The sequence below is a fragment of the Limnoraphis robusta CS-951 genome (genome assembly GCF_000972705.2).
On the sequence record NZ_LATL02000055.1, the window covers coordinates 1 to 46,960 of the forward strand.

Genomic DNA, 46,960 nt, shown 5'->3' on the forward strand with positions numbered 1-46,960 from the left:
AAAGTTTCGGCAATCGTTAAGGAGATTGATTAGATGTTTGGACTAGGTAAGAAACAGAACAAGTCAATCGGTTCACAGTCCATGAGTGAAGCTGAAAGCATTCTCCAGAGTGCCAACACAGCGCCCCCAATCAGCAACAATCAGTACAACTTTGCTGAACACTACCGAGGAAATTTCACCGGGATTGAACGCCTCACACCAGAGGAAGTAGAAGCCGCCAAACTGCAAGCCAAAGACCTGAAAGAACAAGTCACCTTACAACGGGGAAAGTTCAGCGCTGATACCGACAGTTTGGAGTCCGTTAAACGCATCTACAAGTCAGAGGAAAGTCACAAACGTCAACGACTGGGAAAAATCCTGGATGCACGGGATGGCGAGATTAAAACCGGAGAATATCTCAACGGTAAACTCAAACCCGGACTGCATGAACAGAACCAACGGCTATCACTTTCTGAAGTCAAAGGAGAGGCATTAATCGGACGCATTGATGAACGGTTCCAACTGCGACGGGAAAAGGTCAATCAGCTAAAGGAAACGCTCTATGCTTAGTACCCGGTACGCTGACTTAATAGCCCTCAGTTTGGCATCATTTAATATTGCCTTACTGGTAGCCCGATTGATTCAGCCCAACCTGATTTGGTGGCAGTGGGTGCTAGTAGTTTTACTACTCGCAAAAACCATCATTATTGGCGGTTTACTGGTCTACTATGCCGAGTCAAACAAGAGCAGATTTCATCAGGTTAAAACTGCTTTTGTGGTGATTGCAGCAATCACAGGAGTGAACCTAGCATGGCTCTAATCTCCATCCCTGAAAGGATTGATAGACGGGTTAGTTTCTGGCTTGGTTGTGCCGGACTGTTATCTGTTCTCTCGTTGTCACCAAAGCTTGACATTCTATGGAAGACAGTCGCATCCTCAACCGCTCTTGGATGTAGTATCCTAGCCTACGACACCAACCACAAAAACAAACCCATCGCCATCAGTGAACGGCAACGGGTAGACAGTGAATTAAACGTGTTGACCGATTTTATCACAGCTCAGGAAACAAGTCAGACTGAAGAAATCCAGTATGATTTGTTAACCCAGATTGAGCAATTCTTCAACAGAGGCAATCGACAGTCAGAACCGACAGTTGAACAGTCATCTGTAGTGGAGGCGTCACCAGTTCTCTCAGAAGTGATTGAACCAAAGTTGGTAGACGAACACGACAACAACTAAGCAGTTTATAGGGGTGATTTACACCCCTAATTTGCTTTAAAAACCACACTGATTATTTGGAGGTTGAATGATGTTTGTTCACGTTGATTGTAATGAAAGAGGTATTGAACAATGAGAGATATTAATCAAATTTCAGATGACACAGATTGGCCCTACCATATTGTTGGTCAATGCGTACTTCTCATCAGTGAACTCAACGGAAAATTGAGTAAAGTTTTGATTTCAGAAGAAGCCTGCTTGAAGAATCAGGAAACCAATCAGCAAATACTTGATCTTGTCGCCTACATCATCAACAATTGCGTAATCATCAAAAAAGAGCTGATTGTGAAGCCTGAGCCGTCATGTTTTGATGACTTCTTTGATTATGATGAGGACTATTACCTTAATCAAACTTTTGGAGAAACGAAAAAGGAAATCAAGGAACTGTTTAAGCAGCTTCCCTCGGACTTGCGTGATGACATCTTAAGGGAATTGCAATCTGTATAAAACAGCTATGTTTTCACAACAACAGTTTTGGGACTGGGTAGAAAACAATATTGCAGATGCTTTAGGCTACCCAGTCTTTTCTATTGGTCAAGAAGTTTTGTTTGAACGCTTTGGTCAAATTGTTTTAGGTGAAATTGAGTCCTATGTGATTGGTGTTGAAGAGGACAGTGAAACTTCTCTCCAATATTGGCTCTGTTTTGACGGGGAAACTTGGGGAAACTGTTACTCACACGAAGAACTGCTCAAGCTCAACCCGATCGCAAACAATCTACCCCGCTCTAGGAGATACCATGACCGCCAAAATCCGACTGACTGCAACGGAACAAGAGATTGAGAACTGGAAAGCCTTCTTTGACCTCCTAGCCCGTGCTAACGTCATCCAATTGTTACAGGTCTCTGACAATTACAACAACAGGGGAGAGAGCCAATATCAACGGGCTTACCTTGAGGCTGAGTTAAAGATTGATGTGAACTCAGTTAAGAGCCGATTTGAGGTCAGGTTAACGGGTAGAGAGGATGTTTGAGTCGCCAGTGAGAACACTTCTCAATCCCGACCAGTCCTGATGTAGCGGCTTCAGTTAGGTCAATGATCACAGGAATCAGCCTTTCATTATAACCGTGCATAACGCATTACTCCAGTGACGTAGAGCTTAACTCTATAACAACAGTATATAACTCTGTAGCAGAATTTCTGCTTACACCAAACACGACTAACGCGCTACTATACAAGGCTATCCATTTTTATCGGCAGTAGAAACCAATCAACATGGAAGTACAAGGCAAAAAAATTAGCATTGCAGCCTATGGGCTACTGAGGTTTTTGGAAGAACAACCACAACCCTTTAACTGGAGTTCAGTCAAACCGTGTATGCAGCCCGATAGCTCTTACAAAATCCGTAGCCTGATCGGTGAGTTGAAAGACGCTAAACTGCTAACCTGCAAGCAGCTCATACACGGCAATAGCTTCGGCGAGATGGTGTACTGGACGTATCAATATACCGGGAAGGACATTGAATCATCCCCCGGACGTGTAATTCCAGGCAAAGGTAGTAAAGCTTCTTAGCTTGGTCTGGAGTTATTAAAAACTCTGGGGAAAACTCTGCTTCAGGCTTTTCACTGCCTTTTTTCTTGTTTTGACGATATTTCTTACTCATACATCTTCCCTCTCGGTCTGGTTTGTTGTATGCTGGTCAAAAAGAAATAGTAAAAGACGGTTGACAGAGAGAGCTTGCGATACTCGCGAGAGTAGCTTAACGCACACAGTAATTTTGTAAGTCCATAATAGTGGTTTAAATTACATAGGTTCTCTATTCGTGAGTACATAGTAACTACCACCGGGTAGCTTGTAGCGGTAGAGAAATCCGGCGAGCTAGGAGCGTAACGAACTCCGAGGAATGGGATATCCAAATAGTCCCCATCAGTTGACACCTAACCGTCTTTTTGACCAGCAAAGTCAAACCCATCACTCTGCGCTTCTGATTTGAGAGAGATGGGCTAAAAATTTGCTGAGTTTAATTATACAATGAATTATCCCATAACAAGACTTAAAAAGCAATGTAACGACACAGCCTTTAAGTCGTTCATCGGAAAAACTGTAAACTTTCCAACAACTAAAGGAGGTAATCGCTAATGTTTACCTCCGAGTTTGATATCCGCAAATACTTAGGCAAGCTAGAACCTGCCAAGGAAAAAGGTAAGTATCATTGCCCTGCCTGTGATAGCCACAATCTTAGCATTGATCAGAAGACTAGAAAATATCAGTGCTGGACTTGTGGAGATACCAGGCTGATTGCTAAAATCCTGACGGCAGATGAGAGAGAACGCCGCGACTATTCTAACGGCTACTCCTATCGCCCTAGTTCACCCCCTAAACCAACTATTGAACTGGCAAGACTACCCGAACCGCCTAAAATTCCTCAACCCATCACCAAAGGCAATCAAGTTATCACCGTCTATCCCTACGCACCTGGACAGGAAGTGAGACGCCTTGAGCAGTTTGAGGGAAGTCAGCGACTTGGTAAAAAAGTCCTACCCTATCACCAGCAAGACACCGAGATGGTATTAGGTAAGGGTGACTTACCCTGGAATGCTTACCGGATTGACGAGGCAATCCGTCATGGTAAGGGTAAATGGGTGTTAGGCGTTGAGGGTGAAAAATGCGTTGAGGTAGCCCGTCAGAATCAGATTGTGACGATCACCTGGCAAGGGGGAAGCTGGACGCTTGATGACATCCTAGCTGACCTGCTGACACTCAAACGCTCAGGAGTTAAAGGATTTCTCTACCTTCCAGACCATGATGAAGCCGGAACCAATAAAGCAGAGAAAGTCATCAAAGCAGCCCAACAGATAGACTTTCCCATTGCGGTCATTAACCCGGTTGATCTGTGGTCAGAGATGCCAGAAAAAGGTGATATTGCTGACTGGATTGAGCAAGTTGAACTGACACCCGACCAACGAGTTAAACAGTTAGAAAAGACTGCAAAACTCATCACTCCACAACCACAAAATCAACCCTTAGAGCTACCAGACAAGAACGTTAGAGCCAAAGACAATAAAGCCATTAAAATAGCAATGGAGCGCGACAGAGCAAGACAAGTAATAGGTAATCAATTGAGGTTCAATGAACGTACTAGAGAAATTGAGCTGTTTAGTGAAGAATTAGGCATCAAAGGAGAACGTTTTTATCTAGACTTTCTAGAAGATGATATCTCCGAATACTTTGGGATAACAATTGACGCGAAAGATAAAACCGTTGAGGGGATTATCCGAAAACTGGCTAAAGAGAATGCCTACGACCCTGTAAGGGATTATTTAGACCAATGCGCTCAACAATACAGCGACACAAAAATCTTAGACAACCTGGCAGAAAACTTGCTTGGTACGGATGAACCCATACATCAAATAATTTTCAAAAAGACGCTTGTTGGTGCAGTGGCGAGAGTTTATGACCCCGGATGCAAATGTGAATCCGTGACAATTTTGCAGAGTCCTCGTCAGGGAATTAACAAGTCAAGAACTTGGGAAACGTTGTTTGGACGAGAATACTTCTGCGACAACGTAGGAGACATTTCAAACAAAGATGAAGTAGCAAAACTACACCGCGTCTGGGGCTGTGAATGGAGCGAGTTTGAAAGCATTACCAGCAAGAAAGATGTGGGAAAAATCAAGTCATTTCTCTCAACGTCAGTTGATTTAATCCGTGAACCTTACGGACGTAAATGTGAACCCATACCCAGACGGGCTATCATTGTCGGAACCACAAACACAGACGACTTTCTACGGGATGATACAGGCAGCCGGAGATTCAATATTATTGAGGTCAACAAACCAGAAATTGACATTGACTGGCTCAAAGAACACCGCGATCAGATTTGGGCTGCTGCTGTTCATCTCTATCGTCAAGGGGAAATTTGGTGGTTGACCGCATCTGAGCAGAAGCAATCCAACGAGATCAATGAAGACTTCAGAGATGAATTGCCCCTGGAACAAGAAATCCTAAATCTGCTCTCTGATAAAAATGAAGTCACTATAGACTGGATACTCAAAAATATTCAATCTGTTGATACGACCCGAGTCAATGACCAGGCGACCATATCAAGAATCATCACCAAAGTGCTAAAGCGGGAACGCTGGAGTAGAACGAGGCTGTCTGAGAACGGTAAAAGGCCTAGAGCTTGGCGCCGACCTAATACTGATCCACTCCATACCAGTGATCCACCTCTAGGTGATCCACTAGAAAAAGAAGTGGATCACCTTAAAAACCCCTCTAGCAAAGCAATTCAGGATACTGATCCACCTGATCCACTAAAAATCAACGTTTCACAAAAACCAAACATCTCAAATACACAACCATCACCTGAACCGATCCAGACTCAAATCCAGAAAAGCCTCTATGAAACTTTGCTAGAAGGTGTACGTTTCAGTCAGAAAGAGTTCTTCAGTCGCTTCCCAGATAATCCAGAGGAAGTAGAGACATTCCTCAAAAAAATTGAAGGAATAGGTCGGATTTATCGCAAGGATGGCTACATTCACCCCATGAGCAAGCCCAAGTTAGACCCAAAAGACAGAGTTGCGATTGTGGGTGGGCAGTTCAAAGGTCGCTACGGCTCTGTTGAAAAATACAACGGATTAAACAAAAGTCAAATCCATACCTACATTGTCCTAATGGACTTGGGTTATAAAACTGAACCTTTGATATTGCCAGAAAACGAGCTTAAACGGATTTAACCGTCAGAGATACAACAAACAATTAATGAACAACTCATCCAAACGCCGCAAGGGTAAGGTTGGGGTGTCGCCTTACAACGGAGTTTTACGGCTATCAATCCCCCGTTATCTGTGTGAAGGACAACGGAGATATTTGTACCTGAACCTACAAGACACCCCCGATAACCGCAAGTTTGCAGAAGCCAAAGCTAAACAGATTGAAGCTGATATTCTCTACGAGCGCTTTGACCCAACTCTTGAACGCTATCGCCCACAAAAAACAGTCATTCCTGAACAGAAACCCAGTAAAGAAACCCTAGTAAAACTCTATGAACAATACATAGAAATTAGGCGTTCAAGCGTCCGACCGGGAACATGGAGAGGTAATTATCTGGTTATATTGGGTCACATTCAACGATCGCCTTTTGCAAATACTGACCCCAACTTAGAAAGCACTGGTTATGCTCAAAAGATGCTGGACTGGGGAAGTCAAACCCTTTCGGGTGACACTTGCAGGCGCTTAATGGTTCAGCTCAACGCCTGCTTAAAGTGGGCTGTTGAATCTAAGCGAGTCAAACTGAACCGTTCACCCTTTGAAGGAATGGCAGGGAAAGCCAGGAAGCGGATCAAGAAATCAGAGGATGAGGAAACTGATATTAATCCATTCACCAGTCTTGAGCGAGACGCCATCATAGAAGCTTTTAGAACCCGCTCACAACAGCCTCATTATTACTATTACGTTGCCTTCTGTTTTTATGTTGGCTGTAGACCGAGTGAAGCGATCGCCTTGACCTGGAATGACATCTCAGACGACCTGAGCAAAATCACTTTCAGAAATGCCATAGTAGCGGGTGTTGGAGGAAGGGAAAAATGCAACGGACTCAAAACCCAGAGTAAGCGGGTGTTTCCCTGCAACAATCAAGTCCAAAATCTACTTAGAGAAATCCAATCAACCCGTCAATCCAGTCAAGGCTTGGTATTAACCTCAACCAAAGGAAAAGTATTTAGTACAACCTCATTTCGCCAAGTATGGGTCAAAGTGCTTGACAACTTAAAAATTGAGTACCGGAAACCATACCAGACCAGACACACATTTATTACCCTTTGTCTAGAAGCGGGCGTAGATGCAAAAGATATAGGCAAGTGGGTAGGTAATAGCGCTGAAATAATCTACCAGAACTATGCAGGCCACAGAAGCGAATTATCTGTCCCTGAACTTTGAGTACGTCATCAAATAGTCACTTTTGGAGCGAAACTGGAGCGAATTCTAATCACACCCAGAGAATTTTGACTTCTGAAAGCCTTATACAATAATGGATTGAAGGCAAAAGAAAGCACCGACTTGAAATCGAGTAGGAGTTAATAGCTTCTCGTGGGTTCAAATCCCACCCTCTCCGTTTGACAGGGGTTACAGCCTGTCAAAACGAAAAACAGAATTCTACTCTATAGCTCTATAGAGTCAATTTATAGTGCGTTTATAGTGCAAACAAACTATATAACAAAAATTATGTTTAAAGTAATGGTTAAATGCGAAGATGAGGTGTTGGTATAAATCATAAAAACTGAATATGAAAAAATTGAAAACTGGCTTGATATTATAAGAAAATTAAGGAGAAGGGAGATATTATCAAGGGAAGAATTTCATAGTGATTCTTACTTAACTAAGGTTAGTTAAGACAAAAAAAGGCTTCTGTCTAAGAATAGAAGCCTTTTCTGATTATTCACACAATGTCAATTGTCTTATAGAGTAGGAACTGTTAACATTCTTACGTTGACACCCGCATAATGTTTGTGAATAATATTCACTGAGTTGCCAACTAATTTAGCCAAGTCTTTAACAGGCATTCCTGACTCAAGGCAAAGTGTGATGAATGTATGTCTGGTACAATACGGTTTGCGATAAGCTATATTTAACGCGGCTAAAGTAGGTCTCCAAATCTTAGGACGGAAATAACCAGACGGATTAACAGGACAACCCATGAGTGATGTAAACACTAAATTATCACTATTGGTTGCTTGTTTTTTCTGTTCAATTAAAATCTGCCTGAGCTGTTCATTAATTGGGAAAAGTCGTTTTTCCTCTGTTTTTAACCCTTGAACAGTGACACGTCCACCCTTACCGTCAACTATTTCTTTATTGAAGTTGATGTGTGTGCAATTAGGTGTGATATCATCCCAAGTTAACGCCCTAACCTCGCCAGGTCTCGCACCTGTATAAAAACAGAATGCGGTGTAACCGTAATAAATACAACCTTTACTATCTTGTTTAAGATAGTTTAAAATCCTATCCCTTTCTTTTGCTGTAAATGCCAAGTTAGTCCAGTTTTCATCGGTCTTTCTTTGTTTCGCTTCAAACTGTTTCTCTATTTCAGAAAAGGGTGATTTTTTGAGTTTTAATTTACCTAACTTAATCCCCCAGTCGAAACAGGCGTTAAGTTGAACTATCAACCGCTTACCCGTCCCGATTGTGAGGGTTTGACTCGCCCAATCAGCAATTTTTTGGGCGTAGCTAACGTCAGACACATCCAAGACGTTAATATCAAAGTAAGGTGATTTTTTGATGTGGGAAAGGTTAACCAAGTATCCGTTCTTATAAGTTCCTGGTCTAACCCTTCCCTTTTTTGACTCAGTATAATCGCTATAAAGACTACCCAAGCTGTAAACCTCGATAATGCTAGGTGGGTTTAATACCGCTACAGACTTGAGAACACGATAACGGTCTAATGTTGGGTCAACACGTTCATAGAGTATGTCAGACTCCAGTAGTGCTGCTTTAGCTAAAGCTACTTTTCTGTTCTCAGGATTATCAATTAAACCTAAGCTCAAAAAACTGCCAGGCTTACCTGACACAGACTTAGGAACGGTAAGCCTGAGTTTACCTCTTGAACTTGATACACCTACCTTACCCCGATACTTCCCCTGCTTTTGAGTAACTGAACTTGATGTCATCTCAAAACCTTCTAAAGCTACAGTACAGCATGATTATAGCCTATCTATAGTGCATTTATAGAGCAATTTCTGATTTTAAATTGACATGAATTTTATAATGCCTGCTCTATAAAGGTTACAGATTTTAATATGACTCGAGTTTAACTCGAGTGTGCCGAAAGGTACCGGGAGTTAAAATCTCCCCCTCTCCGTTCTTTTAGACAATACAACTTAAACACTAGAACCTTTATGGAGTCTGTTGACTTTGTTTTTGTTCAACAGACTCGATACTTTGACGAGCGGCTTGTTCTCCTTCGGTGTCTCCGGCTTCTTTCAGCAGCACTAACGCTTCGCGGAAACTATTAAGAGCTTGAGAATAGTCTCCCAAATTTTCGTACACTTCGCCAATATGATTCAGTGTTTTACCAATATCGGCTTTTTTGCCAACTTCCTGACGAATTTTTAAGGCTTGTTGGTAAGAAGCCAAAGCCTGAGAATAGTCACCCAAACCTTCATAAGCTTCTCCAATACTGTTGAGTGTTGCTCCGATTTTCGGTTTATTTTCTAGTTCTTGATACAAGGATAATGCTTGCTGATGGGTTTGTACCGCCTGTTGATATTGGCTTTGTTTGTAGTAGGCATTACCGAGTTGATCGAGAGCATTACCCAGTTTTTCACGATCTTCACCCGCTTTCGTGAGTTCAACAGCTTGCTGATAGGCTTTCAACGCATTCTCAGGTTGTTCAAGTGTTTCATAAATGGTACCCATCAAGCCATAAACCCTCGCCGCATTTTCTCTATCTTCGATGATTTCGAGTAAACCCACCGCTTGCTGAAGATGAACTAACGCCTGAGAATTATCTCCAAGTTGCTGATAGATATAACCCATATTACTCAACAATCGTCCAACCCCGGCTTGATCGCCAATTTTACGACGTAAAGCTAAAGCTTGCTGATAAACTCCAATAGCTTTCTCCGTGTCACCGCGACTAAAATAGAGTGCGCCCAAATTATTCAAGGTACGACTTTGATCGCGCAAATCTCCAACCTGTTCACGATAAGTTCTCGCTTCTTCATAATATTCGAGTGCTTGTTCAAATTCACCCTGACGAGTATAAACTGAAGCAATATTATGCAGAGATTCTCCAATATTTTCCGGATCTTGAATCGACTGAGCAATTTTCAAGGCATCTAGATGTAACTTTAAAGCCTCTGAGAGTTTATCTGTATTACTGTAGACAAACCCCAATAAATTCAAGCTGCGACTCACACCTCGATTGACTTCATTACTATTAGAACTTTGCTGACGATAAAGCGTGAGAGCTTTTTGTATCGCTTTCTCAGCCTCTACATTGTCGCCCATATTCGCATAAACATCACCCAAATAATTGAGCGTCGCTGCAACTTCTAGGGGATTATTTTGGTTTTGGCGAATTTCTAATACTTGTTTAAACGTTTCTAGGGATTCACTAAATAATCCCTGGCGAAATTGTTCGACTCCCTTTTCAAATAATTGTTCAGGATCAGACGAAGAATTATTGCGATCGCCAGGTTTCACGGTCGAGTTTGGACTCTCTGGGGTAGCTTCTCTAGAAGCGGGAGAATTCCTCTGACTTGGAGAGTCTTCCGTCACTCGAGGAGAAGGGGTTTGGGCGAGAACCCTAGAACTTGAACCCTGATAAAAATCTAAGACAAAAATCAGAGTAAAAACCCAACTCAGACTCAAAAATTTAAACGTTAAAACCCGAAAACGTTTGTTAGCCTTCTGAGAATTTGAATGTAAATTCAACATCGGTTTCAAGGGATTGAAAAATGAGTGCATATTTTTAACTCAAAATTGAACACCAAAATCCTAATCATAATTTATACTACAAGCAGGTTTAGAGAAAGGGTTCACACCGGAATTGAAGTATGAGCTTTTTCTCCAAACCCGCCTCAGATGATGCAACTTCCTATAGATGTTGGCTTTTTCATGCTTACTCAAACCATTGATGCTATTTTAAACCGTGCTGTTGCCCGAGAGGATCTTTCAGTAACAGAAGCCGTCGTCTTACTCCAACAAACCGATCCTGCGATCATAACAATCATCCGGGAGATTAGCGACAAGTTACGCCATCAACAAGCAGGAGATACCGTCACCTACGTCATTAACCGCAATATCAACTTTACGAATATTTGTGAACAGCATTGTAATTTTTGTGCCTTTCGGCGAGATGAGGGAGAAGACGGTGCCTTTTGGTTAGATACTGCTCAAATTTTAGAAAAAACAACGGCAGCCGTTGAACGAGGGGCGACCGAAATTTGTATGCAGGGGGGACTCAACCTCAAGGCGAAAGTTAACGGTGCATCTCTGCCCTATTATCTCAAATTAATTGCAACCATTAAACAAACCTTCCCTCAGTTGCACCTTCACGCCTTCTCGCCCCAAGAAGTACAATTCATCGCCCGTGAAGACCATCTCCGCTATGATGTCGTTATTGGCGCCCTGCGAGATGCTGGAGTAGACTCCATGCCAGGAACCGCCGCAGAAGTTCTTGATGATCGCGTGCGTCGGGTGATTTGTCCCGAAAAAATTAACAGCGCGACTTGGCTAGAAATCGTTGAAACCGCCCATCGTTTAGGAGTTCCGACAACCAGTACAATTCTTTGTGGTCATATTGAAACCCCGCAACAGCAGATCGAACATTTGCAACAATTGCGATCGCTGCAACAAACCGCGATTGACCGCAATTATCCCGCCCGCATTACTGAATTTATCGCGTTGCCGTTTGTCGGTCAAGAAGCCCCCGCTTCCCTGCGACGCCGAGTAGGACGTGATCAACCTGTTTTAAAGGATAGTTTATTACTCACCGCAGTCGCCCGGATTTTCCTCGGAAATTGGATTTTGAACCATCAACCCAGTTGGGTCAAACTCGGACTTGCAGGGGCGACAGAAGCCCTGAAATGGGGCTGTAATGATATTGGCGGTACACTCATGGAAGAACATATTACCACGATGGCCGGCGCCGTTGGTGGGACTTGTATGGAACCGGAAACCTTACAACAAGCGATTTCTTCCATCGGGCGCCCCTTTCAACAGCGAGATACCCTTTACAGTCATCTCAGTTATGCACTGTTGTAGGGGCGGGTTCCGAACAGATCCAGGCTTCCCACAAGTAACTGATGTAAACCCGCCCCGAAAGTGATCCTCTGTAAGACGGGCGGGTTTAGAAAGGTTATTGATCAGAAATATACATTTTTGACCTCACCCGCCCCTACAATACTGTTCACTGTTCCCTCTGAGTCGTTAATCTTGTACGATCAATCGGACATTGCGCCGTAAATTACAGACGGATTGAACCTGAATGCAGATATCGCCTGAATCTTCTTCCTCAAAAAAACCTCAAAATTGGCTTCCTCCTTCACCTGTCATCTCGATGATCGTCAGTGCGATCGCCATTTTCTGGATTTGTAGTAGCCTGCGACACCTGCTGTTTCAATCCACTGGCTATGATTTGGGCATTTACGATCAAGTGATTTATTTGATCAGTCAAGGAAAGCCTGCGGTTTCCTCAATTTTGGGTTTTCATCACCTGGGAAATCATGGGGCATGGGCGGTGTATCCTCTAGGATTGTTATACAAAATCTATCCCAGTGTCTACCTGTTGCTGCTAGTTCAAGCGATCGTCCTGGCGTTAGGAATTTGGCCGACTTGGAGTTTAGCACGTCTGGCGGGGTTGAGTGAACGGTTATCGCTGGCGATCGCAGCAATATACATCCTCTATCCGGTTGTTTTTAATATTAACCTGTTTGACTTTCACCCTGAAGTCATGGCACTTCCCGCCCTTTTAGCCGCCGTTTTAGCGGCGAGGTTACAAAAAACTTTTGGGTTTTGTCTGGCGATCCTTTGGGTATTAGGATGTAAAGCGGTGTTGTCCTTAACGATAGTGGCGTTGGGGTTTTGGCTGTTAATCTTTGAAAAACGGCGAATTTGTGGGGCGATCGCACTGGGTTTAGGAATGGCTTGGTTTATCACAGTGACTCAGGTGATTATCCCTAACTTTAGTGGGCGAGAAGTCGAAGGGGTTTGGCGTTACACTTATTTAGGCGACTCGGTTTTAGAAATTCTCGTTAATCTTATATTGAAACCCGATTTAGTATTAGGACGATTGATTTCACTCTCAACCTTAGATTACCTCTATCAACTGTTTTTTCCCGTGATTTGGTGGCTATCTCCCCGTTATTTAACCTCTTTAATTCCCGCCCTTCCGACGATCGCGATTAATAGCTTATCTGATGTTTCCTTTCAACGGAGTCTCGCCTATCAATATTCTATTCCCGTTCTTCCTTTTCTGTTGCTGACCGTTATTTCTAGCTTAGAACATCATGCTTCTAATCTCGGAACCCTGATCGCTAAAATCTGGAAAAAAATCAGAAAACCAGAAGATTTACAAGCCTCTGGAAGTTTCCTTTATTCTAGCAAACTCCCTCAATTGATTATCCTCTGGTCATTCATTGTTTTCCTGATGTTTGGGAAATATGGTCGGTTTTGGATTTATTTTAATCGACTCGATACCTGGACAGCAACTCGAGAAGCCGTTACCCAAATTCAATCCCAAGGAAATCTGTTAACAGATAATCAACTCGCCCCTCATTTTACCCATCGTCCTGTCCTCAAATTGTTAAGTCAAGTTTCACCCGATTATAATTTAACTGAATTTGATTATATCATTTTAAATTTACGTCATCCTTGGCCGGATACAGCAGAAATCGGTGAAAATCTCGCCAACCAACTCACCCGTGATCCTCGGTTTCAGTCTCTTTATCAACGGGATGATGTGGTGGTGTTTCAACGGACAACAAATTCTCTCAATTAAACCTCCCTGAAAATGCAGAATATCAATTTTCCGATGAGATGAAAAAGTTGCCATTTCCCCAAATAAAACGATGGAGATGGAGATCATTCAAACTACATCCTCTGGGTGGAATGATTGCGATCGCATCGATGATTTTCTTTGTTTGTAGTAGCTTACGTCATGCTTTATTTCAGTCTACTGCATTTGAACTTGGTATTTATGATCAAATTGTTTATCTGATCAGTCAGGGAAAACCCCCGATTTCTTCTTTCTTAGAAATTCATCATATGGGAAATCATGCGGCTTGGGTGATGTATATCATTGCTCTATTTTACCGCATTTATCCTTCTGTTCATTGGTTACTGTTTATTCAAGCTATTTCTCTGGCGTTAGGGGCTTGGCCAACTTGGGGACTAGCCCGACAAGCGGGGTTAAACCGATCTTTATCTTTAGCAATAGCGGGAGTCTATTTATTATATCCGGTTGTCTTTAATATTAATCTCTTTGATTTTCATCCCGAAGTGATGGCGTTACCTGTATTTTTAGCCGCTATTTTAGCCGCAAACTTAAATCAAATCGGTTGGTTTTGTATTGCGATCATCTGGATTTTAGGCTGTAAAGATGCTTTGGCTTTAACCGTCGCTGCGATGGGAAGTTGGCTATTTTTCTTTGAAAAGAAACGACTCTGTGGGGCGATCGCACTTGGGGCGGGAGTCGGTTGGTTTATCATTGTTATTCAAGGAATTATTCCCTATTTTAAAGCAGGTTTAGGCCCCGGTGGAGTGGGACGTTACACCTATTTAGGCAACTCCGTATTAGAAATTATTATTAATATTATCATTAAACCTCGACTGGTTTTAGACCGTTTTTTTTCTTTAAAAACCCTTGAATATATCACCTTATTTTTCTCGCCTGTTGTTTGGTGGTTGTCGCCCCGACATTTAACCCCTCTGATTAGTGCTTTACCTGCATTAACGAAGAATATTCTCTCAGAAATTGATGCCCAACGCGACTTAATTCATCAATATTCTATCCCGATTTTACCTTTTTTGATTGTCGCCATGATTTCCAGTTTAGCCCATTCTGAACAATATTTAGGCCAATGGATTTTGAGTCTTTGGCATCGTCAACACTTGACTTTAAAACTTGTACAACAAAAAAATATATTACATAAATTAATTATTGTTTGGTCTTTAATCTCTTTTTTAAGTTTAGCAAAATTTGGTTATTTTTGGTCTATCTATCTCCAAGAAATCGATACTTGGAAAGCTAATCATCTAGCCACAAATCTTATTAAAACGACTCCAGGATCAGTCTTGACCACTGCTAATTTAGCCCCTCATCTTACCCATCGTCCGGTTGTGAAATTTACCAATGTTGATGCACCTCCAACCGATCTAATTCAATTTGATTATGTGCTTTTAAATGTTAGACATCCCGGTTGGAAAAGTAACTCAAAATTTGCCCAAAATCTTGTTGATAAACTACAAGAATTACCCCAATTTAAATTAATATATTCTCAAGATGATGTCTATCTATTTGAAAAAATAAATCCTTAAAATTATTAATGAAAAATTAAAAATAGGTAGGGTGCATCCAAGCCATTACCATTGTTAGACCGGGAAAAGCTATGATGATTTGACACACCCTACTGATACTGAGAAATGATTTCCACGAATAAACAAATCCGATAGTCAATACAGTTTCCTGTTTTTTAAACCGGATTAATAAGCTAAAATTAATTGTTTTTCCTGCTCTAAAGACATTAACTGTTGAGCAATACCGTCAACGTATTGTTCGCTGTTATATTGTTTTTGGACTAATTCATAACCTCGCTGGGCCTGGGCTTGGGCTTTTTCAGGATTATTCAGTAAATCAAGAATAGCTTGACGCATTCCTTGGGGATCTTTGGCTTGAACTCCTGTAATGATTCCAGCTTCAGCCAACTCTTCTGCTAAACCAGGAGTTCGGGTCATAATTACAGGACGCCGACAAGACATCGCTTCAAATAATGTCGTAAACCCAGCTTGATAGTTGTGAGGCTTGAGGCTAATTACAACAATGTCAGAATCTCGGTAGAGTTGACGTAAGTCTGTCCAATCATAAAATGCCCGTGACATATTTTTGGGCATGACTTCGGGGAAAGTATCTCCTAGCGCTTTGGCGTTGGGAGAAACGGCACAGATTTTGACATCTAGATCTAAATCTTGGGTAGCTTCTGCTAAAGAGCAGTAGTCTCGCTGTTCTAAACCGCCACTACCAATAATTGGACGCTTTTTATCGGCGGAAGCAGGGCCAGGGGTGAAAAACTGGCTATCGGTTTGTTCCGTGACCAGATAAACTCGTTCTGAAGGCAGCCCCAAGTAGTTTTGCAGGAAGTCAGCTTTGACCTTTGTATTGGTCATAAACAGGTCAATAGAATTTCCCAAGTTGAACAACTTGAGTGCCACACGGCTACGGGGGCGATCAGCATTGTGAACAAAAACAGCCATTTTAGGTCGGTTGACCTTCGCACCACAAACAGTGGCGATCGCAAAACCGGAATCTTCACCAATCGAAAAGATGATATCATTCTCATCGACTTGCTCAGACAAAGCACGAGCCATCGCCAAATGCTCAGGTTGACTACCGCCGATCACCTTTGATAACAAGCGATCTGCAACTGAGATGGGATATTGTCCGGGTTCGTGAATGGTTGCTCCCAGTTTTTCAGCCAGTGTCCACATGGTATGTCGAGGACATTTTCCCTCTTGAGCATTTTGGGCAAACTGCTCTAAATCGAAAGGTCTACTTAAAACAACATGATATTTCGGGCTTTTTTCAATCACCATTTGACAACTCAACTTTTGTTTTGATTAAGCCAAATAATAAAACTAATTTTGAGAGAAAAACAATCATTTTTTGTAAAGCTTATAAACTTGATTATAAAGCTTGTGTAAAATTGAGAAAATCAGTCTCCGACTCAGTGAAATATCCCGGTTGTCTGTAGGACAAAATTAGCCAATTTGGAAGTGTTCTAGCCTAAAATGGTCGAAATAAACTCGATTACGCAGTTAGATACTATCCAAACGGCTCTGTTTATTAATTAACTGATACTCTAATTGTGAAATTTTTATGACAAAGGATTAACGACTTTGATCGGAGGCTGTTGCGGTATTATTCAGCAGACAACGATGGTGACTGCTGTGAAAAATGGTCGGATAAAAGCTCAAGCTAATGCGAAAAAATCTTGACAAAAGTTCATAGATTTTTTCCCTGAGCAAAACTCATATAGCGCTACGCGCTAGGGAACAGTAAGCTGTGAATAGGTTTCAGAATTTATAAGTGTTCTAACCTTTATGCGTACTGCTATATGAAATATTTAACAGAAGTTGTAGTCGCTTAGTTCTTGCCATAGCTCTAAAAATGTGTAGAATTAGATTATAGAGGGCCGGGTAATCAACCGCTCTAAAAACCCAGCCTAATGGCACTACGCTGAACCTTGGCAATTGAATCTATGGGGTTCTACTTCATTGTTCTAGATCCGAATCTAGAAGTAGGTAAAAGATTATATTGAGCTTGACGAGCAGTATTTTGGGAGTAATCCCAATCCAAGCCAACTTTGAAGGACTCTTCAACTACGGTGGGGCGCACCGAAAGTAACGCTTGGGGAGAGAACCACCTCTGGACTAGACGCTGCAAGGTATCTAATCTAAGTGGACTCGTTGAACCAAGAATTCTCTCGCCTAAAGGCAGAGGAGCGTCAAAAATTAATACCCCCTCTCCGACAAAAGAAAGGGGGCAAGCTGAGATAAAATCCTGTAACTAGCCTTTTATAAGTTTGATATTCTCTCGGTTCCTACAAAAGAGTGGAAGTTCTGATCAACTTGTTGAGACGGCAGAGCCGGGAGTTTTTTGGCTTTACGAAGTGTTTCTGAAAAAATCTCAACAATGCGATCGCATTTGGAGTCCCAGTCGAAATAGTCCTCTCGAACTCGTTGCTTGGCTGCCTCTCCCATTTGATCTCGAAGTTGAGGAGATTCAGCCAGACGGATCATCGCCTGGGCTAAACCCTTTGTAAACTCCTCTGGCGAACTGGGGTCTACGAGAACACCAGAGCGAGAGTCTACAATATAAGAAGGCCCTGCCCAATTCGTCGCGATCGTCGGTAATCCAATCGCCATTGCTTCCATGATCGCATTTCCACCTGCTTCCCGCAGAGAAGGCATCACAAACACATCACATTCACGTAGAAGTTGATTGACTTTGGCAGAGGGCTGCCATCCATGAAAACGGATTTGGTTTTGAAGACCTAACTCTTGAACTCGGTTCTCAAGCTGTTGTTGTAACTGACCATTACCGACTAACTCTAACACCGCGTTGCTGTTCTGATGGGCGACTTGTTGAAAAGCTTCGATCAGAAATTGAACGCCTTTCCAATCAACAAGCCGTCCAACATAGATAAACCGAACGGGTTGATCGGGCTGAGACTGACGGGATTCTCTCGGTGGCCATAGATCCAAATCTACACCGGACTCAATGAGTTGATAGATTTCCCCTTGACAAGCTTTTGGTAAAGCATCAGTAGTCTGTTGGTTAGCAACAATCAAAGCTGATGCTTTAATTTTTCCGGGAATTAACTGATGGAGAATCTCGGAGAAAGAGCGGCTAATATTGATGGAAAGACGGCTAATTTTTGAGTCCATGTACTGAAAAGCCGGAGGAAATTCTAACCCACCGGACAGGGGGCCGATAACCACAGGCACACCCATGTTATAGATGAAACTTAGTCCTTTGGGGGTGATCGGTGCTGGCTCAAAAACCAGATCCATGTTATGGACTTTAATCAGTTTCTTGGCTAACTTGCGGATGTGGTATTGGGTGATCGAATGGATGATTTGACCAAAGATCAAGTCTTGAATGCGGTAGGGAAACAGTTTGCCTATCCGCCAAACCGGAACCTGATACCAAGTATCATCGACAAAATGGATTTTTCGGAACTGTTCGGGATCTTCAGCAAACTCTTGACGAAGCTCTTCACGAACTCGCCCATGACAAACTGCTCGAACCTCAATATTGCGTTCTCGCAAAAGTCGTAAATAATAAAAACTTTTGCCCGCTTCGCCCCCCATTTTCCGGGAGATATTCTCAACGACCATCAGTACACGCATGGATGCTAAATCTTGGCTTTCAGTTCCATTCATAGCTATTTAAAACGTTTCTATTGGAGTGAATTTTTAAGGTTGATGTAGATTGAGTCAGTGAGCGACGAACTCAACCTAGAAATACAAACAAGACTTTTCAGCAAAATACTTTGTGAAACTTTTGGAGTACCTGAGACTCTTCCAAGTTCTGAAGAATACTCACCCAGTATAGAAAATACGGATAACTTTGTTTGAAACAGTAAGGTTCTCACTTAAAATACTGAATAAACACCCCTACTAAACTCATGCTACATCAAACCCAGGAGATTGATGTAACTGACATTTGAGTGATCCTGATTAATTTTCAAGTGTTGCTGTTTCTAAAAATTGGGCCGTTGTGTTTTTCAACGTAGTAGATTCCCATCCTTACTTGATTATAGTCTAAAAAAATCATAACCCAGCTAGATGACAAACGACAAGATCTATGTCATGCTTGCATCGACAGATTGCTCTTGAAGAGGAAATTTGTACCTCCGATCCAACCGGGAATCAATTTGAGTATTAACTTGCAGTGATCAACTCAAACAAGCCGTCATCCAAATCATACCCCAGCATTTGAGACATAGACTTGAGTCGGGAAATACTCGGAATTCCTTGCTGGGGGAGCCAATCTGCTAAAATAAAAATCTTACGCATTAAAAAAATTTCCAACGCTTCTGGGTTATACTGAATTCCCTCCGTGCGATGGAACTGGTGAGGAACAAGCATGGCGACATAACGAGCCAGTTCCCCCCCTTTCCAGTCCAGTAAAAAAGGCAACCAAGGATAACGAGCATCCAAGCGCACAAACCACAGTCGCACTTCTGGAACTTCAGACAGTTCGCGGGGGTCTTGAGGATCGCGAGGATAATCAATCTCAAAACACATCTGTTGCTCAGAAGCCGTGATCGCGCCTTGTTGGAATAACTGATCAATCGTGATTTGAGCAGGTGACAAGTCCAACTCATGTAGACATTCAGCATTAACCTTGATCGTGATTGTCATATTTTGTCAACCTTTGTTGATATTGCACCGGATTTCCCCTTTTGGAATTGTAGGTAGCCGGGGTCAGGGATTTGATCCGTTCAAATTGTAGCCTGACTGGGGAGACTTTCTTTACTCAACCCGCTAAAATGCCTAAGATAAAATTGAAGTAGCGGTAAATTAGTATACATACGTTTTACAGCAGAGATAACAGGTCATTTTATAAAAATAGAGGCGTAAGAAGTGAAACCGATCCGTTCATTAGACGATGCACTCCATCGATGTCAGACCCAGGGAATGCGCCTGAGCCGTCAGCGTCGCTTTATCCTGGAACTCCTCTGGGAAGCCCAGGAACACCTCTCAGCTCGTGAAATTTACGATAGACTCAATCAACAGGGGAAAGCGATCGGTCATACCTCGGTGTACCAAAACTTAGAAGCGCTCTCTCGTGAGAATATTATTGAGTGTATTGAACGATCTGAGGGTCGCCTGTACGGACACATCAGTGATTCTCACTCCCATGTGAATTGTTTGGATACCGAGCGAATTATCGATGTTCATATTGAACTGCCCGCTTCAGTGATTGAGCAAGTCGAACAACAAACCGGAATTAAAATCACCGATTATCGCATAGACTTTTTTGGCTACAGTTCATCAGAATCAGTCCATACTGCGGAAAATACCGACTCAACCCCCAAAGCATCTTGATAGAAGCTAAACTCTCTGTACAACACCCAAGAATTCGACCGTTTGACGAGGGGACGTAGGATGGCTAATATGTGTAAAGCTTAAAAAAACTCGATAACATCTTATTGGAAAATCAGCCAAAGTTGTAAAACCGGGCTTAAAACTGTATAAAATCACAGCAGATTCGGTCAGCAATTCCCCACAAACGGAAAAAGCCGAACTGAACAGAAGCAAACCGCTAGAGTGAACCCAAGGTCTGGTCTGCACTCAAAGTTCAAACAGCTTCGGGTCAAGGTTCAACTCATGGCGAACTCGATTCCCGCCCATAGGGAGAGGCAAAACCCAGAATGAATCTAAGGAAAATGGTGAAGTCATGACGACACCCAAAATTAACCCATCTAGCAGCTTAAGTAGCCCCGAAGACAACGCTGTTCCTCAAACCTCAACACCGAAGTTAGAGGCAGAAACAGCCACAATGACCGTCACGCAAACAAAGCACTCACTGAAGTTGCCCAAAGGCTTTTGGGGGTGGCAACTCCTTTGGCTGACGGTTCTGCTTGGGTTTGGAACAATGGGAGCCGGCGCCTTGCTGTGGCTGTTGATTACTCCACCTCCGCCAAATTGTGAAGAAATCTCACCAATATCTCCAGATGGAGATCGGCTCTATTGTGCAGACCAGGGCGCTAAGTCGGGAGAACTCGAAAAAATTCAAGCCGCCTTTAACTTGATCGAAAGTTGGCCAGAGACTCATCCCCTTCAGCCTCAAGCCCAGAAAATGATGGAGCAATGGGCAAAGCTACTGATCGCCTTAGCTGACCAAAAAATTGACGAAGGCAACTTGCAGGGGGCGATCGACTTAATTAGAATAGTCCCTAAAACAAGCCCCGCCTACTCGACTGTAGAAAGTGCGATCACCGGATGGCAAAATGACTGGGATGAAGGTCAACAACTCTACAAAAAAGCGATCGCCGCTTTAAAACAGCAAAACTGGGCGCAAGCTTTCAGCCACATCCAGTCCCTCACCAAACTCAACAATGCTCACTGGCGAGAAAAACGCTTCAACGAGCTAGTGGATCGAATGTCGATCGAAAGACAAGGCGATAAGCGACTGCAAGAAGCTCGCGAGATTGCCAAACAAGACAGCCCCAGTAGCTTAGAAGAAGCCATTGATCTAGCTCATCGGGTAGACTCCAAACTATACATCTACTCAGTGGCTAAACAAGAGGTGAAAAACTGGAGCCAGAGATTAGTTGATCTGGCCACACAAGAGTTGAAAGCTAAAAATCGCTCGAATGTCATCAGTATTGCCCAACGAGTTCCTGAATATTCTCCGCTCTATCAAGATGCCCAAAACTTGATGCTGTTGGCGACGGTTCAAGATGTTTCCTTAAATCAAGCCAGCAGTAAGCCATTCCTGGAAAAGTTGGTCGTACTGTTAGAAGGAAAAGCGGCTGTGGAGAAGGGGAGCATTAAGCAAGCTCTTTATCAAGAAGCCAACATTCCCCCCGATCAACTCGGTGGACAAATTCAAGATCTGATCGATCTACAACTGGCTAATGCGATCGCCAAAATTGGTCATCCCTTTGCTTTGCAATTGGCGATGGATCAAGCTCAAACCCTCAGTCTGGACCGACCTCGACGGATACACGCTCAAACCTTAGTCGCCCACTGGCGCAAAGAAATCGAACGCATTGAAGACCGACCTCATATCGTTCTGGCGCGTAAATTAGCAGAACAACAAGACGCCAATGGGTTTAGAGCCGCAGTTAAGCAAGCCACTCAAGTGGCACTGGGTCGTCCCTTGCGAGTCGAAGCTCAAACTCTGATCGCGGAGTGGACAAAACGGATTGAAATTATCGAAGATCAACCGATCTTCAATGAAGCTCTGGCTTTAGCCAAAGCAGGAAACTTGAGTGCGGCGATTGATAAAGCTTCTGGAATTGCTTCAGGTCGCGCTCTCCACAGTCAAGCCCGTGACAAAATTAACGAATGGGTGACAGAAGTTCAAATTGCTGAGGATCGCCCCCTGCTTGACAAAGCCTACGGTTTAGCAGATAAAGGCAGCTTGAGTTCAGCCATTTCAGAAGCGTCTCGAATTCGCTATGGTCGCGCCCTCTACTATGAAGCCCAAAATGCGATCGCCCGTTGGGTTGAAGAACGGGATGCTTACTGGGCGGCTCAACAACCTCGACGTTCTGAGCCAACGAGTTCTAGGAGTTCTTCTAGTTCTTCACAAAGCAGCTATTCTAGCTCTGGCAGCAGTTCTTCGAGTTCTTCGTCAAGTGGATACTCCAGTGGTTCGAGTTCTTCGAGTGGATATTCGGGCTACTCGGGTGGTTATTCTTCTGGCTCGAGCAGTGGATACTCGGGGGGTTATTCCGGCTCAACGAGTGGATATTCAGACTACTCTAGTGGCTATTCTTCTGGTTCTAGCGGATACTCAGGGGGTTACTCCAGTGGCGGCTATTCCAGTGGTTATTCCAGCGATTATTCAGGTAGTTCTTCGGGCTATTCAGATAGCTATTCGGGTGGGTATTCCGGTGGTTCGAGTGGATACTCCTCATCCGATAGCGTCGCACCAGCTCCGGCTGCGGCGTCGGGAGGTTACGAAGCCCCTGCTGCGGCTCCTGAAGCTCCGGCTGCTGCGCCCACTGAAACTTATAGTCCTCCAGATGCTAACTTATTTTTGGAGTAGTACAGCTCGTCTAAAAGCATCTAATGGTAAAGTCTGAAGTAGCGGAATTCAGACCTTTCAGACTTCTGTGAATCCATGACTCAATCGACTGTGCGACTTCTGCTTATTGATGATGACCCGATTTTTTGCATGGGATTACGGGCCGCTTGCCAACAGTATCCTGATTTACAGGTCGTTGCAGAAGCCCAAACCGCAGAAGCCGCCTTAGCAATTTTAGAACCTCAACGGGCCGTAAACGAGAATTCCCTCCCCAACATTTCAGCCGATCATGTTATTGATGTCGCTGTTTTGGAGTTGGGGATGGCTAGCCTAAATGCTCCTAACTCGCGGTTGCATTCTACCACTGATCCGGCGATCGCTTTTTGTCAATCTCTGATGACGAACGACCCAAACTTGGGGATTTTGCTTCTCACTTCCATTCGAGACAATACCCGATTACAAGCTGCTCAACAGGTTGGGGTTCAAGGCTATTGTCCCAAAGGGGTAGCGATTGAGACGATGATCACTGCAATTCGTCTGATCGCCAATGGCCAGACGGTTTGGGAAAATTTCAGTTCTGATGGGCTTTCAACTCGGACTCAATCCCCAATCGCTGGTTTATCACGATGGAGTCGCTGGCGTTACAAACTCGGGTGTTCTGGACTGCAACAAATTGATGAAACTCTCGCTGAAGTCACAACTCAACTTCCGAACCCCTATGATGTGGAACGGGGAGATCCGATGGCGGTTCTCAACTGGTTAATGATCACAGGTCATCGCCGAGAACTGCTGGCGGCTCGTTGGATTGTCAGTCAACTGTTACCCGCTTCTGTTCGCACTCAAGCCCCTGCAACGGAGGAAACGAACTCTACCCCTAATCCCCCCCCAAACGAGCCTCTAACACCCAAAGAATGGCTGGTTGTGCGTTCTAATTCTTCCCTAACCTATCAAGCTCCGGTATTAGCAACGGAGGTGAAATCGGTTTTATTTGATGTTACTTTTGCTAAATTGCAGTCGGGGTTAATCAATCTGACAGGTTCTCCCCTGGAAATTGATATTTTACGATTGACTCAAAAACGGGAACTGATTTGTCTGATTTTGCAACAGTTTGAACAAATGTTAGACGAACTCGGATTTTCCCAAGTGGAATTTGAGCAATTATCTGATAAATCTCCGACAATGCTCGTTGATATTTGGAAAGCGTCTGTTACTAATTTTTTGGGGAAATATTACACTTTACAAGTTGGAACTCAAGAGATAGAAGTTGTCCCGGTTCTACTGCGAGATGCAGTGATTGTTCAAACTTCGATTCTTGATAAAATTCCCTTGGTTCCCGATTTAGTTGCTCATTTATTATTTCAAGTTCCTTTAATCGTTGATAATACTTCTTCTCCGGTGGGAAGTCCTGAAGCGATGCAACGCGCCGAAGCGATTTTACAAAATTTAGTGATTCAAATGGCGAATGCTGTGATTCAACCCTTGCTAAATCATTTTGCTGATGTTGAAGAACTTAAACAAAAATATTATGATCGGCGGTTGTTATCGACTCGTGAACTCGAGAAATTTAGAAATAATTTGTCTTGGAAATATCGCGTCGATCAATATTTTGGAGAACCTAAAGAAATTTTTGAAAGTTTATATACTTTACGAGTCTTTGGAGAACGGGGAATTCAAAAACAAGAAATTTATTCTCCCCGTAATGAAGAATTGAAAAAGCTTTCAGGCGTTCAACTGGCGGTGAGTTTGGTGTTAGAAACTCGTGATGCAGTCGCTCCCAGAGTTCGAGCAACAATCTCTTTTCTAGGAAGTGGTGTGGTTTATTTGTTGACTCAAGTTGTGGGTCGAGGAATTGGTCTAATTGGTCGGGGAATTCTACAAGGAATTGGTAACTCGTTACAGGAAAATCGTGTTAATAAAAAAAATGGTCGTCAACCCTGAAAATTCAAAGAGGAGATGGAGAAGTTTGATAACGGGTAGAGGTAATTCATTAATTCCCTTTACGCTCACGGGTGAGTGATTCAAGAATTACTGGCAGAATTATCTTAACTTTATTTTAATTCCCTGTTAACTCTCAAATGATATGGTTAGGTGGGAGGTTATATTTTATGAAACGTCGTCATTTTCTCGGGTATTCTTTATACTTTATCATAGGATGTAGCACAACAACGACCCGGAACAACGAACTCGGAAAGAATAAACCTGATCTTCTCCGTTTTACAGTAACTGACGAACAAGGACTAGAAGCATTAGAGCAGAATTATGGCAAATTTCGCCAAGCTTTAGAAGAAGTCCTAGAGACAAAAATTGAGTTTGTCCCGGTAGAAAGCTACATCGCTGCTGTGGTTGCGTTTCAATCCAATCAAGTGGATTTAATTCTCACTGGGCCTTCTGAATATGTGGTAATTCATGCTCGGACTGATGCTTTACCTTTGATTGCGATCGCTCGTCAAGATTACTATTCTATCATTGTTGTTCCCGAACAGAGCAATATTCAATCTTTAAATCAATTAAGCGGTAAAACCATTTCTCTGAAAAAACCGGGTTCTACCAGTGGTCATCTTGGCCCAACAAAATTATTACTAGATGCCGGACTGAAACCGAATGTCAACTATCAAGTAATGATGTTAGGATCACAAGAAGGGATGGAAGCACTCGCTGAGGGGAAAGTCGATGCTTGGGGGGGATCAAAAACGGATTATGAAGGCTATAAAATTTCTGGAAAAAGCTTTCGAGAGATTGAAAAAGGTTCTCCCCTTCCCAATGATTTGATTGTTGCGAGTGATTTTTTAGATCCAAAAGTTGTTGCTGAGTATAAAAAGCGGATTATCGAAAATCAAGACAAATTACTTCAGGCTTTAGTTGCAGGTGAAGAAACTCAAAAATACAAAGGTTCTCGGTTAGTTCCCGTTGAGGATAGTGATTATGATATTATTCGTGATGTCTATCAAGCGATTGGCGAAGGGGAGTTAATTCGGTAAAATTTCAGGGATGAAACAAGTTGACTCAGAACCGAGTGAATTAACCTAATATTAACCTAAGGATGCTAAATTAGTACAGAAATGCTCTATCCGGTTCTATTATGTTGCTCGGTAAAACAGTTGAGGAAGCTGAAAAAATAAAGAAAACTCTAAAAATTAGCTTTTCTTCAGTTGTTGGAGGATTATCATTCAGTCAATCTAGAAAAATTTTTTCTCGCTTGAGCATTCTAAAAAAGATTAGCTATGGCTATTGTCTGGCGATTGGAATTGGTGTTAGTGGTACAATTGTGGGATTGATGATCGGAGATTCATCTCAACAAAAAGCATTATCACAACTCACTATCGCTTATCAACAACAGAATATCATTACCCAACTCGAAAATGCTCTGAAATCCTTACAATCTCATCCTCAACAGTTGATTATTGTTTTAGGAGACAATATTTCCTACGATTACGAAGTGGTGAAATTTTATGATAACTTAAATCGAATTCAACACCAAATTCATAAACTCGATACCTTTATAGAACTTCACGCTGAGGATATTGTTGTTGAGGAAAAGGATGTTCAGAAGCTATTCCAAGCTTACCATACCACAATTAAATCCTATGTTGAACTTATGGAGTCTCTCTGGAAAGAAATTAAGCCAGCGACTCTCGTTCAAGAAGAAATTCCCACCGCACAACAACAAATTTGGAACACCCTGCGAGATCAAGAAGCCACTCAAATTAGTCTAGAGTTTGAACGAATTTCCGAACAGTTAACGCGACTGATTACCAAAGCTGAACTTCAACAAAAGCAAGCCGATATTCAACTCCAAAAAGCGAATAATTTGCGAGTTATGATTATTGTAACCAGTTTATTCCTTTCTACAACAATTGCAATTATACTTGCTATTTTAACCAGTCGTGCGATTGCTCTTCCGATTCAAAAAGTAACGAAAGTTGCTCAACGAGTCACTGAAGAATCCAATTTTAGCCTGCGTGTTCCAGTGAGATCTACAGATGAAATCGGAACCTTAGCGGTTTCTCTGAATCAATTAATTGAATGGGTAGAAAAATATACTCAGGATTTAAGACAAGCGATTAAAGATTTAAAAACGACTCAAGCGCAACTGATTCAAAGCGAGAAAATGTCGAGCTTAGGTCAAATGGTAGCAGGAATCGCCCATGAAATCAATAATCCGATCAGTTTTATTCATGGAAATATTACCCCAGCTTTAGAGCAGATCCAAGATTTACTGAATTTAGTTGATCTCTATCAACAAAATTGTTCCCAGATTTCGCCGGAAATAGAAGCCAAAATCGCCGAAATTGATTTAGAATTTATCGCGGAAGATTTACCGAAGTTACTCTCTTCGATGAAAATGGGAACCCAACGAATTAGAGAGATCGTGTTGTCGCTGCGAAACTTTTCTCGCCTCGATGAAGCGGAAATCAAGCAAGCTGATATTCACGAAGGAATTGATAGTACATTACTGCTTCTGAATCATCGTCTGAAGCCAGAGATTGAAGTCGTGAAACAGTATGGCAATATTCCCCTGATTGACTGCTATCCCGCACAACTCAATCAAGTATTTATGAATATCATTTCTAATGCGATTGATGCTTTAGAAGAGGCAAAGACTCATATTTTGTATGGCGTGGAATTCTCAACACCCGCTCAAATTACCATTCAAACCGAACAGATTAATACTCAACAGATTCAAGTCAGAATCCGAGATAATGGATTAGGAATTCGTCCTGAGATTAAACATAAACTGTTTGATCCGTTTTTTACGACTAAAAAAATCGGCAAAGGAACAGGAATCGGGCTTTCAATTTGCTATCAAATTATCCAGAACCATCAAGGCAAAATCGAAGTCGTCTCGGAATACAAAAAAGGGGCTGAGTTTATCATCACTCTACCGATTATATCAAAAAAATGCCGAGAATGATCAACCCTTTTTCAAGTTTTTACTCCATTTCAACAAATACCGTCACGGCGGCGACTGCAATCAACATTTCATCATTTTTATCCTCAAGTTCGGCGATCGCCCGTCCTTGCACCACCATTCCGCCTGACTCGAGTTTGAGGCTTTTTTGACCAAAAGGCAACACCGCCAACACCTCATCCGATCGCACTTGTTCAGGATAGGGAACCGCCACCTGTACTTCAACAATCATCTGATTGGGATGAGTTAAACCCGCCACCTCCCAAACTCCGGGTAAAGCATTGTGAGCGATCGCATTGCGAACCGCCCGTGCTGCGGCTACAGTAGGGTCTTGTCCATGCTGATCAATCCCCATCGCCATTTCAATAATTAAGCGTTTACGAGCCATAATTCAAGCTTTAAATGTACTATTGATGAACTTCCCCATTTGGCATAATCGCCCCATGCAACTGTACGCCAACAGTTGTCGCACTGCTAAATTCAACTCGGGTGAGATAAGCATAACTCAAATTCGCATTGCGGAGATTTGTCCTAGCAATTGAGGCATCCGTAAGATCGGCTTGGGTTAAATTCGCATCACTTAAATCGGCGCGGGTTAAATCGGCTCGTACTAGGTTTGTTCGGCTCAAATCTGCACCACAAAGATTAGCATTACTCAGTTTAACATCAGGTAAGATTGAATCACACAAAACCACCCCAGGAAGTTGAGCCTCTGTTAATATCGCTCGTTCAAGTTTTACCTTTCTTAAATTCGCCCCCATCAGTCGAGCGCCGGATAAATCGGCTTCGGTTAAAAACGCCGATTGTAGGTTTGCTTCTGTGAGGTTAGCTTGCTTCAAAATCGCCCCTCGAAACACCGTTTCCCCTAAATTAGCGCCTCGAAGATTAGCACGGGTTAAATCGGCACCTGTGAGGTTAACACCTTGTAAATCACTACCTCGTAAATCAGCCCCCCGCAAGTTCACCCCTTCGTAAATCCGTCGTTCATAACGTAGGTTCGCCCCCCGTAAACAAGCACCTCGCAAGTCAGCCCCTTGGAGATTAACGCCGCGTAAATCAGCTTGAATCAGGTTAGCATCCAGTAAAATAGCCAGAGACAAGTTAGCCTTGCGAAAATCGGCACCTTGTAAAATGGCTCCGTGAAGATCTGCATCGTTGAGGTTGGCGCCACTGAGGTTGGCTTTATTGAGGTTGGCGCCACTCAGTTTGCTACTAACTAAGTTGGCTCTGGTTAAGTTGACACCATTGAGATAAGCAAGAATTAATTCAGTTCCCTGTAAGTCGGCGTGGCTGAAGTTAGAATCAATTAAATCCGCAGAGTTTAGATTAGCATTTCTGAGATTAATCGCTCTAAAATCTCGCTCTCCTGCTTGATATCGTTTCAGCAGTTCAGTCGCATCCATTTCGTTTAACCTTTGAGTGAATTATAGGCATATTGTTGAGTCCAAGCAACCGATTTTTGACCAATTTTACGTCCATAGATTTTAATATGATGAATGGATGTGATTTTCAGAAAGATTAGCTTTTTATGAACAAAAGATGCTGTGGGTTCGGGTGAGGGAATTTCTTCTGCTGCAACGACAATGTGTAAACAACCCGCTTGAGATTTGACTTGGGTGTGAATTCCTCTTGTTTGTAAGGATTGATTGATCAAGCTGGCGATCGCTTTGGGATTTCCCTGTCGAGCGAGTTCCATCATTTTTTGTTGAGACGGATCGATAGTTTGAGCTAATTTTATTTCGCTGGTTTCGAGTTCGTTTAAATCCTTTTTTAATTCATTGACTTTGATTTCTATTGTGTCAATTAATTTTTGGAGTGCCTGTTTTTTGAACTGGAAGCGTTCTTCGGAGGTTTGATTTTTTAGACAGAGATCTAAAAGATTTTGTAACTCATCCCAGGTTTGATTAATGGGGTAGATTGTTTTTCTAATACTATGATTAAGGATGATTTGCACCTGAGATTCTAATTGATTGTTGAGATTTTCTAGTTCTTCGGTTCTCAGCCTGGTTGAAATTGAGTGATCAGGAGTGAGCAATGTTTCTGATGTTAAAGGATTTTCGTCTAATTTGGGTTCTTGATTTAATAAAAAAGAGTTGACATTTTCTGACTTTTTTTCTTCAATACTCAAAAAATCCTCTTCTATTTTATCATTAACATAACAAGTGTTTACCTCAAGTTTTTCTTCTAATGTATTGCTTGATTTTTCTGTATTTATTGCGTATATTGGCTTTAAAGCATCTAGTAAAACACTGACAGCTTGAGCATTTTCATCGGGATTTTCCAAATAGTCAGCCATTTTCAATAGATGAGATCTTAAACCAGAAATGATTGGAAAATTTTGCAGCAAGTGTCTTAGTAAATCATCCAAGCTATGCAACTTTAACTGTGACCATTCTTGAGTGCTAAAATTAAACTCTCGTTCTAAAGTAGAAAACAGTAACAGTTTCACTCGTAAGGGATTTGTATACTGCATAATTCTCCATCTGACATCAAACAGGTTAGGAATAGAAGAGAGAGAATTCAACTTCTGATTCGGCTCCGTTGTTTCTACAGCTTGGGAATTCTGAGTCAGAGTCGATTCAGAAAGATTTTGATCGGCTTGGAAATGAGATGGATTTAATTGGTCTTCTAAATAAAGTTGTCCAACTTGATTAATAATCGTATGAATAATCAGAGTGTATTGTGATTTTTTATTGATTTTCGACAAAATTCGATCTAGAATATTATAGAGATTCTCTAGAGTTTGAGTTTTCCAATATAATTCCTGCACTAAATTTCTGGTCGAAATCTTAATCAACAAGTCTTGATTATTTTCCCACTGTCCTCGACAAGCACAAAGCATCACCTTTTTAATCCGATTCAGGTTAACATCTTTTTCTAAATGTTCAACAACTTCGTTCAATTTTGAGGGACTAGACACCTTTTCCTCCTCTGGAAGCAAGAATTAGAAAATAATTTTTATCTATACTGATTTCCCATTGAAAACTCAGACAATGATGCAAAAGTTCAATATAACCCCAAAAAATAGACCTTGAAGCTGATTCAGCGAACGAATTTCATAACAACACCCTATTTCATTTTAAACGAGAATCCTCTCACCGTGCTAATAATAAAGGGTACAGCAACATCTGCTATACCCCACTGTATGACTGGAATGACAACAAAGTTTAAATTAAATTAGGTACGGCTTTACCAACAATTGCCGCACACGCCCCTACCTTTAGGTATGGGGATACTAGGTTTGGAAAATGCTATAGTAATTCTACTGGCAGGGTATTCAACCAGTCTAAAAACCCAGCATCTAATCGATGCAATGAACCTTGAAGACTTAAGGTATGGGGTTCTTGCGAGGAATGCTTTGGCAGGATAAAACCTTAAAGCACCAAGTACAGAGAATCAAGCATTTTTTCTCAAGTACGGTAGGGCATACCGAAACTATCTCTGAAATGGGATGAACGACTGGGGAGACTCACCCCAAAGAGCGTAGATTGGGAAACCAGTTGGCTTTAAGGGTTGTCAATGAACCAGTAATCCAAATCCGTGAGGCTTGGAGAATCCCCTTGCTTTAGAAATGGGGAGTATGTCAAACGTTAGCCATCACACCCTGATAGACTCGTTCTGTAACCTCAGCCAAACGTTGCATTCCCTCTACAATTTCCTCATCACTCGCCGTCAGACTCATGCGAATACATTGCTGTTTGTGTGGCCAATCTCCCGATAAACCGGGGAAAAAAGAACTTCCCGGTACACAAATCACACCCACTTTCTTTAATTCTTGATAAAATTCCCAATCAGAAATCGGTAAATCTTCAAACCAGATCCAAGCAAAAATCGCCCCTTCTCCCCGATGCAAATACCAAGGCAAATATGAAGGCATTGAGCTATCCAAAGTCGCCTCTAAAATGGTAAACTTGTTTTGGTAGTATGGGCGAATCACCTCAACCGCAATATCCGCTAACATTCCCGAACCAATCGCCCTCGCTGCGATCGCCTGTCCGTACCGAGAAGAATGAATACAAATATTCGTTTGAAAGGCTTGCAGGACTTGAATAATTTCTTCATCACCAATCGCTACCCCCAACCGTTCACCCGGAAGTCCCGCTTTTGATAAACTAATACAGTGAACAATATTTCCCCCAAAAATCGGTTCCATATCGGTAAAATTCAACGCAGGAAACGGAGGCGCGTAGGCAGAATCAACAAAAACAGGTATATTATAATTGGCTGCCATCGCTGCAATTTTTTTCACTTCATCCTGAGTCAATACATTTCCTGTAGGGTTACAAGGACGAGAAAAAATAATCGCACCCACCGTTTCATCAACCGCAAACCGATCAAAATCAGGATGATATTTGAACCGATGCGTCTCAGGAAAAGTCTCTAATTTGGGTTGATAAGCCACCACCGCTTCAGGAAACAGGCTAACGCTACCATATCCGGTATAATCAGGACTCAAGGGCAAAACGATCTTTTTAAGGGTTCCGTCCTCTGTGTAGCCGCCAAAAGCATTAGCAGCGAAAAAATAAATTGATTGACTTCCAGGGGTAATCAAAATATTGCGATCGCTGAGATTTAGTCCGTAGCGTGAGTTAAAATCTTCAACAATTACATCGATAAACGGTTGATAGCCTTGACTCGAACCATACCGACAAATCACCTCGCCATATTCAGGACTAGACAGAAGTTGATCGGTACAATCTCGCCATAACTGTTCAACTTCAGGTAAAATCACCGGATTACCTGCACTTAAATTAATAAAATCTTTACCCTGACCTGATCTGAGGGTTTCAATAATATCTTTCATAATCGCACGCACCCCACTCAAATGGGACATACGATTGCCAAATTTAGATAAAGCCAGATCCATAGTGCAGCAAACGTACTCGATTGACATTGAATTAATCTTAACCACAGTCAGCCAAGATGGGGAAGTCTCAAAAATAAAATATAGATTTTTTCACGAATACTCAGATTGATGATAGCTTTGATCTCAATAGCAACAGCATTTACAGCGATGATTCCTATTATCCCATGTTGATTTGGCAAGCTGACTTTTATCGCCGTCCTCTCGGTGATACCACCGGACAACCCCTCTGGGAGTTGTTGATCTGTGATCAGAGTCGCAGTATTGAATATCTCGCCTTCTGTCCCCAGTCTCAGGTGAATTCAACTTGGTTGACTCAACAGTTACAACAAGCAACGCAAACTGAGAAACCCGATGTGATTTGGGTTTTTCGTCCTCAATCTCTCAGTTTAATGGAAATCGCCGCCGCAACGCTAGGAATTCCTGTTAAACCTAACCGTCGCACTACAACGCTTAAACAATGGCTACAGCAACGGGTTGAAGATTATCCCAAACTCGCAGGTTATACCAACGAACCCTACAAACCGATAGATTTGGATAAACCGCCTCCTGTTCCCATTCCTGAGAATTTATGGGGGGATGTTTGGCGGTTTGCAACCTTACCCGCAGGAGAAATTGTTGATGCGTTTAGCGATCGCCCGATTCCTTTTTTAGAAATGCCGGATTTTTTGCATCCAATTCATTTAAAATTACCTTCAACGGTTGCCGTTCCCGGTATTGTAATTAATGGCGGGCGTCAGTCGATGCAATTAGCGCGTTGGTTAGGGGAAAATCAGCCTGTTTCGTTGCATTATATTCCCGGTTCTCCCGATGGATTAATTTTAGAAGCGGGATTAGTAGATCGGTGGGTATTAGCAACCTTTGAAGATGCGGAAGTTAGCGAAGCGGCTAAGATGTTTACCGAACGAAAACAGTTAACCAAAGGGTTACATTTTTTGTTAGTTCAACCGGATGATTCGGGGATGACTTATACCGGGTTTTGGTTGTTAAGACCAGAGTAAAAACTGTTAATATAAGTTGTTAGTCGAGAAAAGACCACAGCCATGAGTGAGCTATTAGAAACCTTTCGAGAAGCCTACAGAAACTTAGAACTGCTTCCCCTGTTAACCGAGAAAGAACTGAATCAATTTCGGGTGGAATACGGACAGGAAACCCTAGAAGAATTAGAACAACTCGTTGAAGATAGTCCCTCGGGAGACGGGAAGATTATATTTGCAGGACATCGAGGCTGCGGAAAATCAACCTTATTAGCCGAATTTAGCCGACAGCTAGATAAACGCTATTTTGTTGTATTTTTCTCGATTTCTGACTTGATAGAAATGTCGGATGTGAATCATATTAATATTTTATTTGCCATTGCGGTTCGTTTGATGGAGGAAGCGGAGAAAAAAGACGTTAAAATAAAATCCACAACTAAAGAACAGTTTTATAAATGGTTCGCCAGTCGCACAAAAACCGAAACCGAACAATTTAACGCGGAGGTGGGTGCGGGGTTTGACTTGTTTAAAATTATTACCGGAAAGTTAAAGGCAGATGCAACAGTCCGCCAAGAAATAAAACAGGAGTTCATGCGGAAAATATCGGATTTAATTGCTAGAATTAACGAAATAGCCGCAGTGATTGTAGGCGCGACCAAACAAGAAATATTGGTCATTATTGATGATTTGGATAAATTAGATTTGGCTTTGGTGCGAGAAGTTTATCAAAATCATATTAAAGCTTTGTTTCAGCCCAACTTTAGGATGATATTAACCATTCCAATTTCGGCTTTACGAGAAGTTGAATTAACGGCAACTCTAACCACAGAAACGAACGATCAAGTTGTCAAAATGTCCGTTTCCAAACTGTTTGATAAAGGAGAACGTCGTCTTCCTGATTCTACACCCAAACCCGAACCCGCAGCCATTTTAAAGGAAATTATAGAAAAACGAATTCTCCCGGAACTGTTTGAACCGGAAATTGTGGAACAAATTATTATTTATAGCGGGGGTGTATTGCGGGAGTTAATTAGAATTTCAAACGAATGTTGTCGAATTTGTTTGCGGTTAATTCGGCGTAACCCCGAAAATAAAGAGATTAAAATTAATCGGGATATATTCCAGCAAGCGATTACAAAAATTAGCCTTGATTTTGATATGAGAATTGGTACCACAGATTATGAAATCTTAGAGACAACCTATCGAGAATTTCGCCCGAATGACCCCAAAGATCAACGGTTTTTAGACTTGCTACATGGATTGTATGTTTTAGAGTACCGGAATGCTGAACTTTGGTACGATATTCATCCCATTGTTACAGAACTGTTGCAACAGCGAGGACATATTTAAAATTATGGAATCAGCAAATTTATTTGAACCTTCAATTGATAATCAAGAGAATTATGACGATTTAATCGTTTCAATAGAAGCAAGTCAAAATCAACTCAATCTCTTAATTGCTGTCTGCGACGATAGCGAATATCGAGATCAAATTATTCAACGCTACGAAGCCGAACTTACTCCAGAAATTAGCTGTTATCAGGTTCAATTAGCACGGGGAGAACCGAGTTTAAAAGCGGCAATTTCAGCCTTGGTTAAAAAGAAAAAACCGTTACAACAGAGAAAACAAGCCGTTATCACGGTTACGGGTGCAGAACAACTGTATTTTCTGCGTCACGGTGACGAACGTTCAGAACAGGAAATTTTCTTTGGATATTTGCAATGGACAAGGGAAGCTTTGCGTCAATTTCCCTTTTCAATTGTGTTGTGGATAACCTCTCAAATTGAACAAGAACTCAGCAAACAAGCCCCCGATTTTTGGAGTTGGCGAAAAGGGGTGTTTAGATTTAAGTCGAAGCAGAAAAAGCTGGTTTCTGCCAACGAGTTTCAACCTTTTAGAGAGATGTTTCAACTCAGATTTTCCGAAGTTGACGAAGACGAACCCTATTTTTTACCCATCGAAGATTTAAAAGCGTTAATTCAGGATATTGAACAGGAAAAAGGAACGGATGATGCTAGTTTGGCGACGTTGTATGCACGGCTGGGAGAAATTTATAAACGTCGAATAGAACAGGGAGACTGTGAAGACTATCAGCAAGAACAGACGTTAGCAATTGAGTATTTTCAGAAGGCTATCAGTTTACAACAAAAGCTAAATTTAGAGATTGAATTAGCAGAAAGTCTAAACAATTTGGCATCACTCTACAAGTCTCAAGGGAAATATGAACAAGCTAAACCTCTCTATTTACTAGCCTTAGAGATGAGACAGCAGTTGTCAGGAAAACAGCATCCCGATGTGGCAACCAGTCTAAACAATTTGGCATCACTCTACAAGTCTCAAGGGAAATATAAACAAGCTGAACCTCTCTATTTACTAGCCTTAGAGATGAGAAAACAGTTATTCGGAGAACAGCATCCCGATGTGGCAAATAGCCTCAACAATTTGGCAAATCTCTATTTATCCCAAGGGAAATATGAAGAAGCCGAACCTTTGTTTAAAAAAGTTTTAGAGATGAGGCAGCAGTTGTTAGGAAAAAAACATCTTGATGTGGCAACCAGTCTCAACAATTTAGCAACTCTCTACAAATCTCAAGGCAAATATGAACAAGCTGAATCTTTGTTTCAGCAAGCTTTAGAAATGAGAGAAAAGTTATTAGGGCTTGAGCATCCATTTGTGGCAACTAGCCTCAACAATTTGGCATCACTTTATGAATCTCAAGGGAGATATGAACAAGCAGAATTCCTCTATTTACAAGCTTTAGAAATGAAACAAAAATTATTAGGACTACAGCATCCGTCTGTGGCAACCAGCCTCAACAATTTGGCACTATTCTACTCATCCCAAGGCAAATATGAACAAGCAGAATCTCTCTATCTACAAGCCTTAGAAATGAAACAGCAGTTATTGGGACAGCACCATCCATCTATAGTAACCACTCTTCACAATTTAGCATCTCTCTACTATTTTCAGGGAAAATATGAACAAGCAAAATCCTTTGGTCAAAAAGCTTTAGCTATGGCTAAAGAAGTTCTAGGCGTTAATCATCCTAATACCAAAAAGATTCTGGAAAACTTAGACTCTGTGTTGAACTGATCCCGTTGTTATGATATTCTATAAGAATCACAAAATTAACCGAATAAATAGCTTTTATGGAAGTTATAATCATCATAACTGTTCTTTTACTTATATTGGCTACTTTATACTTTCTCGGACAACAACAAAAGAAAAAAATTAAAAAGGCTATTGAAACCCATATTAAAGAAATTAGTCAGAATCCAGAGAACGACGATGCTTATGAAAAATTATTAGAAGCATGGAAGCCAAAATACTTGTTAATAAAAGAAATAAAAAAATATTATCTTCAGGTTTTAAAATTGTGTCAAACGCATTCTTCCAAAGCAAAAATATGGAGATTAGCTCGAGAACTGGCAGAAAACCAATTAATTATTTTAAATAAAAAATACAAAATTTCATTTGATAAGCAACAAGAAGAAAAAATATTTAAGCTTTTGAAGACCAACCTGTTTAACGAAATTAACAACAGAGAAATTAGATCGGATATTGTTTTAATGTTTTACTTGATTGGGGAAATACAACCTTCAGAAACCAAAAATATGTACGACATGGCATTAAAAATGCTAGAAGAAAACCCTAACAGTAAAGAGATGAAAACACTTGCTCTTGATCTAGGAAGGTTGCATTATTGTGTAAATAGGGGAACTAATACATTAAGTTTGTATGATGAACAAGCGATTCAAAATGACATTATAACTAGAATGGATTCAAATTGATAAAAATCAAGAATAGTAGGGTGGGTTAAGGTAGTCGGACTGATAATTTAACGCTTTGGGAATGGTTTTCACCCACCCTAAAGGTTCAAAGGAATTTAGAGAGGTTCTCAATGCTAAAATTAAATTATCCTTGATTAATTTTCAGATAATGGAAGAAATTCTAGAGTTAAAACAATTGTTACTGAAAGGCGACATCAAAGGGTCACTGGCTATTGTTGAGGAACTAGAAGAAATGAGTCGGGATGACATCATCAACAATATTCGTAGCTATGCCGTTATTTTACTTCTCCATTTAATTAAACAACAAGCCGAAAATCGCACGACTCGTTCCTGGGATGTTTCCATTCGGAATTCTGTCCGAGAAATTAAACGAAAAAATAAGCGACGTAAAGCCGGAGGTTATTATCTCAGTCAAGAAGAACTGATGGAAACTCTAGAAGAAGCCTATTTAAATGCGATAGATCAAGCTTCCTTAGAAGTGGAAGAAGGACGCTATGATTATCGGGAATTAGAACAAAAGGTTAATCGAATTGAAATTTTGAATCAAGCGATGAATTTAATTAACGCAGATGAAGTGAAATAAGGAGAGGTTATTCAAAGTCCCTCGCCTCACCCCCCTTTTTAAGGGGGGCAGGGGGGATTGGAGAGGGATTTAGGGAGAGGTTCTTCAAAGTTCCTCGCCTTACCTCCCTTTTTAAGGGGGGCAGGGGGGATTGGAGAGGGATTTAGGGAGAGGTTCTTCAAACTTCCTCGCCTTACCTCCCTTTTTAAGGGGGGCAGGGGGGATTGGAGAGGGATTTAGAGAGGTTTTCAATGCTAAAATAAAACTATCCTTGATTAATTTTCAGATAATGGAAGAAATTCTAGAATTAAAACAATTGTTACTGAAAGGCGACATCAAAGGATCATTAACCCTAGTTGACGAGTTAGAGGAAATGGGTCGCAAAGATATTATTAACAATATTCGCAGTTATGCAGTCATTTTGCTACTTCATTTAATTAAACAACAAGCGGAAAATCGCACCACTCGTTCCTGGGATGTTTCCATTCGCAACTCTGCTTTAGAAATTCAAGATTTAAACGAACGTCCTAAATCAAAAGGAGTTTATTTGAATACAGAAGAATTATATCAAATTCTAGAAAAAGCCTATCCCCAAGCTATTAACAAAGCTTCCTTAGAAGTGGAAGAAGGACGTTATGATTATCGGGAATTAGAACAAAAGGTTAATCGAATTGAAATTTTGAATCAAGCGATGAATTTAATTAACGCAGATGACGTGAAATAAAGAGAGGTTATTCAAAGTCCCTCGCCTTACCTCCCTTTTTAAGGGGGGATTAAGGGGGGATTGGAGAGGGATTTAGGGAGAGGTTATTCAAAGTTCCTCACCTTACCTCCCTTTTTAAGGGGGGCAGGGGGGATTGGAGAGGGATTTAGGGAGAGGTTCTTCAAAGTCCCTCGCCTTGTAGGAGACTGTTAATAGAAGTTGTTATTTTTAGAGAAGACGGGGTAAAACGGTTTTACCAAAAGTTTCAATAAATTGCTCTTGTTCTCGATTAACGTTATGTAAAATCAACTCATCAAATCCCAGTTCAATATCTTGCTTTAACCATTCAATATGCTGCTCTACGTTCGACGAAACTCGCACATTTTTTTCTAAATCTTCTAAAGTGACAAATTCTCCAATAGCATCAAATTGTTGAGGAGTTTTTAGATCGGATAAAACCTGACTTGCAAAAATATTATTTCGCCATTGATCATAAGCATCTTTTTTAGCAATATTTTCATCAGAATGATAAGATAACTGAACCTTTAAAATCATCGGTTTTCCTTGTCCTCCTCCCCGATGAAATGCCTCCACAACTTCTTTTAATTGTTCAGGAGGACGAGAGGTGGTTATCAGTCCATCCGCCCAACTACCGAGCCATTGAGCGGTTTTTGCGGTGATTGCAGCCCCAATCATTAAGGGATTTGTTTCGGGGCGAGTATAGAGTTTTGCTTCTTCAATAGATACTAAACCTCGATGGGTTACTGTTTCCCCTGACCACAACGCCCGAATAATATCAACACATTCTTTTAAACGGGTATTGCGATCGCTTTTACAAGGCCATTTATCACCTGTAATTTGTTCATTTAAGGCTTGACCACTGCCAACAGTTAACCAAAAACGATCAGGAAACATTTCCGCTAAAGTTGCTGCGGCTTGGGCAATAATAGCGGGGTGATAGCGTTGACCAGGGGCGCAAACAATGCGATAGGATAAATTTGGGGTTGCTTGCATTGCAGCGCCTAACCAAGACCAAGCAAAACCGCTTTGTCCCTGGTTTTCACTCCAAGGATAAAAATGATCGGAAGATAAGCATAAATTAAACCCCGCTTTGTCAGCTTGTTGAACATAATTTAACAGTTGACTGGGTTTAAATTGTTCGTGGGAGGCATGATAACCAATTTTAACCATTACTATTTTCCTTTAATTGTTAGCAGTCATAATCTTACTCACGAATTTGAACAAATAATCTAACACCCAAAACACCTGAAACCCAAACCTAATTTTACTTATTTTTGACTCACCCTTAACCAACGATAACCATAGGCGGATAAGGGAATGTTCTTGAAATCATGTTGAAGGGGTTCATAATAGTTATCTCCAAAAATATCCATTAAATATTGATAATCGTCGTTAGATTTTATGGTTACTTTACAATAGTCATTCCCTAAGTTGTGTAGGACTAAAATTGCATCATCTTCACCCAAACAACAGTGAGCAAAAACGGCTGGATGATCAGTTTCTAATATAGACCATTTTCCTTCACCTAATTGAGAATATTGTTTACGAATCCGAATTAAACGTTCTGTCCAATTAATCAAAGCAGTTGGATCGCGTTGTTGTTCAGAAACATTGAGAGATTGATAACCATATTTCCCGTCTTTAATCACAGGTCGAGTTAAATTTTCAGTCGCACTATTAGAAAATTCACCATTGGGTTGATTTGACCATTGCATCGGTGTTCGCACACTGGTACGACCCTCTAACGACAGGTCATCCCCCATGCCAATTTCTTCACCATACCGCAATAAAGGAGTCCCTGGTAAACTGAAAATTAAACTATAAATGAGTTCAATTTGTTTGCGATTTCCATTCACCATTGGCGGAAGTCTGCGTCGAATTCCTCGCCCAAAAATTTGCATATTTTCTTCCGGTGCAAAGGTATCAAAGACTTCCTGACGTTCGGAATCACTGAGAATATCTAAGGTTAATTCATCGTGATGGCGAACAAAATTTAACCATTGGCTATGTTCAGGAATATCGGATATTTGTTTTAAAGCTTTCCCTAAAGTTGATGCGTCTTGACGAGCAAGAGCCAGAAATAGATATTGATTCAAATAAAAGTTAAATAACAGGTGCATTCGATCATCATTCCCAAAATAAATCGAAAATTTATCAGGGGAAACATTGGCTTCTGCTAATAACACTCCATCGGGACAATGATACTGCACAAATTTTCGCATTTTCTCTAAAAAGTGCTGTAAATCTTCGCTTGTTCCTCCCTCAATTCCCACACCTAGAATCAAAAAAGGAGCCGCGTCAATTCTAAACCCAGAAATGCCTAATTTTAACCAGAATTCCATGATTTTTAAAACTTCTTCTTGAACTTCTGGATTAGCTATATTCAAGTCTGGTTGTTCTTTTAAAAAATGATGCAGATAATAAGCTTCTGCTTGTTCGTCATATTCCCAGATACTATCTTCTACGCTTGGGAACATAATTAATTCTGGATTATTCTTGGGAGTTTCTTCTGACCAAACATAATAATTTCGATATTTAGAGTTTTTATCGGCTCTCGATTTTTGGAACCAGGGATGTTCAATGGATGTATGATTAACGACTAAATCAATTAAAACTCGTATTCCTTTATCTTCTGCTTTACGGATAAATTCGACAAAATCTCCTAATGTTCCTAAGCGAGAATCAATATTATAATAATCCATGATATCATAGCCATTATCTCGATTCGGAGATGGATAAAAAGGTAACAGCCATAAACAAGTAATTCCTAATCCCGATAAATAATCTAAGCTCTGTGTTAAACCTTCAAAATCTCCAACTCCATCGCCATTCGAGTCTTTAAATGTTTCTACATCTAGAGAATAAACAATAGCATTTTTGTACCACAAGTTTGACTCAATAATCATAAATTAAAAGAAAATTAAATACCGACCTAAGCCATCACAGAATTGCCTAGATTCCTCACATAGATTAACCTTGAGAGAGAGATTTGATCGTCTATCTCTAGTTGTATTTTTAATAATTTTTAACTGAATTGATTTTATCTTTTGGATGATGTAGAGATTCAAGATTCGTTTCTTTGTAAAAATCAACCTCAAGATAGATGATTTAAAATTGATTCTAGAATAAATCACTCAACAGACCGATTCAATCCCTAATCCCTGTAAGGGCGGGTTCTTTGAAATTTATAAGATCCATTCTAGATTAAACTAAACCCGCCCAAATCTATTAAGTGCTAAACCGAAACGCCCCTAAATATTGATAGGTTCCATATTGTTCTTGACTGCTAAATAGTCGAACTTCATGGTTTCCTGAACCCGGTAAAGAACAAGGAATATTAGACGTTTTACGAGTGGGAGGACTACAGAGAAAGGTTTGTCTATGTCCTTGGGGTACAACTTCCGCCATCATCCAACGATTTTTAGAATTTTCTAACTGAATATCAACCTTATTTTGGACTCGGATATTAGAAAGTTTAGGGGAAATTAACCGGAACCCTTCCGCAAAAAATTCAGGCTGTAAAGAGGGCTGTCTAATAAACTCAGGACGAGATAACGGACGAGCCAATAATTGCCAAGCGGAATCATTTGGAAGATGAGTCATAATCATCACTTCAGGAGGGGTCAGTAAATAGTTTGTTCGGTACTGTTTAACATAGTCCGAACCGTTAACATAGCCCGTGTCCCAAGTGACATCCATTAAATACCATTTATCATTAATTTTAATCCCATTCCAAGCATGACCTTCACCGCTTAAACCCCCATTCAAAGTGCGATAATCTCCGGGGATATAAGCCACTTCTAAACCTGCTGCTTTTCCTAAAGCTTGCATCAATCTCGCATATCCTGAACAAACGGCTTTACGAGTTCTAAAAACAGTTTGGGCATCTTGAGGTGGATAATATTTTCGCAGATAAGCGGCATAATCATATTCAATCTTTGTGACAACATAATCATGCAATGCTTTAACGACTAAAAACGGATCTGATTCTCGTTGAGTAATATATTGGGCAACAGATGTTATACTGGTTTCTGCTGAACTCGGCATTCGAGTAACAAGGGAATCAATGCTAGTTTTTTCCCAGGGCCAAGAATTAGTTTGCTGTCGAAAGGCGAGAGTTTGTTGTAGACTGGGAAGGCCTGAAGAATCTGCAACGGCTTTGAAAGTTGTGAGCGGATTGAGTACCGTCAAGCAGGAGATTATTGCCAAACTGAGCGCCAATATTTGCTTTTTTGTTCGTCTAATTTTCATCCATTTAAAAATCTGAAAAGATTTGAATAAAATCAATAAAGAAGCTTGCTTATTCATAGTTTCCACAAAACTTTTGCCGGGTAATGTCAGCTTTATTCCGATGATCAACACGCAGAAATGACTATCCCAACCTGCACCAGAGGTAGGAAAAACGTAAGAAATTCAATTGACTCATAATTCGCTCAGAGAGTATTCGGCTATAGGATTCGAGAGTAATTTTACGAATCCTTTTGACTCCCTTGTGAATTTAATTTCGCTCCGTTTCTTAGGATTTCCGGGAGTTTTGAGAATTGCTGTTATTTTTGTCAATCTAATTTAATCAAGCTTAAGTCAATTCAAACCCGAACTTTTTCAAGAAGTTTATGGCAGAGATTTTCCTGAAAATCGTCAGTATAGATGAAGGATTAATGAGATCAGTTGTCTTCCTCAATTCCATCAACAACCGTCAGTGTATAGAAAGTTTTTCTGATGGGGTTTACGGCTAACAGTTAAGCGACAAGAGCCAACAATTATTCACTGCGTTAAGCAATCTGACTCTTTAGAGAGGGAAACGAGTTCCCCAAAGCCAGAATTTAGGAAACAAGGGAAGACCCCACGTTAAACTGATAGGAGTCTAGCTTAGGTGAAGATTGTCATGCCTACAGATCGTCGAGTTTCCCGAGTGGCTGCACAGATTAAACGGGAGGTGAGTCAAATATTAATGCAAGAAGTCAAAGATGATCGAGTCGGAAGTGGTATGGTGAGCATCACAGATGTGGAAGTTGCAGGAGATCTTCAACACGTTAAAATCTTTGTGAGCATTTACGGTAGTGAAGAAGCTCGTCAAGAAACGATGGTAGGTTTACGAGCGGCGACGGGCTACATCCGCTCTACTCTCGGTCAACGGGTGCGTTTACGTCGAACTCCAGAAGTTGTGTTTTTAGAAGATCGTTCGTTAGAGCGAGGTGATAAAATGTTATCGCTGCTGAATCACATTTCTGAAAACCGGAAACCGGATGAAGATCAGCAACCTCTGGAGGATTCTTCAGAGCAATACATTCCTGATACTCCTCAACCTGAATGAATCTCTCGCTAGCAGAACAAGTCGCCCAGATGGTCGTGGTCCGAGCTTCCGGTTATCTGTTTGACCATCAAATTCGCTATCCGGTTTGGGAGCCTCCCTCTGCTCAGTTACAACATTGGTTGCAAGACTTGGGGGTGGGTGGGGTTCTTTTAGTCGATGGTAGCGCTGTAGAAATCACGGCTCGTACCCAACAACTCCAGTCTTGGGCGAAATTTCCCTTGCTGTTAGCCGCAGATATTGAAGAAGGGGTGGGTCAACGCTTTGCGGGAGCGACTTGGTTTCCACCCCCGATGACCATTGGAACTCTGGCGGCGACGGATGTTAAAAAGGCTGTAGACGCTGCAAAACAGATGGGAGCGATTACCGCTCAAGAAGCCTTAGCGATAGGTTTAAACTGGATTCTGGCTCCGGTGGTGGATGTAAATAATAACCCGGACAACCCGGTGATTAATGTGCGTTCGTTTGGAGAGACGGAGGGTACTGTTAGTCAGTTAGCGAGCGCCTTTATTCGCGGTTGTCAATCTTATCCGGTTCTCACGACAGCCAAACATTTTCCCGGTCATGGTGACACGGCGATTGATTCTCATTTAGAATTACCAACGATTCCCCATTGCGATCAACGTCTCCATCAGCTAGAGTTGCTTCCGTTTCAAGCGGCGATTTCTACTGGGGTTGATGCGGTGATGAGCGCTCATCTGTTAATAGCGGCTTGGGATGACCAACGACCTGCAACCTTGTCGAGATCTATTTTAACGGGTCAGTTGCGTCAAAACCTGGGGTTTGAAGGGTTGATTGTGACGGATGCGTTGGTGATGGGAGCGATCGCTAACCAGTATAGTCCAGAAGAAGCACCTGTCTTGGCAATAGAGGCGGGAGCTGATATTATATTGATGCCTGTTGATCCAGAGGTGGCAATTCGCTCTGTTTGCGATGCGGTGGTTTCGGGTCGAATTTCTCTAGAACGGATTCGAGCTTCTGTACAACGAATTTGGAAGGCGAAGGCGAAAGTCTATCCGGGATGGAATACAAAGCATCCGGGTTTGTTTCCGCCAGAGATTGAGAAACGATCTTTTAGCGGTTTGAGTCAAAGGTTATCGAGTCAGTCTGCTCAGACGGTGGTTTCTTATCTAGTACGGGAGACGTTGAAGATTGGAGGAACTATCCCGTTAGAACGCTCTTCTCAAACTCACACCCCCCCACTGCGAAATTTGGTGATTGTCGATGATTTGTTGAACTGTCCCTTTTTAGGCAATCATACTCCAGCGATCGCAGGTCCTGCTGAATGGGGTTATCAACTGCAATTGATTGACTCCAAAGAGCAACTTGTTGAGGAGTCGCTCTCGTCGGAGGGGGGTTTAACCTTGCTTCAGCTTTTTATTCGCGGAAATCCTTTTCGCGGAAGTGAGGGTTTGACTGAGGTTGCAGAGAATAGGCTTAAGAATTTATTAAAAACGGGTCAATTACAAGCCTTAGTGATTTACGGTAGTCCTTATGCTTTAGATCGGTTTAGACTTCAAATTCCACCGGATCTACCTTACGTCTTTTCTTTTGGTCAAATGCCATCTGCTCAGGCGGTTGTATTGAAAACCTTGTTTGGACTGTGAAGCCTTGCGCCTCGGGAGACCAAAAAATTGTAGATTTTGAGGATAGAAGCTGATTCTCAATTAAAATTGGATCATTCGCCCCCAAAGCTAGTATTTTTCGGCTAGCTAGGGGCAGTTGTTTTATAAATCAACTATGGTCGAATTTACTTGACCAAGGAGAGAGTGTTTACCGGAGTCAAACCCCCGTATGATCACCCTTTGAGGTGTATTTTAGGAAATTTTAATTTCTTTATGGAAAGATTAGAGGGGAATTGTAATCGCTTATACTGAAAAAAATACTTCCCTAAATTCGATTTTTCCATTATGATTAGATACTGATGCCGTAAACCACCAAAGGCAACCCCAAGAGGGCAAATCTATGACTTACACCACTGTTCAATACTCACTCAACTTGATCAAAGACGAGGCTCGCGAACTCGTGAGCCAAGGCGTCGTTAGCCGTCAACAGCCTATCTACACCCTCTGCCAATATATTCCGGCTCGGGAATGGGCAGGCGTGGAGTGCGAGTTAGAAGCTTGCAATTTCCTGCTACGAGATCGGATTGGCGATCTGATTGGCTGTGAAAAGTGGGATAACGATTAAACCTTGTTGAACTGGAAACCTAGCAATCATGCTTGTTTTCCCTAGAATAACCCTATGGTTTTCCCTGTGATGTAATCCAGATAACAGTTACCCAAAATTGGGCTGTGTTTGGAATCAGAAGTTACATTACCAAAAATTGCCGCACACGCCCCTACCTTTTAGGTATGGGGATATAAGGCCAGGAAAAATGCTATAATAACTCTACTGGCAGGGTATTCAACCAGTCTAAAAACCCAGCATCTAATGGATGCAATGAACCTTGAAAACTTAAGGTATGGGGTTCTTGCAAGAAATGCTTTGGCCATATAAAACCTTAAAGCACCAAGTACAGAGAATAAAGCATTTTTTCTCAAGTACGGTAGGGCATACCGAAACTATCTCTGAAATGGGATGAACGACTGGGGAGACTCACCCCTCTGGAGTAGGTTAGGAAACCAGCTTGCTGTAAGGG

Annotated in this window: 38 protein-coding genes; 25 read left to right on the plus strand and 13 right to left on the minus strand. The window is 41.6% G+C overall.

Annotated features, from left to right (window positions below; all coding sequences use genetic code 11):
* Positions 1-33: 33 nt before the first annotated feature.
* From WN50_RS04235 to WN50_RS04255, 5 genes are all read left to right on the plus strand, one after another.
* A complete protein-coding gene (locus WN50_RS04235; protein ID WP_152964701.1) occupies positions 34-549 on the plus strand; it encodes a hypothetical protein in 516 nt (171 codons plus the stop codon).
* Positions 542-799 (plus strand): hypothetical protein, encoded by a 258-nt coding sequence (locus WN50_RS04240; protein ID WP_049558029.1) that lies wholly within the window; start codon positions 542-544, stop codon positions 797-799. The genes WN50_RS04235 and WN50_RS04240 overlap by 8 nt, the downstream gene beginning before the upstream one ends.
* Entirely contained in the window at positions 790-1,218 is a 429-nt protein-coding gene (locus WN50_RS04245; protein WP_046281485.1) for a hypothetical protein, read from the plus strand. The genes WN50_RS04240 and WN50_RS04245 overlap by 10 nt, the downstream gene beginning before the upstream one ends.
* Positions 1,219-1,329: 111 nt before the next feature.
* Positions 1,330-1,704: a hypothetical protein gene (locus WN50_RS04250; RefSeq protein WP_046281637.1), complete on the plus strand. Its 375-nt coding sequence runs from the start codon at positions 1,330-1,332 to the stop codon at positions 1,702-1,704.
* Positions 1,705-1,711: 7 nt separating this feature from the next.
* Positions 1,712-2,038 (plus strand): hypothetical protein, encoded by a 327-nt coding sequence (locus WN50_RS04255; protein ID WP_049558031.1) that lies wholly within the window; start codon positions 1,712-1,714, stop codon positions 2,036-2,038.
* A gap of 161 nt (positions 2,039-2,199) precedes the next feature.
* Here WN50_RS04255 and WN50_RS36845 read toward each other — a convergent pair whose 3' ends face one another.
* Entirely contained in the window at positions 2,200-2,328 is a 129-nt protein-coding gene (locus tag WN50_RS36845; protein WP_281062693.1) for a hypothetical protein, read from the minus strand.
* Positions 2,329-2,470: 142 nt separating this feature from the next.
* On the opposite strand from WN50_RS36845, the gene WN50_RS04260 reads away from it, so the two are divergent.
* The 3 genes from WN50_RS04260 to WN50_RS04270 all read left to right on the plus strand — a co-directional run bounded on the left by WN50_RS04260 (position 2,471) and on the right by WN50_RS04270 (position 7,132).
* Complete coding sequence (locus WN50_RS04260) at positions 2,471-2,767, plus strand: hypothetical protein (RefSeq protein ID WP_046281947.1); 297 nt, start codon at positions 2,471-2,473, stop codon at positions 2,765-2,767.
* Between the two features lie 566 nt (positions 2,768-3,333).
* Positions 3,334-5,931, plus strand: a complete 2,598-nt coding sequence (locus tag WN50_RS04265; protein ID WP_046281948.1) for a virulence-associated E family protein — start codon at positions 3,334-3,336, stop codon at positions 5,929-5,931.
* 25 nt (positions 5,932-5,956) lie between these two features.
* Positions 5,957-7,132 carry a site-specific integrase gene (locus tag WN50_RS04270; protein WP_046281949.1) on the plus strand — a complete coding sequence of 392 codons (1,176 nt, stop codon included), beginning with the start codon at positions 5,957-5,959 and terminating at the stop codon, positions 7,130-7,132.
* A gap of 518 nt (positions 7,133-7,650) precedes the next feature.
* Here WN50_RS04270 and WN50_RS04275 read toward each other — a convergent pair.
* Both WN50_RS04275 and WN50_RS04280 read right to left on the minus strand, forming a co-directional pair.
* Positions 7,651-8,859 carry a site-specific integrase gene (locus WN50_RS04275; protein WP_049558035.1) on the minus strand — a complete coding sequence of 403 codons (1,209 nt, stop codon included), beginning with the start codon at positions 8,857-8,859 and terminating at the stop codon, positions 7,651-7,653.
* Between the two features lie 226 nt (positions 8,860-9,085).
* On the minus strand, positions 9,086-10,660 hold the full coding sequence (locus tag WN50_RS04280; protein WP_053221430.1) for a tetratricopeptide repeat protein: 1,575 nt from the start codon (positions 10,658-10,660) through the stop codon (positions 9,086-9,088).
* 150 nt (positions 10,661-10,810) lie between these two features.
* Here WN50_RS04280 and cofH point away from each other — a divergent pair, with 150 nt between their 5' ends.
* From cofH to WN50_RS04295, 3 genes are all read left to right on the plus strand, one after another.
* On the plus strand, positions 10,811-11,959 hold the full coding sequence (gene cofH / locus WN50_RS04285) for a 7,8-didemethyl-8-hydroxy-5-deazariboflavin synthase subunit CofH (RefSeq protein ID WP_046281950.1): 1,149 nt from the start codon (positions 10,811-10,813) through the stop codon (positions 11,957-11,959).
* 223 nt (positions 11,960-12,182) lie between these two features.
* On the plus strand, positions 12,183-13,694 hold the full coding sequence (locus WN50_RS04290) for a DUF2079 domain-containing protein (RefSeq protein ID WP_046278658.1): 1,512 nt from the start codon (positions 12,183-12,185) through the stop codon (positions 13,692-13,694).
* A 38-nt stretch (positions 13,695-13,732) separates the two neighbouring features.
* Positions 13,733-15,232 (plus strand): DUF2079 domain-containing protein, encoded by a 1,500-nt coding sequence (locus WN50_RS04295; protein WP_049558038.1) that lies wholly within the window; start codon positions 13,733-13,735, stop codon positions 15,230-15,232.
* Positions 15,233-15,397: 165 nt separating this feature from the next.
* Here WN50_RS04295 and WN50_RS04300 read toward each other — a convergent pair whose 3' ends face one another.
* The 3 genes from WN50_RS04300 to WN50_RS04310 all read right to left on the minus strand — a co-directional run bounded on the left by WN50_RS04300 (position 15,398) and on the right by WN50_RS04310 (position 19,840).
* A complete protein-coding gene (locus WN50_RS04300; protein WP_046278097.1) occupies positions 15,398-16,504 on the minus strand; it encodes a glycosyltransferase family 4 protein in 1,107 nt (368 codons plus the stop codon).
* Between the two features lie 981 nt (positions 16,505-17,485).
* Complete coding sequence (locus tag WN50_RS04305; RefSeq protein WP_049558040.1) at positions 17,486-18,856, minus strand: glycosyltransferase family 4 protein; 1,371 nt, start codon at positions 18,854-18,856, stop codon at positions 17,486-17,488.
* Between the two features lie 501 nt (positions 18,857-19,357).
* Positions 19,358-19,840, minus strand: a complete 483-nt coding sequence (locus tag WN50_RS04310) for a CRR6 family NdhI maturation factor (RefSeq protein WP_046278096.1) — start codon at positions 19,838-19,840, stop codon at positions 19,358-19,360.
* A 222-nt stretch (positions 19,841-20,062) separates the two neighbouring features.
* Between WN50_RS04310 and WN50_RS04315 the strand changes: the two genes are divergently transcribed.
* The 5 genes from WN50_RS04315 to WN50_RS04335 all read left to right on the plus strand — a co-directional run bounded on the left by WN50_RS04315 (position 20,063) and on the right by WN50_RS04335 (position 28,092).
* A complete protein-coding gene (locus tag WN50_RS04315; RefSeq protein ID WP_046278095.1) occupies positions 20,063-20,527 on the plus strand; it encodes a Fur family transcriptional regulator in 465 nt (154 codons plus the stop codon).
* 352 nt (positions 20,528-20,879) lie between these two features.
* Positions 20,880-23,201 (plus strand): hypothetical protein, encoded by a 2,322-nt coding sequence (locus WN50_RS04320; RefSeq protein WP_046278094.1) that lies wholly within the window; start codon positions 20,880-20,882, stop codon positions 23,199-23,201.
* A gap of 75 nt (positions 23,202-23,276) precedes the next feature.
* The gene (locus WN50_RS04325; protein ID WP_046278093.1) at positions 23,277-25,118 is read left to right on the plus strand and encodes a DUF3685 domain-containing protein; all 1,842 of its coding nucleotides are present in this window, start codon (positions 23,277-23,279) and stop codon (positions 25,116-25,118) included.
* 167 nt (positions 25,119-25,285) lie between these two features.
* Positions 25,286-26,158 carry a PhnD/SsuA/transferrin family substrate-binding protein gene (locus WN50_RS04330; protein WP_046278092.1) on the plus strand — a complete coding sequence of 291 codons (873 nt, stop codon included), beginning with the start codon at positions 25,286-25,288 and terminating at the stop codon, positions 26,156-26,158.
* A gap of 101 nt (positions 26,159-26,259) precedes the next feature.
* Positions 26,260-28,092, plus strand: coding sequence for a sensor histidine kinase (locus WN50_RS04335; protein ID WP_072075541.1), 1,833 nt, complete (start codon positions 26,260-26,262; stop codon positions 28,090-28,092).
* 19 nt (positions 28,093-28,111) lie between these two features.
* Here WN50_RS04335 and WN50_RS04340 read toward each other — a convergent pair whose 3' ends face one another.
* The 4 genes from WN50_RS04340 to WN50_RS04355 all read right to left on the minus strand — a co-directional run bounded on the left by WN50_RS04340 (position 28,112) and on the right by WN50_RS04355 (position 32,956).
* Positions 28,112-28,477, minus strand: a complete 366-nt coding sequence (locus WN50_RS04340; protein ID WP_046278091.1) for a Lin0512 family protein — start codon at positions 28,475-28,477, stop codon at positions 28,112-28,114.
* 19 nt (positions 28,478-28,496) lie between these two features.
* Positions 28,497-29,492, minus strand: a complete 996-nt coding sequence (locus WN50_RS04345; RefSeq protein WP_046278090.1) for a pentapeptide repeat-containing protein — start codon at positions 29,490-29,492, stop codon at positions 28,497-28,499.
* Between the two features lie 5 nt (positions 29,493-29,497).
* Entirely contained in the window at positions 29,498-31,009 is a 1,512-nt protein-coding gene (locus tag WN50_RS04350; RefSeq protein ID WP_049558042.1) for a hypothetical protein, read from the minus strand.
* A 663-nt stretch (positions 31,010-31,672) separates the two neighbouring features.
* A complete protein-coding gene (locus tag WN50_RS04355; protein WP_046277006.1) occupies positions 31,673-32,956 on the minus strand; it encodes a valine--pyruvate transaminase in 1,284 nt (427 codons plus the stop codon).
* Between the two features lie 164 nt (positions 32,957-33,120).
* On the opposite strand from WN50_RS04355, the gene WN50_RS04360 reads away from it, so the two are divergent.
* From WN50_RS04360 to WN50_RS04385, 6 genes are all read left to right on the plus strand, one after another.
* The gene (locus WN50_RS04360; RefSeq protein WP_046277007.1) at positions 33,121-33,954 is read left to right on the plus strand and encodes a Tab2/Atab2 family RNA-binding protein; all 834 of its coding nucleotides are present in this window, start codon (positions 33,121-33,123) and stop codon (positions 33,952-33,954) included.
* A 42-nt stretch (positions 33,955-33,996) separates the two neighbouring features.
* Complete coding sequence (locus tag WN50_RS04365; RefSeq protein WP_046277008.1) at positions 33,997-35,280, plus strand: ATP-binding protein; 1,284 nt, start codon at positions 33,997-33,999, stop codon at positions 35,278-35,280.
* A 4-nt stretch (positions 35,281-35,284) separates the two neighbouring features.
* Positions 35,285-37,024 (plus strand): tetratricopeptide repeat protein, encoded by a 1,740-nt coding sequence (locus tag WN50_RS04370; RefSeq protein ID WP_046277009.1) that lies wholly within the window; start codon positions 35,285-35,287, stop codon positions 37,022-37,024.
* 56 nt (positions 37,025-37,080) lie between these two features.
* Complete coding sequence (locus WN50_RS04375; protein WP_046277010.1) at positions 37,081-37,722, plus strand: hypothetical protein; 642 nt, start codon at positions 37,081-37,083, stop codon at positions 37,720-37,722.
* A 148-nt stretch (positions 37,723-37,870) separates the two neighbouring features.
* On the plus strand, positions 37,871-38,305 hold the full coding sequence (locus WN50_RS04380; protein WP_046277011.1) for a DUF29 family protein: 435 nt from the start codon (positions 37,871-37,873) through the stop codon (positions 38,303-38,305).
* A 268-nt stretch (positions 38,306-38,573) separates the two neighbouring features.
* A complete protein-coding gene (locus tag WN50_RS04385) occupies positions 38,574-39,008 on the plus strand; it encodes a DUF29 family protein (protein WP_046277012.1) in 435 nt (144 codons plus the stop codon).
* 207 nt (positions 39,009-39,215) lie between these two features.
* Here WN50_RS04385 and WN50_RS04390 read toward each other — a convergent pair whose 3' ends face one another.
* The 3 genes from WN50_RS04390 to WN50_RS04400 all read right to left on the minus strand — a co-directional run bounded on the left by WN50_RS04390 (position 39,216) and on the right by WN50_RS04400 (position 43,316).
* A complete protein-coding gene (locus WN50_RS04390; protein WP_046277013.1) occupies positions 39,216-40,178 on the minus strand; it encodes a TIGR03885 family FMN-dependent LLM class oxidoreductase in 963 nt (320 codons plus the stop codon).
* Between the two features lie 98 nt (positions 40,179-40,276).
* A complete protein-coding gene (locus WN50_RS04395) occupies positions 40,277-41,914 on the minus strand; it encodes an alpha-amylase family protein (protein WP_046277014.1) in 1,638 nt (545 codons plus the stop codon).
* A 322-nt stretch (positions 41,915-42,236) separates the two neighbouring features.
* The gene (locus tag WN50_RS04400) at positions 42,237-43,316 is read right to left on the minus strand and encodes a transglutaminase domain-containing protein (protein WP_049558046.1); all 1,080 of its coding nucleotides are present in this window, start codon (positions 43,314-43,316) and stop codon (positions 42,237-42,239) included.
* A 577-nt stretch (positions 43,317-43,893) separates the two neighbouring features.
* Between WN50_RS04400 and rbfA the strand changes: the two genes are divergently transcribed.
* The 3 genes from rbfA to WN50_RS04415 all read left to right on the plus strand — a co-directional run bounded on the left by rbfA (position 43,894) and on the right by WN50_RS04415 (position 46,509).
* Complete coding sequence (rbfA, locus tag WN50_RS04405; protein ID WP_046277015.1) at positions 43,894-44,322, plus strand: 30S ribosome-binding factor RbfA; 429 nt, start codon at positions 43,894-43,896, stop codon at positions 44,320-44,322.
* Positions 44,319-45,926 carry a glycoside hydrolase family 3 N-terminal domain-containing protein gene (locus WN50_RS04410; protein ID WP_049558048.1) on the plus strand — a complete coding sequence of 536 codons (1,608 nt, stop codon included), beginning with the start codon at positions 44,319-44,321 and terminating at the stop codon, positions 45,924-45,926. The genes rbfA and WN50_RS04410 overlap by 4 nt, the downstream gene beginning before the upstream one ends.
* A gap of 358 nt (positions 45,927-46,284) precedes the next feature.
* Complete coding sequence (locus WN50_RS04415) at positions 46,285-46,509, plus strand: DUF4327 family protein (protein ID WP_046281793.1); 225 nt, start codon at positions 46,285-46,287, stop codon at positions 46,507-46,509.
* Positions 46,510-46,960: the final 451 nt, after the last annotated feature.

Excerpts from the sequence above, each read along its gene's own strand:
- WN50_RS04275 (WP_049558035.1), bottom strand. The coding sequence starts at position 8,859 with ATGACATCAAGTTCAGTTACTCAAAAGCAGGGGAAGTATCGGGGTAAG.
- WN50_RS04235 (WP_152964701.1), top strand. The coding sequence starts at position 34 with ATGTTTGGACTAGGTAAGAAACAGAACAAGTCAATCGGTTCACAGTCC.
- WN50_RS04240 (WP_049558029.1), top strand. The coding sequence starts at position 542 with ATGCTTAGTACCCGGTACGCTGACTTAATAGCCCTCAGTTTGGCATCA.
- WN50_RS04385 (WP_046277012.1), top strand. The coding sequence starts at position 38,574 with ATGGAAGAAATTCTAGAATTAAAACAATTGTTACTGAAAGGCGACATC.
- WN50_RS04365 (WP_046277008.1), top strand. The coding sequence starts at position 33,997 with ATGAGTGAGCTATTAGAAACCTTTCGAGAAGCCTACAGAAACTTAGAA.
- WN50_RS04265 (WP_046281948.1), top strand. The coding sequence starts at position 3,334 with ATGTTTACCTCCGAGTTTGATATCCGCAAATACTTAGGCAAGCTAGAA.
- WN50_RS04340 (WP_046278091.1), bottom strand. The coding sequence starts at position 28,477 with ATGGCTCGTAAACGCTTAATTATTGAAATGGCGATGGGGATTGATCAG.
- WN50_RS04310 (WP_046278096.1), bottom strand. The coding sequence starts at position 19,840 with ATGACAATCACGATCAAGGTTAATGCTGAATGTCTACATGAGTTGGAC.
- WN50_RS04260 (WP_046281947.1), top strand. The coding sequence starts at position 2,471 with ATGGAAGTACAAGGCAAAAAAATTAGCATTGCAGCCTATGGGCTACTG.
- WN50_RS04335 (WP_072075541.1), top strand. The coding sequence starts at position 26,260 with ATGTTGCTCGGTAAAACAGTTGAGGAAGCTGAAAAAATAAAGAAAACT.
- WN50_RS04270 (WP_046281949.1), top strand. The coding sequence starts at position 5,957 with ATGAACAACTCATCCAAACGCCGCAAGGGTAAGGTTGGGGTGTCGCCT.
- WN50_RS04345 (WP_046278090.1), bottom strand. The coding sequence starts at position 29,492 with ATGGATGCGACTGAACTGCTGAAACGATATCAAGCAGGAGAGCGAGAT.
- rbfA (WP_046277015.1), top strand. The coding sequence starts at position 43,894 with ATGCCTACAGATCGTCGAGTTTCCCGAGTGGCTGCACAGATTAAACGG.
- WN50_RS04400 (WP_049558046.1), bottom strand. The coding sequence starts at position 43,316 with ATGAATAAGCAAGCTTCTTTATTGATTTTATTCAAATCTTTTCAGATT.
- WN50_RS04390 (WP_046277013.1), bottom strand. The coding sequence starts at position 40,178 with ATGGTTAAAATTGGTTATCATGCCTCCCACGAACAATTTAAACCCAGT.
- WN50_RS04305 (WP_049558040.1), bottom strand. The coding sequence starts at position 18,856 with ATGAATGGAACTGAAAGCCAAGATTTAGCATCCATGCGTGTACTGATG.
- WN50_RS36845 (WP_281062693.1), bottom strand. The coding sequence starts at position 2,328 with ATGCACGGTTATAATGAAAGGCTGATTCCTGTGATCATTGACCTAACT.
- WN50_RS04375 (WP_046277010.1), top strand. The coding sequence starts at position 37,081 with ATGGAAGTTATAATCATCATAACTGTTCTTTTACTTATATTGGCTACT.
- WN50_RS04415 (WP_046281793.1), top strand. The coding sequence starts at position 46,285 with ATGACTTACACCACTGTTCAATACTCACTCAACTTGATCAAAGACGAG.
- WN50_RS04360 (WP_046277007.1), top strand. The coding sequence starts at position 33,121 with ATGTTGATTTGGCAAGCTGACTTTTATCGCCGTCCTCTCGGTGATACC.
- WN50_RS04295 (WP_049558038.1), top strand. The coding sequence starts at position 13,733 with ATGAAAAAGTTGCCATTTCCCCAAATAAAACGATGGAGATGGAGATCA.
- WN50_RS04325 (WP_046278093.1), top strand. The coding sequence starts at position 23,277 with ATGACTCAATCGACTGTGCGACTTCTGCTTATTGATGATGACCCGATT.
- WN50_RS04255 (WP_049558031.1), top strand. The coding sequence starts at position 1,712 with ATGTTTTCACAACAACAGTTTTGGGACTGGGTAGAAAACAATATTGCA.
- WN50_RS04330 (WP_046278092.1), top strand. The coding sequence starts at position 25,286 with ATGAAACGTCGTCATTTTCTCGGGTATTCTTTATACTTTATCATAGGA.
- WN50_RS04245 (WP_046281485.1), top strand. The coding sequence starts at position 790 with ATGGCTCTAATCTCCATCCCTGAAAGGATTGATAGACGGGTTAGTTTC.
- WN50_RS04395 (WP_046277014.1), bottom strand. The coding sequence starts at position 41,914 with ATGATTATTGAGTCAAACTTGTGGTACAAAAATGCTATTGTTTATTCT.
- WN50_RS04355 (WP_046277006.1), bottom strand. The coding sequence starts at position 32,956 with ATGGATCTGGCTTTATCTAAATTTGGCAATCGTATGTCCCATTTGAGT.
- cofH (WP_046281950.1), top strand. The coding sequence starts at position 10,811 with ATGCTTACTCAAACCATTGATGCTATTTTAAACCGTGCTGTTGCCCGA.
- WN50_RS04380 (WP_046277011.1), top strand. The coding sequence starts at position 37,871 with ATGGAAGAAATTCTAGAGTTAAAACAATTGTTACTGAAAGGCGACATC.
- WN50_RS04280 (WP_053221430.1), bottom strand. The coding sequence starts at position 10,660 with ATGCACTCATTTTTCAATCCCTTGAAACCGATGTTGAATTTACATTCA.
- WN50_RS04320 (WP_046278094.1), top strand. The coding sequence starts at position 20,880 with ATGACGACACCCAAAATTAACCCATCTAGCAGCTTAAGTAGCCCCGAA.
- WN50_RS04410 (WP_049558048.1), top strand. The coding sequence starts at position 44,319 with ATGAATCTCTCGCTAGCAGAACAAGTCGCCCAGATGGTCGTGGTCCGA.
- WN50_RS04300 (WP_046278097.1), bottom strand. The coding sequence starts at position 16,504 with ATGGTGATTGAAAAAAGCCCGAAATATCATGTTGTTTTAAGTAGACCT.
- WN50_RS04290 (WP_046278658.1), top strand. The coding sequence starts at position 12,183 with ATGCAGATATCGCCTGAATCTTCTTCCTCAAAAAAACCTCAAAATTGG.
- WN50_RS04370 (WP_046277009.1), top strand. The coding sequence starts at position 35,285 with ATGGAATCAGCAAATTTATTTGAACCTTCAATTGATAATCAAGAGAAT.
- WN50_RS04250 (WP_046281637.1), top strand. The coding sequence starts at position 1,330 with ATGAGAGATATTAATCAAATTTCAGATGACACAGATTGGCCCTACCAT.